Genomic DNA, 55,115 nt, shown 5'->3' with positions numbered 1-55,115 from the left:
GATCGGCCGGTTCGAGCCGACCTCCCAGGTGTGCTCGCAGTGCGGCGTGAGGGACGCCCCCAAGCCCCTGCACGTCCGTGTGTGGACGTGCGGGGCGTGCGGGGCGGTCCTGGATCGGGACATCAACGCGGCGGTCAACGTCGCCAAGGCGGCCGGACTGGCCGTGACAGCCTGTCGAGCGCAGGTAAGACCGGGACTCGTCCCGGCACCGCGCAGCGAAGCAGGAACCCCCCCAGGAGCTGCCCACAGCGTCGCCGCCGTGGGAGCAGACCGGAATCCCGGGCCTTTAGGTTCGGGAGGATGTCAAAGGTACAGCCCGGCGTCCGTGTCCCCGCGGGGCTCCGGCAGCGCCGCGGGCGAGGTGCCCCGGCGCAGCGCGTAGAGCTCGGCCAGCGTGGCGCCCTCCCGGCCGATGCCGTCCTCGCGGCCCAGCCAGTTCACCGCCTCGCGGCGGGTCAGCGGTCCTACCTCGATCCGGGCCAGGCACCGGCCGGGCCGGACCACCGCGGGGTGCAGCCGCTCCAGGTCCTCGTTGGTGGTGACCCCCACCAGCACATTGCGGCCCTGGCCGAGCAGCCCGTCGGTGAGGTTGAGCAGGCGGGACAGCGCCTGGCCGGCGGTGTGCTTGGCCTCGCCGCGGATCAGCTCGTCGCAGTCCTCCAGCAGCAGCAGGCGCCAGCGGCCCTTGCCCGCCGGGTCGTCCTCGCCGATGGCGATGTCCATCAGATAGCCCACGTCGGAGAAGAGCCGCTCGGGGTCGAGCACACAGTCCACCTGGCACCAGTCCCGCCAGGACCGGGCGAGCGTGCGCAGCGCGGAGGTCTTGCCGGTGCCCGGCGGGCCGTGCAGCAGGAGCAGCCGGCCGGAGATGTCCTCGGGGGTGGTCTTCATCAGGCGGTCCATCGCGTCCGCCACCGGCGCGGTGTAGTTGCCGCGCACCTCCTCCCAGGTGCCCGCCGTGATCTGCCGGGTGGTGCGGTGCGGTCCGCGCCGCGGGGAGACGTACCAGAAGCCCATGGTGACGTTCTCCGGCTGCGGCTCCGGTTCGTCCGCCGCGCCGTCGGTGGCCTCGTCCAGCACCTTCGCGGCCAGCTCCGCGCTGGTCGCCGTGACCGTGACGTCGGCGCCCCGGTTCCAGCGGGAGACCAGCAGTGTCCAGCCGTTCCCCTCGGCCAGGGTGGCGCTGCGGTCGTCGTCCCGGGCGACCCGCAGTACCCGCGCCGACGCCGGCAGCAGGGTCGCGCCGGAGCGGACCCGGTCGATGTTGACGGAGTGCGAGAACGGCTGCTCGCCGGTCGCGAAGCGGCCGAGGAACAGCGCGTCGACGACATCGGCCGGGGAGTCGCTGTCGTCGACGGTGAGCCGGATCGGCAGGGCGTCGTGCGGGTGCGCGGACATGCCGCCATGATCGGGCACGCGGGCCGTGCGTGCACCCGGTTTCCCGGGCACACGCGAAGGGCCGCCCGTTTGCCCGCTCCCGCCGTTCAGGTCAGGGCCCGCGCCACCGCCCGGCGCGCCTGCCGGGCCCGGCGGACCACGGCGTACCCCTTGGTCAGCGCGCGGTCCCGGGCGAAGGTGCGCCCGATCGCCCGCCCCTGGACCAGCCGCTCGAACTCGGCGGTGGTGGTGGTCCGGCGCACCGTCACGCGCCGCAGCGCGTACGGCCCCTGCGCGCGCCGGGCGAGGCCGTTGCCGACGGCGAGCGCCTGGGCGTACCCGGTCTCCCGCACCGCCTCGCGCACCCGGCGGCTGGAGTATCCGTAGGGGTACGCGAAGGAGGCGGGTGCGCGGCCGAGCTGGTCCGAGACGATCTCCTTGCACAGGATCAGCTCGGAGCGCAGAGCCCGGTCACCGAGCTGGTCCAGCTGCGGGTGGGAGTGGCTGTGCCCGCCGATCTCCACGCCCGCGTCCGCCAGTTCACGCACCTGGTCCCAGTCCAGCATGGTGTCCAGGCCGCCGCCGGTGTCGTACGGGCCGCGCAGCCAGCCCGTGGAGACGAACAGGGTGGCCGTGAAGCCGTGCTCGGCGAGCACGGGCAGGGCGTGGCGGTGTACGCCCTCGTAGCCGTCGTCGAAGGTGACAAGGACCGGGCGCGGCGGCAGCGGGCGGCCCGTGCGCCAGCAGGCGGCCAGCTCCGCCGTGGTGACGGGGGTGAGCCGCTGCTCGGCGAGCACTTCCATCTGCTCGGCGAACGCCTGCGGGGAGACGGACAGCGCACGGGTCGCGTCATTGGGGTCGGTGGCGACCGAGTGGTACATGAGGACCGGCACGCGCACGTCATCCATGTGCGTCACCGCCCCCGTCACCGCCGGCCCTGTGGTCCGCGCCCACCCCGTCGGCCTTGCGGTCCGCAGGGGCCTTGCGGTCCGCGCCTGCTCCGCCGGCCCCTTCGATGTCCGCCACGGAGAACGTCACCGCGCCCCGCCGCGCCCGCAGGCTGCCCACCGCATAGCCGGCCGCGGCCGTGAGCACCCCGGCGACGATGGCTCCTGCGCGTCCCGCCCCGCCGGGGCGGCCCAGCAGGGCGTCGCGCAGCCCCCGCGCCACCCCGGCCGGCAGCACGCGGGTGGTGTAGCGGCGCTCGGACTCCAGGCCCTTGTCCGCCCCGACACTGCGCGCCACCAGGGCTTTTGACAGACCCTCGGCATAGGTGCGGGTGCGGAAGTAGCGGAAGTGCTCGCGGGCCCCGGGCACCCGGTGGTGGATCACCGCCCGGTCGTCGATCAGCAGCACGGCGTCCGGGCAGGCGCGGCTGAGCCGGATGCACAGCTCCGTCTCCTCCCCGCCCAGCGGGCGCTTGTCGCCGTCCCGTCCGATGCCGGTGGCGAAGCCGCCCGCATGGTCGAAGGCGCTGCGCCGGAACGAGGCGTTGCCGCCGAGGACGTTGCGCACCCGGACACGGCCGGGCGGCAGGCCCCGGTAGGTGCAGCCCACCACCCAGTCGAACTCCTCGGGGAACCAGTCGGGGCGCCGGCCCGACGCCCAGACCGGTTCGGTGCGCCCGCCGACCGCCATCACCCGCGGATCGGCGTAGGCCTCGGCCAGGTACTTCAGCCAGTCGCGTTCGGCGACGGCGTCGTCGTCCAGGAACGCCACGATCTCGCCGCGGGCGGCGGCGATCCCGGTGTTGCGCCCGGCGGACAGGCCGCGCGGGCCCGCGTTGGCGAGCACCCGCACGACGGTGCCGTCCTGGGGATCCTTGAACTCCTTGCCCAGCCGGTCCAGGAGAGCCGGGTTGTGGTCGACGACCAGCAGCGTCTCCAGGGCCGGCCGTGACTGCGCGCGCACCGAGGCGACCGCCGCGAGGACGTCCTCGAAGCGGTCCTCGGTGTAGGCGCAGATCACGACCGAGATGCCGGGCGTCCCGGGCTCGCTCAAGACACCTTCTCCCGCACCGTCTCCAGCAGCGGCGAGTGGTTGCCGCGGCGGCGCAGCGCACGCCGGTTGGAGCGCTCCTTGAGGATCACCTTGAGCACCCGCAGACCGTCGCGCACGGCGCGCAGATTGCTGGTGCCGTGGATGCGCAGATACTCGTGGCTCGGGATCTCCTGCACCTTCAGGCCCGCCTTGACGACCCGGATGTTCATCAGGGTCTCCACCTCGAAGCCGGTGCAGTCGAGCTCGATCTTGTCCAGGCAGTGCCGCCAGAACGCGTTGTATCCGTAGCAGAGGTCGGTGTAGCGGGCGCCGAACTTCCGGTTGACGATGGCGCAGAGCACCCGGTTGCCGAGCTTGCGGATGAAGGTCATGTCGTCGGTGCCGCCGCCGTTGGCGAACCGGGATCCCTTGGCGAAGTCCGCGCCGGAGACCAGGGCGGAGACATAGCTGACGATCTCGTTGCCGTCGGCCGAGCCGTCGGCGTCGACCATCACGATGATGTCCCCGGTGCAGGCCTGGAAACCGCTGATCAGGGCGTCACCCTTGCCCTTGCCGCGCTGCTCGACCACCTTGACCCCCGGCCACAGCTCGCGGGCCACCTCGACGGTGTTGTCGGTGGAGTTGCCGTCGACCAGCACCACCTCGTGGATCCAGTCGGGCAGCGTCTTGAAGACGTACGGCAGGTTCTCCGCCTCGTTCATGGCCGGTATGACCACGCTGACCGGCGGCGCTATCGCCAGATGCGAGGAGACTGGCCGGTACTTTCCCGAGGTCGGCGGATCATTGTCGTCCTGATCCGTGGCCGCGGGCTGCAGAACTGAGCTCATGAGTCTGGTCCCTCTCGTCCGGTGGACCGCCCGCCCCTGGGCGGCCCGGCTCTTCTTCCGGTTCGAAAGGGGGGTTCTCACCCGTGGCATGACGGCACGGAGCTCCGTGCACGCCGGGTGAGCTGGCAAATCTGGCCGGCTGCGCGGAATGGCAGCCAGCCGCGCGGCACGGCTCGTTCACGGTTGCGATCACGAGCACGGCACCCCCCTACCGCGCCCCGCGCCGGCCCGTCGCGCCCCTGAGCCCTCCCCTGGAGTCACGTACTGACGCACCGGTGCGGGTGAGATGTATGACGGTATTGACGATTGAACCCGTATGGCAAGACCTGGAACGTGCCTCACCTTTTTGATGGTTTGGCCACGGGTCGGGCTTCAATGTGGCTCAGCCGCTCAGAGGGGGTCAAGGTCCGAACGGCCCTACGTCCGGAATTCGTCCGTACTTCAACCGGTGCCGTTCGCGGGTGATCCGCGCCTTACCACAGAATCCGTGAAGAAGTCGCGGAGTTCCTGGAAATAGTCCAGAAGTCTTGGCATGGACACTTCCTGTCAACACGCGTAGTTGCTACGACGGTTGCGGCAGAGATCCTGCTAAAGGGAGGTTCCATGAGACGTTCCCGACTTGTCCTCTTTCTGAGCTCACTCCTCCTCACCGCCGCCACCGCCCTCACCGGGGCCACCACGGCACACGCGTCCCAACTGGCCGCGAACAGCGGCTATGCAGCCCTCGGCGACTCCTACTCCTCCGGTGTCGGAGCCGGCAGCTACATCTCCTCCAGCGGCGACTGCAAGCGGAGCACGAAGGCCTATCCGTACCTCTGGGCCGCCGCCAACTCACCCGCCAGCTTCAACTTCACGGCCTGCTCGGGCGCCCGGACGGGTGATGTTCTCCATGGACAGCTCGGCCCGCTCAGCAGCACCACCGGTCTCGTCTCCATCAGCGTCGGCGGCAACGACGCAGGTTTCGCCGACGTCATGACGACCTGTGTGCTCCAGTCCGACAGCACCTGCCTGTCCCGGATCGCCACCGCGCGGTCCTACGTCGACTCCACGCTCCCCGGCCTGCTCGACAACGTCTACTCGGCCATCCGCAGCAAGGCACCCAACGCCCGGGTCGTCGTCCTCGGCTACCCGCGCTTCTACAAGCTCGGCACCACCTGCGTCGGCCTCTCCGAGACCAAGCGGAAGGCGATCAACGACGGTGCCGACCATCTCAACAACACCATCGCCCAGCGCGCCCGCGCCCACGGCTTCACCTTCGGCGACGTGCGCACCACCTTCACCGGCCACGAGCTGTGCTCCGGCAGCCCCTGGCTGCACAGCGTGAACTGGCTCAACATCGGCGAGTCGTACCACCCCAAGGCGGCCGGCCAGTCCGGCGGCTACCTGCCGGTGCTCAACGGCGCCGCCTGACCCGGACGCGCCCGCCGCTCAGGGCGCGACCACCGAACCGGAAGGAGAAGGGGAGGCCCCGCCCGTCGGGGTCTCCGTCTCGCACGTCACCGAGAACGGCACCTTCTGCGACGTCAGCCGCACCGGATCGCGCACCTCCACACCGATCGCGCTCTGCAGCGTGCCCGTCTCCGAATACGTCGTCACCACCACCGTGTCCCGCTTGGTCCGACCGCCGCCCTCCGGGAACGACAGCGTGCGCCACCCCGTGTCGTCCACCGCGCCGCCCTCGGCCACCCAGCGGTAGCTCACCTCGGCCGGCAGCCGGCCCACCGTGAACGTCGCCGTGAACGACGGGGCCTCGGCGCTCGGCGGCGGACAGATCCCCGAGTACTCGGTGCGCTCCCCGTGCACCGTCACCCGCACCGTCTGCGCCGGCTCACTGGTCCGCTCCGACTCGCTCGGCGTCGGCGAGGTCGGCGGACCCGACGTCCGCGGGTTCTCGCGGCGCTCCTCCTCGTCACCGGTCTGCGCGGGCGTGCTCACCTCGGTACCGGTGCCGGCCTCGCCCCCGCCGCCTCCGTCGCCGCGGTTCAGCAGCCCGTACGTCAGCGCCGCCAGCGCCAGGACCAGCACGGTCACGCCCGCGATCAGGGCGATCCGGGAGCGGCGGGAGTGCTCCGGCTCCTGCCGGGTGACCTGAGTGGTGCCGTCCGGCACACCCGGGCCCGGCATCGGAGGGGTGGCACCGGCACTGCGGTGCGCCTGCGGACCCGTGGGCGGGCCCGGCTGCGGGGCCGCCACCGTCGGGGCGTACGGGTCCGGGCCCGCCGGAGCCGCGTGCGGCGAGCCTCCCTCGCCGATCGCCCGCAGATCCGCCAGCGCCTGACCCGCCGACAGCCGCTCCGCCGGGTCCTTGCGCAGCAGCCCCTCGATCACCGGGGTGAGCGGACCGGCCCGGCGCGGCGGCGGCAGCTCCTCGTCCACGATCGCCCGCAGCGTGCTCAGCGGGGTGTCCTGACGGAACGGCGAATGGCCCTCGACCGCCGCATACAGCAGCACCCCGAGCGACCACAGGTCCGACTCGGGCCCCGGGGTGCGGCCCAGCGCCCGCTCCGGGGCGAGGAACTCCGGCGAGCCGACGACCTCGCCGGTCATGGTCAGCGCGGAGCTGCCCTCGACCATGGCGATGCCGAAGTCGGTGAGCACGATCCGGCCGTCGTTCGCGATCAGCACATTGGCCGGCTTCACATCCCGGTGCAGCACCCCGGCCGAGTGCGCCGCCCGCAGCGCCGCCAGTACCTCCGCGCCGATGTGCGCGGCGCGCTGCGGGGAGAGCGGACCCTCGGCGTCCAGCACCTCGGCGAGGGACAGGCCGCGGATCAGCTCCATGACGATCCACGGACGCCCCTCCTCCGTGGCCACGTCGTACACCGTCACCACATGGCGGTCGGCGATCCGGGCCGCCGCCCACGCCTCCCGCTCCAGCCGGGCGTACATCCGCTCCACGTCGGAAACCGGCAGCCCCGCCGGGGCGCGCACCTCCTTGACGGCGACCTCGCGGTGCAGCACCTCGTCGCGGGCCCGCCAGACCGTGCCCATACCGCCTTCGCCGAGTGGCGACAGCAGGCGGTAACGGCCCGCGATCACCCGCTCCTGGCCCGGTTCTTCGGACACGGCGCCCCCATTTCGCATCCGGGCGAATCTTCCCGTACCTGATGAAAGTAGCTCAGCCGAGAGCGGATGCGGCCCCCCTGAACACCAAACCCGCCCCGAGAGCCACCACGACGAACGCCGAGCCCAGCGGGGCGGCGCGGCGCGCGAAGGCGGCCAGCGGGCTCCTCGCCCAGCGGGGGCGGCGCGCCAGCAGCCGGGCCGCACCGCTGCCCGCCTTCACCACGGCGTACCCGGCGGCGGTGAGGGTGAGGGCCAGTCCCACGCCGTACGCCACGACCAGCAGCAGCCCGAACCAGGCCTGACCGAGCGCGGCGGCCCCGACGAGCACCACGACGGCCGAGGGGGTCGGCACCAGCCCCCCGGCGAAGCCGAGCAGGATGGTGCCGCGCAGGGTGGGAGCGACCGCGTGGGTGTGGGTGCGGCCGCCGTGGGTGTGCGTCAGGGAGTGGGACGGGTGCTCGTGCGCCGCGCCGTGGTCGTGCGGGTGGGAGTGCGGGTGCGCGGGGTCCTCGTGTCCGTGTCCGTGTCCGTGGTCGTCGGGGTGGGCGTGGGTGTGCTCGTGGCCGGGGTGAGGTGCGTCCGGGTGCTCGTGTGTGTGCCCCTGTCCGGGTGCGTGAGAGTGGCCGGGTGAGCCGGGCCGGTTGCGCAGGGCCCGGCGGACCAGGCTCGCGCCCGCCAGGGTGACCAGGACGCCGCTGGCGATGCCGAGCCAGGCGATCACCGAGGGCGCGGCCACCGAGCCGGCCGTCACCAGCAGGCCCAGGGCGACCACGCCGAGGGTGTGCGTGATCGTCACCGAGGCCGCCATGGGCAGCACGTCCCGGAGGCGGGCCCGGCCCCCGCGAGCCGCCGCCGTCGCGGCCATCAGCGTCTTTCCGTGGCCGGGTGCCAGCGCGTGCATCGCGCCGAGGAACACGGCGATCAGCAGGGCGAGGGCGGCGAAGCCCGCGGTGAGATCGTGCCGGGCGACGAGATCGTCGAGGGCGCGGGTCCACCGGTCGGCCCCGCGCGGCAGCACGGAGGATGCGGGAGCCCCGCCGCCCTCCTCGGCCAGCGCGGGCCCGCCGGGACGTACCCGCAGGCTCGCGCTCACGGCGTCGGCGGGGGAGGACAGCAACTCCTCCGGATACCGGGTCAGTTCACGGGACACCGAGTTCTCCGGCACGTCCGAGGCGGTGAGCGTCATCCGGTCGCCGCGCGCCGTGATCTCCCGCCAGCCCGGCCCCGAGGAGGCGCCGGCGCCCCGGAAACCGACCGCCACCGTCTCGCGCTCGGGGAGCGGCGCGGTCAGCCCGCACTCCACCCGCAGGGTGTCCAGCCCGGCCTGCCCCGGCCGGATCCGCGCCCGGCTGCTGGTGACGGTGACCGGCACCTTCCGCCCGTCGACCCGCACTTCGCTGTCCCCGGCGGCCGCCGCGCAGCGCTCCCGCGCCCAGCGGCCGATGCCCAGTCGCTCGACGTCCGGCCCGGCCTGGGTGGCCGGGATCTCGGCCAGGTCCTCCACATGGTGGACGCGGAGTTCGCCGGGTGCGGCCACCAGGCCGTCGTAGCGGTTGACGGTGAAATTGCCGAGTGGGTGCGCGCTCGCCGCCGGGGCCGGGACCAGGACGAGCGCACAGGCGGCGGTGAGCACGGCGGAGCCGGCGGCGAGCGCACGGCGAAGGCTCGAAGGGCGGCTCGAAGGGCGGAGGCTCGAAGGGCGGAGGCTCGAAGGGCGGAGGCTCGAAGGGCGGAGGCTCGAAGGGCGGAGGCTCGAAGGGCGGAGGATCAACGCGCCGCCTCCGGATCCTTGAGGTCCTTCAGGTCCTTTCGGTCTTTCAGATCCTTCAGATCCTTCAGCGCGGCCCGTGCCTCGCGGGCGCCCAGCGGTGAGAAGCCCGGGTTCAGCTCCAGGGCCGCCTTCAGCGAGGTGCGGGCGGCCGCGTGGTGGCCGGTGGCGCGCTCGATCATGCCGCGGTGGTAGAGGAGGACGGCGTTGCGGTACCCGGTCGCCGTGGCCCGGCGGGCGTGGGCGAGGGCCTCCTTGTCGCGGCCGTTGACATGCAGCGCCCAGGCGAGCGCGTCCTCCGTGTGCACGGTGCGGCGGCGCTCCCACTCCGCTCGGGCCGCGCGCAGCGCCTGGGCGGGGTCCCCGTGATCGGCGAGGGCCAGCGCGGTGTCCAGGTCGGCGTTGACCCCGCCGGCCCGGGCGAGCGAGGTCCAGGCCTCGACCAGGGCGTACTGGTCCCGTGCCTTGGCCCGGTCGCCGTCGCCGCCCCGGGCCTCGTACAGCTCGCCGAGGGCCACCAGCGGCCCCGGCAGCGGGGAGCGGGCGACGACCTGCTCCAGCGTTTTGATCGCCCCGGCGCGGTCGCCGCTCGCCGCCTGGGCGCGGGCGCGCCCCTCCAACGCGGGCAGATAGCCGTCGTCGGCGGCGAGCGCCCGCCCGTAGTGCCGCAGCGCGGCCTTGTAGTCGCCCTGGTTCCAGGCCAGTTGACCGAGGGACGTCGCCACGTACGCCACGTCCGCGGGCGAGGACGCCGGCTTCAGCGCCTGCTGCAGCACCCGGCGCGCGATGCCCGCGTCGCCGCGCAGCTCCTGCACATACGCGTACCGGGTGAACACCGGGACCCCCGGCCTGCGGTCGTCGGCGATGTCGGCCGCCTCGGCGGCGTCCTCGTACCGGCCGAGCTCGACCAGCGCGTCGATCCGGGTGCACAGCGCGCGTTCGCTGTAGGGGTTCCGCTTCAGGGCCTGCTCCGCGTGCTTCAGCGCCCCGGGGAAGTCGTGCCGCGCGGCGGCCAGCGCGGCGCGTGCGCTGAGCGCCTGGTCGTTGCCGGGTGACACGGCGAGGGAGCGCTTGACCGCCCGTTCCGCCTGGGGGTAGCGCGAGGGGTCGCCCTTGACCCGCGCCTGCTCGACGTAGGCGAGTCCCAGGGTCGCCCATCCGCTGAAGTCCCGCGGCTGGGCCCGCAGATGGGCCTGCAGGGAACGGATGCCCGCGTCGAGATCACCGGTGAGCGCACTGGGGGCGAAGGCACCGGCGGGAGCGGCGTCGGACCCGGCCGGGGCGTCCTGGCGAGCGCCGCCGACCGCCACGGCTCCTGCGGTCATGGCGACGGCCAGCAGCGCGGCGCACGAGGCGAGATGCAGGCCGCGGGAGCGCCGCGCGCCGGCGGCGAACCGGCGGAGGGCGCCGATGCGAGCCGCCCGGGGAGTGGAGTCGGCGGCGGGTGCGTCTGCCGAGCCGGTCACCGGGCCCTCGCCCGCCGGCGGGTGGGCGGTGTCGGGGACGGACGGCCCGGTGGGCTCGTCCTTCTCCTGAGCGCTGTCCGTCGTGCGCGGAGGCATGCCCTCTCCTCGTTCGGTGTGCGGTCGCTGGGGCGTGGGGGTGTGTGACGTCGAGTGCGGGTGTGTCGTGCGTGGGGCTGGGTCGGTTGTGGGATGTGGGGGGGTGTGGGGCACGGCCCGTGCCGTGGGGGATGAGTGGGGAACGGGCCGTGCCGGTCGGGGACGGGTGCTCACCCGCGGGGTAGTACGTCCGTCCGCGGGTGGGTGCTCACCCGCGGGGTAGTACGTCCGTCCGCAGGTGAGTGCTCACCCGAGGGCCGGTCAGTACGCCCGGCCGCGCATCCGGCGCCACCATGCGAGGGCCAGGCCGATCAGCAGGATGCCGCCGGCTCCCGCGCCCGCGGACGCGGCGATCAGCGTGGTGTTGCCGGAGCCCTCGGCCGCGGCCGGCCGCAGTGCGTCACCCAGCTGGCTGCGTACGTCGTTGCCGCTCTTCACACCCTCGGCCAGCGGGCCGCGCGACCCCTCCGTGGGGTTGGCCAGATACGGGAAGGACGCGCCGAACTTCTTGTCGTTGGCGTCGACCGCGTCGCCCAGGTCGTTCTTCGCGCCGACCAGTTCGCCCTCGACCACCTGGAGCGCGGCGTCGATCACGTCGTCCGTCAGCCGGCGCCCGTTCGGGAAGCCCGCGTTGTCGCCGTCCAGCACGCCCAGCCGCTTGGGCTTGTCCGTGGGCTCGATCGAGGTGTTGAGGCGCAGCATCTCCGAAGGGGTGACGTGCGGCGGCTGGTTGAGGTCCTTCACGCCCTTCAGGAACACGTCGACCAGGTCGTTGCGCGGCTCCTTCGGCGCGGGGATCTTGTAGATCCCCTCGATGAGCTTCGGCAGCTCCGGGTTGGTCACGTTCTTCAGGAACTGTGCGTCGTCCCGCGGCGTGGAGGCGTTGAAGGTGTCCTTGTCCTTCACCGGGTTGACGACCTCGTTCACCAGCGGGTTGCCCAGGCGCGAGACCTGCTTGAAGTGACCCTTGGCGTTCTTGCGCTGCGTGGTCGACCAGATGCCGACGACCGGCTGCTCGTGCGACTCGGTGATGTGGCTGGTGGGCACCTGGAGGGCGATCGAGTTGACGTTGTAGCCCTTGAGGGTGTCGTTGCCGACCTCGGAGAGATTGCCTCCGTACAGCAGGTCGAAGACGCGCAGGTCCAGGAAGAACGGGTCGTCGGCCTGCCCGGCGAACGTCGTCACGCCGCCCGCCAGTTCGTGGATCGCCTCCTTGCGCAGCTTGTCGTAGTCCGGCATCGACGCCTTGCCGACGTTGGACGGCGCCACCGGAACGTCGTCGGCGATCTTGGTCCTGGACTCGGCCTTGAGATGACGCAGCTTGATCATCTCGAGGTCGTAGGTCTGCGTGATGTTGAGGTCCGGGTCGTCGAGGCTCTCGACCGGGCCGGTGTTGTAGAGGAACGTCTTGTCGTTCTTGGTGTGCGTCTTGAACGTGTACCGGAAGACGAGGTCTTCCTGCGCGTCCCCGTTCTTGTCGATGCGCAGGTCGTACTGGGCGTCCTCGGCGAAGGTGAAGAAGTTCGGCCCGCCGGCCGGCTCCTCGAAGGGGATCCAGTTCGCGATGATCGTCGTGGTGTCCGGCTTGTCGGGACTGACGAAGGCGTACAGGTCCGTGTTGTCGTACTGCGGGGTGCCCGAGATCAGCGGGGCCTCCCGGTGGCTGGAGGCGGAGGCCGCCCCCGGTTCCAGCGTGGTCACACCGGCGGCTGCGAGCCCCCCGGCGGCCAGCGCACCACTGATCAGGGTCGCGAGGCTCCTGCGTCCCACGCCCGTCCTGGAGTTAGGTGTCATGCGGTCCGTCCTCGGTGCCGACTTGCCTTACACCCCTCGATTCGGAGCCCGGGGCGGGCCGGATTGGTCGAATTTCCCAACGCCTTCTCGCGTGTCCTTCGCGTCGCCCTCTCGCCCGTCCGCGGCGCTGGATCCCCGAGCCGGGAGCTGGGTGGCACGCCCTCTTGCCCGGCTCCCCGCACCTGTCGCCGCGTCAATCCCTGTTTTTCTCCTGCTCGACCCGCGTTTTCGGCCCGCCGATCCGTAAACCCATCCGGAGGCGCGCTCGCCGCGAATGCCTCATGACGTTCGGGTGGCCCGGAGGGGGCCGGAAGAGGGGGGGAGGCCCGTTGGAAGCGGACGAGCTTCTGGTGCGAGTGGCCGGGGGTGACCACAAGGCGTTCGAGGAGCTGTACGGGCTGGTGTCCGGACCGGTGTACGGGCTGGTGCGGCGGGTGGTGCGCGATCCCGCGCAGTCGGAGGAGGTGTCGCAGGAGGTGCTGCTCGAACTCTGGCGTTCGGCCGCGCGGTTCGATCCCGGCCGGGGCAGCGCCCTGACCTGGGTGCTGACTCTGGCCCACCGCCGGGCGGTCGACCGGGTGCGCAGCGCGCGTGCCGCGGGTGAGCGTGAGCAGCGGGAGGCGCGGCGGGCCGAGGGCCCCGCCTTCGACCAGGTGGCCGAGGAGGTCGAGGCGGGGCTGGAGCGCGAATGGGTGCGCCGCTGCCTGAACCGGCTCACCGCGCTGCAGCGCCAGTCGGTCACCCTCGCCTACTACGAGGGGTACACCTACCGGGAGGTCGCCGAACGGCTGCGCCTGCCGCTGGGTACGGTCAAGACGCGGATGCGCGACGGGCTCACCCGCCTCCGCGACTGCCTGGGAGGTGCGGCATGACGCTCTTCGGCCGGCTGCTGGGGCGCGGGGACGTGCACTCCCTCGCCGCTCCCTACGCGCTGGACGCGCTCGACCCCGCCGAGCGCGTCAAGTTCGAGAAGCATCTGAAGTCCTGCGACCGCTGCGCCGCCGAGGTGCGCGATCTGGCCGAGGACACCGTCCGGCTCGCCTGGTCCACGGCCGTGCCCGCACCGGACGCCCTGCGCGAGCGGGTGCTGTCGGCCATCCACAGCATCCCGCAGGAGCCCGCACCGCAGCGCTCCGGATCCGCGCGCGAGGCGCAGCTCCCGCCGTACGTCTGGGGCACCCAGCCCCCGCCCCGCCCGCGGGAGCGGCGGCGCCTTGTGCTGCTGGTGCCGCTGGCGACGGTCACCTCCGCGGCGGCCCTGGTCGTCGCCGCCCTCTTCGGCGTGCAGGCCGAGCGGACCCAGGACCGACTCGACGCCGAGCGGGACCGGGCACGTGAGATCGCCCACGTTCTCTCCGCCCCGGACGCCCGTGCGAGCACCGGACGGGACGAACGGGGACGAACGATCGGAGTGATCGCTTCCGCGTCGGAGGAGAGCGCGATCGTCACCCTGGGCGGCTACGGCGAGCCCCCGGGCGGGCGCGTGCACCAGTTGTGGCTCATGCGCCCGGGCGCGCAACCGCGCTCCCTCGGCCTCTTCGAGGGCGACACGCCCTTGGTGGCGACCGGACTGGAAACCTCCGGGACGTCACTCGCCGTGACCGTCGAACCTGACGGAGGGTCACCGCAACCCACTGCCCGGCCCATTGCACAACTCGCCCTGAAAACAGTCGGATTCGGAGAGTAATCGCCGAGTGTTCGTCAACACCCTTATGGGGAAGGTGAATCCTGTGACCTCGATACCCGAGTGCCGGGATGGGGCGATAGGGTTACCCTGCCCGGGCCGGGTGGAATCGTACGGGTGGGGAGTGACATGGAACAGATAACAGTGCGCAGCAGGGCCAGGGTCCCTGCGATCACCTGCGGGAGCGGTGCGAGCAGTTCGCGCCTGGACCGGCATCTGTCGGTGCTGGCGGGACCCGCCGTGCCGCAGCGCGACACGGCCGAGGCGACCACGCTGATGCGTGAGCTGACCGCGCGTGACCGCGGCGCCCGGGGTGCCCGCGCCCGTGCCAGCCGGGTCTCGCTTTTCGCCCCTCTGCGCCGTCTGCGCCGCACCCTGTTCGGCGGCCACTGACCCGCACATCACCGCACGCCGGCGCCCCCGGTCCCACCCGGCAGCACACCGGGGGCCCGCCGGAAACTCTCCAGGACCTCACCGCTGCCCGTGCGCGTACTGCCGTACGGCCAGCGGCACGAACACCACGAGCAGGACCGCGCACCAGCCCAGCGACCCCGCCACGGGATGCGCCACCGGCCAGGCCGCGCCCTCGGGCACCCGGGCGTTCCCGAACAGCTCGCGCGCCGCACTCGCGACCGCGCTGATCGGGTTCCACTCGGCCACCGTGCGCAGCCCGCCCGGCAGACCGCCGGTGGGGATGTACGCACTGGACAGCAGCGGCAGCAGGAAGGTCGCACCGCCCAGCTGACCGGCCGCCTCCTCGTTCCGGGTGAGCAGTCCGAGGTAGATGCCCACCCACACGCAGGCGAACCGGAACAGCAGCACCAGCGCCACGGCCCCCGCCGCGCCGAGCACGCTCCCCTCCACCCGCCAGCCCACCGCGAGCCCCACCAGCAGGAACGGAACCATGCCGGCGGCGGTCACCGCCAGATCCGCCACCGCCTGCCCCACCGGCACCGCGGCCCGGCTCACCGGCAGGGTGCGGAACCGGTCCGTCACCCCGCGGTGGACGTCCTGAGCCGACTGGAACATCCCCGTCATCACCCCGCCCGCCGCGGTCGCCACCAGCAGCCCCGGCACCAGGAACGAGCGGTAGGCCTCGCCCGGTGTCGCCAGTGCGCTGCCGAAGACATAGCCGAAGAACAGCAGCATGCTGACCGGCATCGTCTGGGTGAGGATCAGCAGCCCCGGGTTGTGCCGGATCCGCCGCAGCTGCCGGCCGAGCATCGCGCGGCCGTCGTACGCCAACGTGCTCATGCGACACGCTCCTTGTCGTCGTGGAGAGGGCCGGCGGGGAGGTCCGGCTGCCGGGTCGTCAGGCGCAGGAACACGTCGTCGAGGGTCGGCGGTTGCAGGCTCGCGTCCAGCAGCGGGACGCCCGCCGCGTCGAGCGTGCGCACCAGCCGGGGGAGGGTGAGCGTCCGGTCCCTGGTGACCGCGCCGACCGCGTTGCGCTCCCGGTCGAACGACGGCTCGCCGCCGGTGAGCCGGTCCAGGACCCCGGCCGCCGCGGCCAGGGCGTCCGCGTCCGCGACCACCACCTCCGCATACGTCCCCACCTGCTCCTTGAGCCGGGCCGGCGATCCCGTGTGCGCCACCCTGCCCCGGTCCATCAGGGCGATGTCGTCGGCGAGCCGGTCAGCCTCCTCGAGGTACTGGGTGGTGAGCAGCACCGTGGTGCCCTCGCCGGTCAGTTCGCGCACCGCGTCCCAGATGACCGCGCGGCTGGCCGGGTCGAGCCCGGTCGTCGGCTCATCCAGGAACAGCACCTCGGGGCGGCGGATCAGGCTCGCCGCCAGATCGAGCCGGCGTCGCATGCCGCCCGAGTAGCCGGAGGCTGGCCGGTCGGCCGCCGCCGTGAGGCCGAAGCGGTCGAGGAGCCCGGCGGCCCGCGCGGCGGCTCCGCGCACCCGGTGCAGCCGGGCGAACAGCCGCAGGTTCTCGCGGCCCGTGAGGTCCCCGTCGATCGAGGTCTCCTGCCCGGTGACCGAGATCCGGCGCCGCACGGCCGGGGCCTCGCGCACGAGGTCGCAGCCGGCCACCCGAGCCGAGCCGGCGTCCGGCCGGAGCAGTGTGGTCAGCAGCCGCACCGCCGTGGTCTTGCCCGCCCCGTTCGGGCCCAGCACCGCGCAGACCGATCCCGCGGCCACCGCCAGATCCAGCCCGCGCAGGGCACGGACCTCGCCGAAGCGCTTCTCCAGACCCTCACTAAGTACAGTGTACGTAGTAGTCATGCGAGGACCATAGCGCACTACGTACGGTGTACGGAACTAGGATGGAGGCCGAGGTGATGACCGATGGCGGGCCGAGCGGCCGAACCCGAAGTGATCTGGACGCGCCCCGAGCGCACGGGCCGTGGACCGAAGCCCGCCTACACACGGGCCGACATCGCGGCGGCCGCCGTGCGGGTCGCCGACGCCGAGGGGCTGGACGCCGTCTCCATGCGCCGCGTCGCCGCCGAACTGGGCTGCGGCACCATGTCCCTCTACAACTACGTCCCCCGCAAGGAGGACCTGTACGAGCTGATGGTGGACGCGGCGGGCGCCGAGCACGAGCTGTGGGAGCCGTCGGGCGACTGGCGCGCCGACATGCTCCGCGTGGCGCACCAGACCCGGGACCTGATGCACCGCCACCCCTGGCTGCCCCGCCTGATGTCACCGGTCTACGGCTTCAGCCCGCACGCCCTGCGTTTCCTTGAGCACTGCCTGGCCTGCCTGGACCCGCTGCCCGTGTCCTACGGCACCAAGATGGAACTGATCGCGATGCTCAACGGCGTCGTCACCACCTATGTCGCCAACGAGCTCGCCACCGCCGAGCGCACCCGCTCGCTGCCCTGGTCCGAGGAGCAGGAGCACGCGGCCCGCGCCGCCTACCTCCGTGAGCGGATCGGGAGCGGCGAGTACCCCAGGATGGCGGCGGCCTTTGCGGAGAACTCCGGGCCCATCGACCTGGAGGCGGTGTTCGAGCGGGCCCTTCACCGGGTGCTCGACGGGTTCGAGCCGCGGGCCTGAGGACGGGGCTTCCGGTTTCAGATCAGCGCCAGCTGGCCCTCCGGGCCCTCCTCCTGGGTGTCCAGGACGGAGGCGGGACGGCGGGCCGCGGGCGGGGGCGGCAGGACTCCGGCCTTGCGCAGGTCGGTGGCGGTCACCGGGTCGGGGACCGCCAAGGCGGCCTGCTGGGGCCGCAGTTCCGCCAGCAGGGCCAGGACCGTGATCAGCTCCAGGAGCTCCGAGGTCCAGGTCTGCGGCCAGGCCGGCGGGCGGATCGCGGCCAGGGTGCCCGGTTCGGCCGGGGCCGTGCGGGCGGTGAACCACTGTTCCAGGACGCGGATGCCGCCCAGCTCGAAGTCCCAGGCCGCCGCCGGCACCGGCGCGATGCGGCCCTCGTCGAGGTGCAGGCTCTCCTCGTCCCGGTCGTAGTGCAGGGTCAGCGGACGGGACGGCAGCGGTGCGCGGACGTACGGGCGGCGCCCGCCGGGAAGCTTCGGGCGCTCCCCGTCGCGCCGCATCAGCCACAGCATCCGGCGGCCGACCGCCACACCCCGCGCCCAGGCCTCCGCGTCCCCGGTGAGCGGCACGGCGAGCCCGCCGGGCGCCGGGCGGGCCACGGCCAGGGTCCAGGCGAGGACGTCGAGCGGGCTGATCTGTTGGCCGTGACGGTCGGTGAGGTGGGCGAGCAGGCCGGGGGCGAGATTGGGCTCCAGGCCGCCGGGCCGCCGGTACAGGGGGCGGACGCGGCCGGGGCGGAGCAAGGGGAGGAGGGAAGTGGCGACCAGGGGAGGGCCCCAGTCGGCTCCGGCGTCGGCCGGGGTGCGTCCGGCGCCGGTCTCCAGCAGGAAGACCTGGTGGGCGTCGGCCACCCGCCACAGCTCCGGGCGGGCCGCGTCTATCAGCCGGTGGTCGGGGATCAGCCACTGCTCGTCGAACGGGGCGTACAGGACGCGGACCGGATCCGGGCACGGGCCCGCGGCGCGGGCCAGGCGCTCCGTGCCGCCGCCCGAGCCCGGCAGCCGGCCGACCGCCGTGTGCAGGGTGCGTGCGCGGGTCGGCTGGAGAAGTGCCTCGCGGTCGGGTCCCTCGGCCTCGACCAGCGCCGCCCAACGGGCCTTCAGGGACGCCGCGTCGGGGCCCGCCGGCCAGGCCCGGCCGAGCCGGGGCGGTGCGACGGACCACGGCATCAGATCCGCCAGCAGCGGAGCGTCGTCGTGCGTCACGCAGGGCATCGTACGACCTGGCACCGACGGCCGGGTCAGGTGGCGTCCAGGGTGACCGTGAAGGAGAAGCGGTCGCCCCGGTAGTTGATGACGGCCACGTCCAGCGGGCGTCCGTCGGTGTCGTAGGTGATGCCGGTGTAGTGCAGGATCGGGCTCAGCAGCGGAACCTCCAGCAGCCGGGCGGTCTCCGGGTCCGCGAGCCGTGCCTCCACGGTGTCGGTGATGCGGCTGATGTCCACCCCGACGACGTCCCTCAGCACCTTGGTCATGGGCCAGCGCACCAGATCGTCCAGGTCGATGCGTTCGGCCAGTTCGGGGCGGACGTAGTTGCGGGCGTGGTTGGTGGGCTCCCCGGTCTTCTCGTCGCTGCGCAGCCGGTGGTACGTCGCCACCTCGGTCAGGTCCGGGAAGTGCTCGGCGAGTTCCGCCGGCACCGGGGCGGGGCCGTGCTCCAGCAGCTCGGTGGTCATCCCGGACTGCTGGGCCACGATGGCGTCCACCGAGCCCAGCAGCCGCACCGGGGAGCCCCTGCGTGCGTCGGGCTCGATGAACGTGCCCCGCCGCCGGTGCCGGGAGATCAGCCCCTCGTCCTCCAGCTCCTTCAGCGCCTGCCGCATGGTCAGCACGCTCACGCCGTAGTGCCCTGCCAGCTGCTCCTCGGTGGGCAGCCGCAGCGGGTCCTGCGGCGAGCGGCCGAGGATCGAGGCGCGCAGTGATTGCGACACCTGATACCAGAGCGGCAGCTTGCGGTTCAGGACGATCGAATCCGGAGCGAAGGAGGTCACGGGCTATCCGTACCGGTCGGGAACGCTCAGTGCAATCGGTGGACGGAAGAGGCGTGCGGCATCACTGCTCCCTGAAGTGACGTTCGAAGCCTTCCCAGACGGCGTCGTACCGCTCCTGCACGTGCTCCGCGCGCGCCGCCTGCGGCGTCAGGATCACCGGCCAGCGCGTCTCGAACATGAACGCCAGGCCGTCGTCGATCTTCTGCGGCTTCAGCTCCGCGTTGCTCGCCCGCTCGAAGGTCTCCCGGTCCGGGCCGTGCGCCGACATCGTGTTGTGCAGCGAGCCGCCGCCCGGCACGAAGCCCTCGGCCTTCGCGTCGTAGGCACCCTCGATCAGGCCCATGTACTCGCTCATCACGTTCCGGTGGAAGTACGGCGGCCGGAACGTGTCCTCGCCCACCAGCCAGCGCGGAGCGAACACCACGAAGTCCACCCCGGCCAGCCCCGGGGTGTCGCTCGGCGAGGTCAGCACCGTGAAGATCGACGGGTCCGGGTGGTCGTAGGAGATGGTTCCCAGCACATTGAAACGGCGCAGGTCATAGACGTACGGCACATAGTTGCCGTGCCAGGCGACCACATCCAGCGGGGAGTGGCCGTAGGTCGCCGACCACAGGTTGCCGCAGAACTTGTTCACCACCTCCACCGGGCCCTCGACGTCCTCGTACGCCGCGACCGGCGCCTGGAAGTCCCGTGCGTTCGCCAGCCCGTTGGCGCCGATCGGGCCGAGGTCGGGCAGGCGGAAGGCGGCGCCGTAGTTCTCGCAGACGTAGCCACGGGCCGTGCTGTCCAGCAGCTCGACGCGGAAGCGGACGCCGCGGGGGATCAGCGCGATGTGCCCCGGCTCGGCGTGCAGCAGCCCGAACTCGGTGCGCAGCAGCAGCCCGCCGCGCTCCGGGACGATCAGCAGCTCGCCGTCCGCGTTGCTGAAGACGCGCTTCATGGAGGCGTTGGCGTGATACAGGTGCACGGCCATGCCGGTGCGCTGGGTGACGTCGCCGTTGCCGCCCAGGGTCCACAGGCCGGCCAGGAAGTCCGTGCCCGGTCCGGGCTCGGGCAGCGGGTCCCAGCGCAGCCGGTTCGGGTCAGGCGCGGTCTGGTTGAACGGGGCGGCACGCAGCGTGCCGTTGCCGGTGCGGGTGAACGCCGGGTGGGCGGCCGACGGGCGGATCCGGTACAGCCAGGAGCGGCGGTTGACGGCCCGCGGCTCGGTGAAGGCCGTACCGCTCAGCTGCTCCGCGTACAGGCCGAGCGGAGCGCGCTGCGGCGAGTTCCGTCCCACGGGCAGGGCGCCCGGCACGGCCTCCGAGCTGTGCTCGTTGCCGAAGCCGGACAGATAGGTCAGCGCCTCGGCGACCTTGCGCGCCTCGTCGCGCTCCGGCTCGCCCGCCCGGGCGGTGCCCCCATCACTCATCTTCGCTGCTCCCTTGCGGCGCCGATTGATTCCTATGCATCACCGTAGGATTGCGGTTTCCCCGGCGCAAGAGGGCCGCGCGGACCGATGTGCGGAGAGGGGGACGCAGTCCTCTCGGCGGATGACCCGGAACCCGACTCCAGGTGGATCCGCGGGCTCGCACCGCTGTTCTACGCTCCCTGGCATGTCCAGGACGCGGAGCCTGATCGCCGCGCTCGCGGTCTGCGCGGTCACCGTGGCCGGGGCCGCGGGCTGCGCCTCCCGTGACGCCCCGGAGGCGGACGCGGTCTCGCCCTCGCCGGTGGGCAAGCTGCTGGAGGACCGCGACCCGGACGGGCGGCCCTACCGCGAGGTGGACGAGCAGGACGCCCCCGAGGTCCGCGTCGAGGTCACCCCCGACCCCGACGGCGGCTGGGGCGTACGCCTCACCCTGCTCCACTTCCGCTTCTCGCCCCAGGGGGCGCCGAAGCGGGCCGACGCCGGCCGCGGCCTTGCGCACCTCTACGTCGACGACCGCCTCGTCGCCCGGCTGCGCACCGCCGAGCACCATCTGTCCGCCCGGATGCTGCCGCGCGGCACCCATCAGGTCACCGCCCGCCTCTACGCCGACGACGGCTCGGTGTGGGCCGTCGACGGGGAGCCGGTGGAGAGCGCCGCCGATGTCACCGTCTCGGAGCCGGCCCCGGGCCCGGCCGGCACACCGGCGGGGGAGAGCGGAGGGAACGGCACCCTTGCGGGGGAGAGCGGAGGGAACGGCACCCTTGCGGGGGAGAGCGGAGGGAACGGCACCCTTGCGGGGGAGAGCGGAGGGAAGGGCGCTCCGGCGGGGAAGGGCGCCCCGGCGCGGAACGGCGGCGGGAACGGCACCCCGGCCGCGGGCGGAGGGCGAGGTTCACCGGCCGGTGGCGAACAGGCATCATGAGGGCCGTGCCCCATGTGACCTCTCTCCGCCGTGCCCCCGTGCAGCGGCGCAGCGCCGAACGGCTGGCCAGGATCCTGGACGCCTGCGCCGACCTCCTCGACGAGGTCGGCTATGACGACCTGAGCACCCGCGCGGTCGCCCAGCGGGCCGGTGTGCCCATCGGCTCCGTCTACCGCTTCTTCGGCAACAAGCGGCAGATGGCGGACGCCCTGGCCCAGCGCAACCTGGAGCGCTTCACCGCTCGGGTCACCGACCGCCTCAAGGGCGCCGGGGACCGCGGCTGGCGCCCTGTCATGGACGTCGTGATCGACGAGTACCTGGACATGAAGCGCACCGCCCCCGGCTTCTCCCTGGTCGACTTCGGCAACCAGATACCGGTGGGCGCCGAGCGCACCGGGCCCAACCACCGCGTCGCCGACCGCCTCACCGACCTGCTCTCCGCCCACCTCGGCCGCACCGCCGACGAGAACCTGCGCCGCACCGTCCTGATCGCCGTCGAGACCGCCGACGGCCTGGTCCAGCTCGCCTTCCGGCTGTCGCCCGAAGGGGACGAGAAGGTGATCGAGGAGTTGCGGGAGATGCTGCGGGCCTACCTCGCCCGCGTACTGGACTGAGCCGTCCCCGCCCGGCTGCATGACCCTGACCGTTCCAGCCTCAGGGCCCCGGTCGTTCCGGCCGTAGGACCCTGACCGTTCCGGCTGGACCGACCCGCACGGCCCGCAAGCCGGCCGGGTTCGCGCGCCGAAACCCCTCCCCTCCATGCCTACCGGTCGGTATGCTCGGTCCGTCCGAGTGCCGCCGTACCCGGGAGGACCCGTGTCCCGCACCGCTCTGCGCATCTGCCCCCTGTGCGAGGCCACCTGCGGCCTGACGCTCACCATCGAGGACGGCAGGGTCACCCGCGCCCGCGGCGACCGCGAGGACGTGTTCAGCAAGGGCTTCATCTGCCCCAAGGGCGCCGCCTTCCCGGAACTGGACAACGACCCCGACCGGCTGCGCACCCCCCTCGTCCGGGACGGAGGCGAGCTGCGCGAGGCCACCTGGGAGGAGGCGTTCGACGCGGTCGCCGCCGGCCTCCGGCCCGTCGCCGAGCGGTACGGCGCGAACTCCGTGGGCGTGGTCCTCGGCAACCCCAATGTGCACACCATGGCGGGCGCCCTCTACCCGCCCCTGCTGGTCGCCGGGCTCGGCACCCGCAGCCTGTTCACCGCCTCCACCGTCGACCAGATGCCCAAGCACGTCTCCAGCGGGCTGCTCTTCGGCGACGCCAACGCCATCCCCGTGCCCGACCTGGACCGCACCGACCACCTCCTGCTGATCGGCGCCAACCCGCTGGAGTCCAACGGCAGTCTGTGCACCGCCCCGGACTTCCCCGGCCGCCTCAAGGCGCTCAAGGCCCGCGGCGGCACCCTCACCGTCGTCGACCCGCGCCGCACCCGCACCGCCCGCCTCGCCGACCGGCACATCGCGGTCCGCCCCGGCACGGACGCCCTGCTGCTCGCGGCGATGGCGCACACGCTCCTCGACGAGGGGCTCGCCGACCCGGGCCCGCTCACCCCGCACCTGGACGGTCTCGGCGAACTCCGCGACGCCCTGCGGGACTTCACCCCCGAGGCAGCCGCCGCGGCCTGCGACGTCGACGCGGACACCATCCGCACCCTCGCCCGCGAACTCGCCGCCGCCCCCACCGCCGCCGTCTACGGCCGCATCGGCAGCTGCACCGTCCCGCACGGCACCCTCGCCTCCTGGCTGGTCGACGTCCTCAACATCCTCACCGGCAACCTCGACCAACCCGGCGGCGCCCTCTTCCCGCTGTCGGCCACCGACAAGACCCCGCGTCCCGCCGGGCCCGGCCGCGGGTTCGCCCTCGGCCGCTGGCACTCACGCGTCTCCCGCCACCCCGAGGCCAAGTCCGAACTGCCGCTGTCGGCCCTCGCCGAGGAGATCGACACCGTCACCGACGAGGGCGAACCGGTCCGCGCCCTGATCGTGGTCGCCGCCAACCCGGTGCTCTCCGCACCCGACGGCAACCGCCTCGACAAGGCCCTCGGCTCGCTCGACTTCATGGTGAGCGTCGACCCCTACCTCAACGAGACCTCCCGCCACGCCCATGTGGTGCTGCCGCCGCCCCCGCCCTCGCAGAGCCCGCACTACGACTTCGCCTTCAACACCCTCGCCGTCCGCAACCAGGTCCGCTACACCCGTCCCGCCGTCCCCCTGGAGCCCGGCCGCATGGCCGAGACGGAGATCCTGGCCCGGCTGATCCTCGCCGCCACCGGCATGCACGGAACCGACCCGTCCGCCGTGGACGAGATGGTGATCGACCAGACCCTCGGCAAGGCCGTGAACGACCCCGTCTCCCCGGTGCACGGCCGCGACCCGAAGGAACTCGCGGACCTGCTGACCGGCGCCGACGGCCCCGAGCGGCGCCTGGACATGATGCTGCGCCTCGGCCCCTACGGCGACGGCTTCGGTGCCCGCCCCGACGGCCTCCGCCTCGCCCGGCTGCTGGAGCACCCGCACGGCATCGACCTCGGCCCGCTGCGCCCGCGGCTGCCGCAGCCGCTGAAGACCCGCAGCGGCAAGGTGGAGCTGCTGCCCGCACCGATCGCCGCCGACCTGCCCCGGCTGCGCACCGCCCTCCACGAGCGCGCCGAGGGACTCGTCCTCGTCGGCCGCCGCCATCTGCGGTCCAACAACAGCTGGCTGCACAACGTGCCCGCCCTCACCGGCGGCTCCAACCGCTGCACCCTGCACCTGCACCCCGACGACGCCGAGCGCCTCGGCATTGCCGACGGACAGCCGGTGCGGATCACCGGCGCCGGGGGAGCGGTGACCGCGCCCGCCGAGATCACCGACGCGGTGCGCAAGGGCGTGGTGAGCCTCCCGCACGGCTGGGGCCACGACCGCCCCGGCACCCGCCTGCGGCACGCCGCCGGCGACCCCGGAGCCAACGTCAACCAGCTCCTCGACGGCACCCGGCTGGACCCGCTGTCCGGCAACGCCGTCCTCAACGGCATACCGGTCGAGGTGGCCCCGGCGGCGGCCGAGGCGGCCGAAAAGCTCGAGGCGCTGACCTGAGCAAAGCCGTGACCAGCAGTGTTGCGCTTATTGCTCGCGGTCAACGTCTTGTTGACGCCGTTCAGCCTGGTGGACTGGCCGGCTTCCTGTGAAGCATGGCTCTGTGGAGCGGGGTGATGGGCCTCGCCCCGCCTCCGCTTCGTCATCGGCGCGCAGTCCCTGGTGGCCCGTCAGCCCACGCCGCACGAACAGGACCGCGACTTCGGGCACTTCACCATCGGCGCCTCGCTCGGCCGGCCGGCCGGCCCGATCGCGGCGGGCGGTCTGATCGGCGGTCCCGCCCTGACGCGCACCGGCGCGCCGGCGCTGGCGGCGGCGGGCGCCGGCGCGGCGGTCGCCCTCACCTCGCTGTCGCGCATCGCGCGTGGCCGCCGACGCCCTGCTGACAGGTGGCTGAGAGACCAGTTCCACCGGTCCGCCGTCTCAACAGGCGGACGAGGCGCCGAGATCTCGTCACGTGTCTTCCCCACTCCGGCCACAATCCGTTAGCTTCCGTGACTCAAACGCCCCGTACGACCCGGACGAGGCGTCAGAACCGCGGAGCACCAGCGCCCTAGTGAGCCCCCGGGGGCACCCTCATGACACGCGCCATCTCCCTGCACGACGTGAGCAAGTCCTACACGCGAGGCGTCCGCGTGGTGGAGCACCTCTCCCTCGACATCGCCCCTGGCGAGTTCCTCGTCCTGCTCGGCCCGTCCGGCTGCGGCAAGTCCACCGTGCTGCGGATGATCGCCGGCCTGGAGACCATCGACGAGGGGCATCTCTTCCTCGACGGCGAGCTGAGCAACGATCTGCCCCCGTCCGAGCGGGACATGGCGATGGTGTTCCAGAACTTCGCCCTCTACCCGCGGATGACCAGCCGGGACAACATCAGCTTCCCGCTGCGCATCGAGGCCCCCGGCGAGGACCCGAGCCCGCGCGTGGACGCCACCGCGCGCATGCTGGGCATCGAGGACATCCTCGACCGCTTCCCCGCCCAGCTCTCCGGCGGCGAACGGCAGCGGGTCGCCATGGGCCGGGCCATCGCCCGCCACCCCTCCGCCTTCCTGATGGACGAGCCGCTGTCCAACCTGGACGCCAAGCTCCGCAACCACCTGCGCGCCGAGATCTCCACGCTCACCCGCAAGCTGGGCGTCACCACCGTCTACGTCACCCACGACCAGGCCGAGGCGATGTCCCTCGGCGACCGGGTCGCCGTGCTGCGCGGCGGGGTGCTCCAGCAGGTCGGCAGCCCGCGCACGGTGTACGCGCTGCCGAAGAACGTCTTCGTCGCCGCGTTCATCGGCACCCCGCGCATCAACCTGCTGCGCGGCCTGATCCGCGCCCCGCTCGACGGCGCCATGAGCATCAGCCTCGGCAAGCAGTTCCTGCGGCTGCCCGAACCGCTGTCCCTGGACCACCAGTTGCTGCGGGTCCAGCAGGGCCGCGAGGTCATCGTGGGCCTGCGCTCCGAGGCGGTCCGCATCGCCAAGCCCAGCGCCGCCCGCCCGGGCGAGGTGCCGCTCACCGGGCTGGTGGAGCACCTGGAGTTCCAGGGGCACGAGGTCCTCGTCCACTTCAACACCGGCTCCAGCCCCGCCGTCGTGCCGGAACTGGAGGCCCCGCGCCCGCGGCCCGGCCGCACCGACCGGCGGCGCCGCCGCGACGGCACGGTCCTGGAGCGGCTGCGCGAGCGCGCGGTGGCGCTGCGCTCGTCAGGCGTGGCCACCCTGGAGCGCCCGCCCGAGCCGGAGCCGCCGTCGCCCGCCGCCGAGCCGCGCCTGCCCGGCGATCTGATCGTCCGCACCACCCCCGACATCCGTCTGCAGCACGGCATGCAGGTTCCGCTCCTGGTCGACCTCGCCCATCTGTTCGTCTTCGACCAGCACGGCGAACGCATCTGCCCCAGCCCGTCGCGGCTGCCGGATCTGGAGGAGTGAGGGCGCAGGACCTCTCCGGGCGAGGGCCGATGATGGGGCGGGACCCCGCTCGTCGCCGGTCCCCTCTGGCGCCTGAAAACTAACATCGCTAGTTTGAGTGCCGGACGACGACGGCCCCGCCCCGGAGGAAGCGTGATGAAGGCATACGACGGCATGTTCATCGACGGCGCGTGGCGCCCCGCCGCCGGCCCGGATGTGATCGAGGTGGTGAACCCGGCCGACGAGCAGGTGATCGCCACCGTCCCCGCCGGCACCGCCGAGGACGTCGACGCCGCCGTACGGGCCGCCCGCGCCGCCCTCCCGGCCTGGGCCGCCACACCGCCCGCCGAGCGCGCCGCCCGCCTCGCCGCCCTGCGGGACCGGCTCGAGGCCCGCAGGGACGAGATCGCCGAGACGGTGACCGCCGAACTCGGCGCACCCCTGAAGCTCTCCCAGACCGTGCACGCCGGCGTGCCCATCGCGGTCGCCGGCTCCTACGCCGAGCTGGCCGCCACGTACTCCTTCGAGGAGAAGGCGGGCAACTCCACGATCCTGCACGAACCGGTCGGCGTGGTCGGCGCGATCACGCCCTGGAACTACCCCCTGCACCAGATCGTCGCCAAGGCCGCCCCCGCTCTGGCCGCCGGCTGCACCGTCGTCGTCAAGCCCGCCGAGGACACCCCGCTGGTGGCACGCCTCTTCGCCGAGACCGTGCAGGAGGCCGGGATCCCGGCGGGCGTGGTCAACCTGGTCACCGGACTCGGCCCGGTCGCGGGCCAGGCCCTCGCCGAACACCCCGGCGTCGACCTGCTCTCCTTCACCGGCTCCACCGCCGTCGGCCGCCGCATCGGCGCCATCGCCACCGGCATGGTCAAGAAGGTGGCCCTGGAACTCGGCGGCAAGTCCGCCAACGTCATCCTGCCGAGCGCCGACCTGGCCCGCGCCGTCAACGTCGGCGTCGCCAATGTGATGTCCAACTCCGGCCAGACGTGCAGCGCCTGGACCCGCATGCTGGTCCACCGCGACCACTACGACGAGGCCGTCGAGCTGGCCGCGGCCGCCGCCGCCAAGTACGGCGACCGCATCGGCCCGCTGGTCAGCGCCGCCCAGCAGCAGCGCGTCCGCGGCTACATCGAGAAGGGCATCGCCGAGGGCGCCCGCCTGGTCGCCGGCGGCCCCGAATCCCCGCGCGAGAAGGGCTACTACGTCAGCCCGACCGTCTTCGCCGACGTCACCCCCGAGATGACCATCGCCCAGGAGGAGATCTTCGGCCCCGTCCTGTCCGTCCTGCGCTACGACGACGAGGAGGAGGCTCTGCGCATCGCCAACGGCACCGTCTACGGCCTTGCCGGCGCCGTGTGGGCCGGGAGCGAGGAGGAGGCCGCGGCCTTCGCCCGCCGCATGGAGACCGGCCAGGTCGACATCAACGGCGGCCGCTTCAACCCCCTTGCCCCGTTCGGCGGTTACAAGCAGTCGGGTGTCGGCCGTGAACTCGGCGTGCACGGCCTCACCGAGTACCTCCAGACCAAGTCCCTCCAGTTCTGATCAGTCAGCGTCCTTTCAAGTCCCTCCGTTTCTCAGGGGAGTCACCTCCGCCATGGCTGTCCGTGCCGCCGTCCTGCCCGCCGTCGACGCCCCGCTGGAGATCACCGGCATCGAGCTGGCCGAGCCCGGCCCCGGCCGGGTCCGCGTCCGGCTCGCCGCCGCCGGGGTCTGCCACTCCGACCTGTCCCTGTCCAACGGCACCATGCGGCTGCCGGTCCCGGCCGTCCTCGGCCACGAGGGCGCCGGCACCGTCGTCTCCGTCGGCGAGGGCGTCACCCGTGTCGCGCCCGGCGACGGCGTGGTCCTCAACTGGGCGCCCTCCTGCGGCGCCTGCCCCGCCTGCGCCCGCGGCGAGGTGTGGCTGTGCGCCGACGCCCTCAGCGGCGCCGCCGCGGTGCACGCCCGCCGCGCCGACGACGGCACCGGACTGCATCCCGGCCTGAACGTCGCCGCGTTCGCCGAGGAGACGGTGGTGCCCGCCTCCTGCGTCCTGCCCGCCCCCGAGGGCGTCCCGCTCACCGACGCCGCCCTGCTCGGCTGCGCGGTCCTCACCGGCTACGGCGCCGTCCACCACTCGGCCCGCGTGCAGCCCGGAGAGACGGTCGCCGTGTTCGGCGTCGGGGGAGTGGGGCTCGCCGCCCTCCAGTCCGCGCGCATCGCGGGTGCGTCCAGGATCGTCGCGGTGGACGTCTCCCCGGCGAAGGAGGAGCTGGCAGTGGCGGCCGGTGCCACCGACTTCCTCCTCGCCTCCGACACCACACCCCGCGAGATCCGCGCCCTCACCGGCAAGGAGGGCGTGGACGTGGCCGTCGAGTGCGTCGGCCGCGGGGCCACCATCCGCGCCGCCTGGGAGTCCACCCGCCGCGGCGGCCGCACCACGGTCGTCGGCATCGGCGGCAAGGACCAGCAGGTCACCTTCAACGCCCTGGAGATCTTCCACTGGGGCCGCACCCTGGCCGGCTGCGTCTACGGGAACTCCGACCCGGCGCGCGACCTGCCCGTCCTCGGCGAGCACATCCGCGCCGGCCGCCTCGACCTGGGCGCCCTGGTGACCGAGCGCATCGCCCTGGACGGCATCCCGGCCGCCTTCGAGAACATGCTGGCGGGCAAGGGAGGCCGCGCACTGGTGGTCTTCTGACGGTCCCCGCCGCCACCCCGGCCTGCGCCTCTTCAGGCCGGGGACTCCGGCATGCCCACGGGCCGGAGCCGGTCCGTCCCGCCTCCGGAAAATCGGTCCTGCACAACCCGTTGACGTCCATACCGTCCGGTCAGTACGTTCCCCGGAACCCGGGCCACCGTTTCGCTGTTCCGTCCCCGCACCCTCGGAGCGAGCACGTATGGACACCGCAGACACCGCACCCTCCGCTCAGCCGCTCACCTCCACCACCCCCGCGGCCCCCCACCGCCGCCGGGTCGCCACCGCAGCCGCGCTCGCCTCGGCCGTCGAGTGGTACGACTACTTCGTCTTCGGCATCGCCGCCGCCCTGGTCCTCGGCGACCTGTACTTCCCGGCCGGCAGCTCCGCCGCCGGCGTCCTGGCCGCCTTCGCCACCTTCGCCGTCGGCTTCCTCGCCCGCCCGCTCGGCGGCATCGTCGCCGGACAGCTCGGCGACAAGCGGGGCCGCAAGCCGATGCTGGTCCTCGCGCTCACGCTGATGGGCCTGGCCACCACCGGCATCGGCCTGCTCCCGACCTACGAGACGATCGGCGTCGCCGCCCCCGTCCTGCTGGTCCTGCTGCGCGTCGCCCAGGGCGTCGCGGTCGGCGCCCAGTGGGGCGGAGCCATGCTGCTCGCCACCGAGTACGCCCCCGAGGGCAAGCGCGGCCTCTACGGCAGCGTCGTCCAGCTCGGCGTGCCCATCGGCGTGGTGACGGCCAACACCGTCTTCCTGATCGCCGGCGCTCTCACCAGCGACACCGCCTTCACCGCCTGGGGCTGGCGGGTGCCGTTCCTGATCGGCCTGTTCGTCCTCGCCCTCGCCTGGTACATCCACACCCGCGTCGAGGAGACCCCCGAGTTCCGCGAGGCCGAGCGGGCCCTGGCCGAGAAGGAGAAGGGCGAGCAGGCCTCGCCCCTGCGCACCGTCCTGCGCGGCCACCTGGGCACGGTCCTGCTGGCCGGCGGCTCCTTCGCCGTCAACACCGCGACCTTCTACATCCTGATCACCGGGGTCCTCGACTACACCACCCGCGAACTCGGCATGGACAAGGGGCCGGTGCTCGCCGTCTCGCTCTGCGTCAGCCTCACGCAGCTGGTGCTGATCCCGGTCTCCGCCGCCCTCTCCGACCGCCTCGGCCGCATCCGCATCTACGCCCTCGGCGCCGTCGGCATCGCCCTGTGGGCCGTCCCCATGTTCCTGCTCATCGACACGGCCTCCCTGCTCTGGCTCGCGGTCGGCACCTTCGTCGCCAGCTGCTTCCTGAGCATCATGTACGGCCCCCAGGCGGCCCTGTTCGCCGAGCTGTTCACTCCGGAGATGCGCTACACGGGAGCGTCCCTCGGCTACCAGATGGCAGCGGTCGCGGGCGGCGGCCTGGCCCCCTTCTTGATGGTCCTCCTCCTGGAGGCCACGCACACGTCCATGTCGGTCTCGGCCTACATCATCGCCCTCGCGGTGATAGCCCTCATCAGCATCAAGATCCTGGCAGACCGAGCCCGTTCACGCTGACGCGGATGCCGGGTGCGGGGCCGACCGAGGCCGCGGGGCGACCGGGGGAGTGACGCGGGGGCGCCCCGAAGACTCCGCCGGCCGCAACTCCCCCAGGCGCGGGGAACTGCGCGCCCAGCCACGCCGCACCCCCGCACCCCGCACCCGGCATCCGCCCGAACCCGGCACCCCTCTCTGCCGCTGCTCCTCCCTCAACTCACCCCAGGGCGCATGCCGGCTGGAAGATACGGCGCCCCGAAGACTCCGCCCGCCGCAACTCCCCCAGGGGCGCGGGGAACTGCGCGCCCAGCCACGCCGCACCCCGCACCCCGCACCCGGCATCCGCCCGAACCCGGCACCCCCTGAGCCGCCGCCCCTCCCTCAGCTCACCTGGACCGATCCGGAACTCACCCGGACCCGATCCGCAAGTCACCCGCCTCGATGCCCAGCACCTCCGACAGCACCCGCTCCCCGACCGCCGTGACCTTCACCGCCCGCCCCGACCCGATCCGCACGCACCACCCCGCTCCCAGCGCATGCCGGCACAGCGCCGCCCCCGCCGCACCGGCCAGATGCGGTCGCCGTTCGGTCCAGTCCAGGCACGCCCGCGCCAGCGGCCGCCGCCCGCCCCGCGCCAGCGGAATCCCGACCTGCCCGAACCACTCCACTCCCGCATCCGTCAAGGCGAACCCGGTGTCCTGCCGCAGCAGCCCCCGCCGGGTCATCGCATCCGTCACCGCGATCCCCAGCCGCCCCGCGAGATGGTCGTAACAGGTGCGCCCCCGCGCCATCGCCGACCCGGCACTGGCCTCACGCAGACCGCGGGGCGCCCGCCGGGCCTCCGCCGGCACCTGCGCCGCCAGATCCTCCACCAGCTGGGCGACCCGCGCGTCGGCCAGCCGCACATACCGGTGCCGCCCCTGCCGTTCCTCCGTCAGCAGCCCGCCCGCGACCAGCTTCCCCAGATGCTCGCTCACCGTGGACGCCGCTACCCCCGCGTACCGCGCCAGCTCACCCGCCGTCCAGGCGCGCCCGTCCAGCAGGGCCAGCAGACACGCGGCCCGCGTCTCGTCGGCGAACAGCCCGGCCAGCCGCGCCAGCCCCGCCGCCTGTGGATCCCTCGAGGTCATGCCTCCCAGCATGCGGCAGGCACACTTCGGCGCCCACCGAAAGATGCACCCACCGAAAGATGAACGCACCGAAGCACGCACGCACTCAAACCGGCACGCACTCAAACCGGCACGCACTCAAACCGGCACGCACCGCAAACCGGCACGCACCGCAAACCGGCACGCACCGCAAACCGGCACGCCCGCCCGCCTACGCAGTACCCCGCACCTGCTCGTACTGCCGTGCCAGCCCGTCCAGCAGCGCCGTCAGCCCCGTCTCGAACGCCCGCTCGTCGATCTTCTCCTGCTTCTCGGCGAGCCGATGCGCCTGCTGCAGATGCGGGTAGTCGGCCGGGTCGTAGGCGCTCGCGTCGTCCGGGAAGCCGCCGGCGAAGGACCCCAGGGCGGAGCCCATGATGAAGTACCGCATCAGCGCGCCGATGGAGGTCGCCTGCGCCGGCGGCCACCCCGCCTCCACCATCGCCCCGTACACCGCGTCGGCGAGCCGCAGCGCGGCCGGACGCCGGCCGGGACCCCGGGCGAGCACCGGAACGATGTTGGGGTGGTCGCGCAGCGCGGCCCGGTAGGAGACGGCCCAGTCGTGCAGGGCGGTCCGCCAGTCCCGCCCGTCCTCGAACATCGACAGATCGACCTGCGCGCTCACCGAGTCGGCGACCGCCTCGAGGATCTCGTCCTTGGTGCGGAAGTGGTTGTAGAGCGAGGGCCCGCTGACCCCCAGTTCCGCGGCGAGCCGGCGCGTGGAGACGGCCGCGAGGCCCTCTGCGTCCACGAGCGCACGGGCCGCCTCGACGATCCGGTCGGTGCTGAGGAGGGGCTTGCGCGGTCGGGCCATGGCGCACATAGTAGGGCTGCGGCTGAAAACTAGCAGTGATAATTTAAGGATTGCACGTTCAACTTCTTCTCTGGAGTGAGTGACCCTCATGAACCTGGAGCTCAGCGAGGAGCAGAGCGCCATCCGCCGGCTCGCCCGGGACTTCGTCGAGCGCGAGATCGTGCCCCACGCCGCCGCCTGGGACCGGGCCGAGGAAGTGGACCGCGGCATCGTCAAGAAGCTCGGTGAGCTCGGGTTCCTCGGTCTGACCATCGACGAGGAGTACGGCGGCTCCGGGGGCGACCACCTGGCGTACTGCCTGGTCACCGAGGAGCTGGGCCGGGGCGACTCCTCCGTGCGCGGCATCGTCTCCGTCTCCCTGGGGCTGGTCGCCAAGACCATCGCCGCCTGGGGGAGCGAGGAGCAGAAGCGGCAGTGGCTGCCGGGCCTCACCTCCGGCGAGTACGTCGGCTGCTTCGGCCTCACCGAGCCCGGCACCGGTTCGGACGCCGGCAGCCTCACCACCCGCGCGGTGCGCGACGGCGACGACTATGTCGTCAACGGCACCAAGATGTTCATCACCAACGGCACCTGGGCCGACGTCGTACTGCTCTTCGCCCGCTCCACCGACGCACCCGGCCACAAGGGCATTTCCGCCTTCCTGGTCCCCGCCGACGCCCCCGGACTGACCCGCCGCACCGTCCACGGCAAGCTGGGCCTGCGCGGCCAGGCCACCGCCGAGCTGGTGTTCGAGGACGTCCGGGTGCCCGCCTCCGCGATGCTGGGCGCCGAGGGCAAGGGCTTCTCGGTGGCCATGTCCGCCCTGGCCAAGGGGCGCATGTCGGTCGCGGCCGGCTGCGTCGGCATAGCCCAGGCGGCCCTGGACGCGGCCGTGCGCCACGCGGGCGAGCGCGAGCAGTTCGGCCGGACCATCGCCCACCACCAGCTGGTGCAGGAGCTGATCAGCGACATCGCCGTCGACGTGGACGCCGCCCGGCTGCTGACCTGGCGGGTCGCCGACCTGATCGACCGGGGCCTGCCCTTCGCGGTGGAGTCCTCCAAGGCCAAGCTGTTCGCCTCGGAGGCCGCGGTGCGCGCCGCGAACAACGCCCTTCAGGTGTTCGGCGGTTACGGCTACATCGACGAGTACCCGGCCGGGAAGCTGCTGCGCGACGCCCGGGTGATGACCCTCTACGAGGGCACCAGCCAGATCCAGAAGCTGGTCATCGGCCGCGCCCTGACCGGGGTCTCCGCGTTCTGAACCGGACCGGGACCCCCTCGGCTGCTGGGGCGGGTGCCTCAGTTGCTGAGTACGTCGCCTGAGTATCCGAGCGGATGTGGCGCGGGCCACGTCGGCCGATGCTGTTCCGCATGAGTGACACACCGGTCAAGCAGCAGAGTACGGCCGCCTTCTACGGTCAGGCCGTCGCCTCCTTCGCGATCGCCCTGGGTGCCACCGCGATCGGTATCTTCAATCTCCAGACCGATGCCTGGGTCCGGGCGTTCCTGGGCATCGCGGTCCTGTATCTGGTCACCTCGGCCTTCACCCTGGCCAAGGTCATCCGTGACCGCCAGGAGGCCGGGCAGCTCGTCAACCGGGTCGACCAGGCCAGGCTGGAGAAGCTGCTCGCCGAGCACGACCCGCTGCAGAAGCTCTGAGGCCGCCGAGACTTCGTGATCACGGAGGGTCCGAGATCACGCAGGCTCCGAGGTCGCTAAGCGCTCGCTCACCCTTGCCGGTATGGTGTTGTCCCTGCCAGCGAATGGGGTGAGTGATGAGTACGGCGGAGGAAACGGCCGGTGGCGAGGTGCAGCCGTGGGCCGAGGTCACGCCCGACGCGGCCCGACGGCTGCTGCTCGCCGCCGTGGAGGCGTTCGCGGAACGGGGCTACCACGCCACGACGACCCGGGACATCGCGGGCCGCGCGGGGATGAGCCCGGCAGCGCTCTACATCCACTACAAGACCAAGGAAGAGCTGCTGCACCGCATCAGCAGGATCGGGCACGAGAAGGCCCTGGACATCCTGCGCACGGCGGCCCGCGGCGAGGGCAGCCCGACCGAGCGGCTCGCCGACGCGGTGAGCTCCTTCGTCCGCTGGCACGCCGGCGGGCGCACCACGGCGCGGGTCGTGCAGTACGAGCTGGACTCGCTCGGTCCCGAGGCGCGCGCCGAGATCGTCGGTCTGCGCAAGCAGGTCAACGCCGAGGTGCGCGGCATCATCGAGGACGGCGTGCGCACGGGTGAGTTCGACGTGCCCGACGTCCACGGCACCACGCTCGCGGTGCTCTCGCTCTGCATCGACGTGGCCCGCTGGTTCAATGTGAACGGGCCGCGCACCCCGGAGGAGATCGGCGACCTCTACGCCGACCTCGTACTGCGGATGGTCGGGGCGAAGGACGCCGGCTCCCGGTCGTGAGCCGCGGGCAGACGCATCACAGGTAGTAGCGGGCCACCGACTCGGCCACGCACACCGGCTTGTCGCCGCCCTCGCGCTCCACGGTGAAGGCGGTGGTCACCTGCACGCCGCCCGGCACCTCGTCGACGCCGGTGATCACGGCCGTGGCGCGCAGCCGGGAGCCGACCGGCACGGGGGCGGGGAAGCGCACCTTGTTGGTGCCGTAGTTGACGCCCATCTTCACGCCCTCGACGGAGATCAGCTGGGGCCCGAACAGAGGCAGCAGGGACAGTGTCAGATAGCCGTGGGCGATCGTCGTGCCGAAGGGGCCCGCGGCGGCCTTCTCCGGGTCGACGTGGATCCACTGGTGGTCGCCGGTCGCCTCGGCGAACAGGTCGATCCGCTTCTGGTCGATCTCCAGCCAGTCGGTGTAGCCCAGCTGTTCGCCCACCGCCGCCTTCAGCTCGTCGACGGACGTGAAGATCCTCGGCTCTGCCATGTCCCGGCCTCTCTCTGCGCCTACCTCGGGCTGATGTCTAAGCGACTGCTTAGCATGGTGGGTGTGCGCGGCCCCTGTCAACGGACCGGACGCCGGGAGGGGTGGGTAGGCTTCGAGGGGTGCCCAAGATTCCCGAGAAGATCCACGAGCTCACCGTCGGCCAGCTCTCCGCACGCAGCGGCGCCGCCGTCTCCGCCCTGCACTTCTACGAGTCCAAGGGCCTGATCAAGAGCCGCCGCACCTCCGGCAACCAGCGCCGCTACAGCCGGGACACGCTGCGCCGGGTCGCCTTCATCCGGGCCGCCCAGCGGGTCGGCATCCCGCTCGCCACCATCCGCGAGGCGCTCGCCGAGCTGCCCGAGGAGCGCACCCCCACGCGGGACGACTGGGCCCGGCTCTCCCAGGCGTGGCGCTCCGAACTGGACGAGCGCATCACCCAGCTCAACCGCCTCCGCGACCACCTCACCGACTGCATCGGCTGCGGCTGCCTCTCCCTGGACACCTGCGTCCTCTCCAACCCCGACGACGCCTTCGGCGACCGCCTCACCGGCTCCCGCCTCCTCCCCGAACGCAAACAGCCAACTCGCTGACGCGTCCCTTTCGACCTGAGCAGCGCGTCGCCGCTGGTCCGGTCTGCGGCTGGTGACCGCGACCCCCGCCGGGGGCCGGCGCCGCCCGTGGCCCGGCGGCCGCCTGTCGCCGTCTGGCCCCCCACGGCCGGGCGCCGAAGCTGTCACCATCGGCCGGCCGTAGGCCGGTCACCGGAGTTCGCCTCCGCGTGCTGCTTCGGCTGCTGCCGGTCAGCAGCGCCCTCGCCGCGCGCCCAGCCCGCGGCCGACGCCGCAGCTCCCCGCGCCGCCGCGGGCACCCACGCCCGCCTCGCTGCGGGCTGTCAGGGCCTGTTTTTCGGATCTTGCCGCTTCCGGTGGCGGTGCCCTTGCAGCCGAGCCGAGTGGGGTCTGGTGCGTGCAGCTGCAAGGCGGAGGAGGGCGGCGACGCGTCGGGGGTCCCTCCCGCGCGAGCGCAGCCGAGCGTGGGGGAGTCGCCAACCGACGACAACGCCGCAGACGCGCGTGCCGGACCCCGCGACCGGCGGCAAGATCCGAAGACAGGCCCTAAGCGTCTCGGCGCGGGCGCTCCGGCCTCCCTAGCTGCGGGCAGTCGTGCCGCTGGGGCGATGGGGGTCCCCCGCTCGAGCGGAGTCGAGAGTGGGGGAGGGTGGGCGCAGCGGCACCCTGCAAGCGCGGGCAAGCGCCACCCCACCCCCGGCCGGCACCCGCGCCGGGTGCCCCAATCCGGGCGCAGCCCTGGCACGGGTGCCGCTCACCACGCAAACCGCCGACCGGCGGCCCCCTCACTCGTACTCCGTTCCGCCCTTGCGGGTCAGGTACGCAGGGCTGATCGCCTTGGCTATGGCACGGCCGCCCGTGACGTCGCTGCGGCGTTCGACCGCCGGGCGGATGACGACACCCTCCCGCAGATGCAGCCCGCGCCCGGAGACGGTCTCGCGCCCGGTCGCGATCCGCAGGACCTCGTCGCTGTCGTAGGGGCCCTCGTACAGCCGGGGCACCAACGGCAGCCTGCCCTCCAGCAGCTCGGCCGCGTCCAGCCAGCGCACCTGCCCGTCGATCTCCGCGGACACGTCGAACACGGCGTAGCCCAGGGTGTCGCGCCGCCCGTCCGCGCCGTACGTCAGGTCCTGCACGCCGGCGCCGTACACCTCGCCGAAGATGCCGACGCGCCGCGCGCCCAGCCGGCCGGCCAGCTCCGCCGCCGCCTCGGCGACCCCGTAACCGCGCACCGCGCGCCAGTACAGATTGCGCGGATCCTCCTTCAGCGCCAGCGACTTGGCACCGTAGCCCTTGGAGGAGACGTACACGCGGTCCTCGTCCGCGACATAGGTCAGCAGACAGGCCGAGCCGTGCAGCTTCTCGGTGAGGACGACGGGCTCGCCCGGCGCGAAGATGTCGGGGTAGCGCTGGATGTTCTCGATGTCCACCCAGGGCAGCAGGTCCGGGGCGGGCTCCACCTCGCCGCTCCTGGTGGGCGGCACCGGGGGAACCCACTTGGTGATCCCCAGCCGCTCCGCGAAGTCCGTGCCGTCCTTCGCCGCCTGTTTCAGGTCGACGTCCGCCAGCGCGTTCGGGCGGCACACGATGCCCTGCGACAGCTCACCGCGCAGCCGTACCGCCTTCACCCGGTCGCGGTTCCCGCCCGCCAGCCGTCCGGTCAGCCCCAGCTCCTCGATCAGCTCGGCCGGCAGCACCGCCTGCTCGGGGATGTACACGGCGACGTCACCGGTGCGGTACAGGCCCTTGGCGACGACCGCGCGGTACAGGCCCACCTGGGCCAGCTCGAGCGCGTCGGCGTTGGGATGCTCGTGGATGGTCAGGACTTCGGCGGTGACCCGCAGCGTCGACATCGAGGCCGCTCCTTCGGGTTGTCAGGTGCGTTTCATCGCCCCCGACTGTCCGCAGGAGAAAGGGGTGGAGCGACCGGTTTACCGCTTGCTACGGTCTTCACCCGCGGTCGCGGCCCGCCCGGCGATCGCGGGGGTGCGGCCTGCCCTCCGCACGCCCCGCACCCTTCAGGCCGACACCAGCAAAGTGGTGCGTCGTGCGTTCGCCAGCGCCTCGGCCGTGAGGACCGGCGTCGGCACCAGGATGCCGCAGTCCGTGCACACCGGGCCCGCCGACGGTTCGTGATCCAGGTCGTAGCGCCAGACGAGCCGTTCCCCCCGGCACACGGGGCACGCCGAACCCGGCTCCCGCTCCAGCGCGGCGATCAGCCGCCGCAGCACCTCCGCCAGCGGCTCGCGCGGATGCACCCGGGGGTCGTCGCACCAGGCCACACCGAAGCCGCCCCAGGTCATCCGGTGCCAGTCGTCCACGCTGCCGGGCCTGCGCAGCCCTTCCTGCTTCTCCTTCTTGCGCCGCTCGGCGAACTCCGCCTCATAGGTCAGCCAGACCGCCCGGGCCTCCTCCAGCTCCTCCAGTGCGGCCACGAGCCGCGCTGGGTCCACGGAGCGGTCCTCGGGGTCGAATCCGGCCCGCGCGCACAGATGGTCCCACGTCGCCCTGTGCCCATAAGGAGCGAACCGCTCCAGGCACTTGCGCAGCGAATAACGTCGCAGTGCCAGGTCGCACCGCGGATCGCGGACCTGTCTCGCCAGACTTCGGAAACCGGCCATCGTCCTGCACCTCCGTCACACCTGCACCTGTCGTCCGGTCACTTCGGCGTCGTCGAAGGACGTCGCCGGATAGACGTACCGAAAAGCGAATCGGCTCCATCTGTTTTTCGATGGCCCCCATCGGCGGGCCGCAGGGCTCGCGCGCCAACCCTCTTGCGCCCGGGTTCAGTTGTGGTCCGCAGTACGCGCCGGGCGCACCTCGTGCGCCCCGGCACCCCTGGTCCGGACCGAGAACTCCCGCACTGAGAACTCCCGGCACAGGCCACGGGTTCCTGAAAGCGGGCACCGGTATGCATCGCGGCGGCAGAACGGCGTGGAAAATGCGGTGGGGGNNGCCGCCCCCCACCGCATCGCATTCCCGCCCGGCGCCGCCTCAGCGGTACAGCAGGTACTCCCGCCGCATCCGGCGGAATTCCCGCAGCTCGTCCTGCCAGGCGCCCACCACCTCGTCCACGCCGGCGCCCGAGTCGATCAGGGTGCGCACCAGCGTGGATCCGGTCAGTTTGTCGATCCAGTTGTCCGCGCGCCAGGCGAAGCCGCTCCACACCCGCTTGGCCGAGATCAGCAGGCCGATGCCGGTGCGCACGGGGTCGAACGCCTCGCGGTCGTGCACATGCAGCTGCACGCCCCCGACCGTCTTGCCCTGGAACTTGGAGAAGGTCGGGGTGAAGTACGCCTCACGGAAGCGCACGCCCGCGAGCTCCAGCTCGTTCGCCGCGGCCGCCCACCGCCCGTCGATGCCCTCCGCGCCGAGCAGCTCGAACGGCCGGGTGGTGCCGCGCCCCTCCGAGAGGTTGGTCCCCTCGAACAGGCAGGTCCCCGAGTACACCAGCGCGGTCTCAGGCGTCGGCATGTTCGGGCTCGGCGGCACCCAGGGCAGCCCGGAGGCGTCGTAGAAGTCCGAGCGCCGCCACCCCGACATGCGCACCGTCTCCAGCGGCACCGGGGAGGTGAGGAACTCGTGGTTGAACAGCCGCGCCAGCTCGGCCACCGTCATCCCGTGCGCCTGCGAGACCGGCTGCCGTCCGACGAAGGTGGCGAACTCCTTGTGCAGCACCGGGCCGAGGGCAGCCCGCCCGGTCACCGGGTTGGGCCGGTCCAGGACGACGAACCGCTTCCCGGCGAGCTGCGCCGCCTCCATGCAGTCGTACATCGTCCAGATGTAGGTGTAGAAGCGGGCGCCGACGTCCTGGATGTCGAAGACCACCGTGTCCACGCCGGACGCGGTGAAGATGTCGGCGAGTGGCTGACCGCTCTTCAGGTAGGTGTCGTAGACCGGCAGCCCGGTCGCCGGGTCGTCGTAGCGGCCCTCGGAGCCGCCCGCCTGCGCCGTGCCGCGGAAACCGTGCTCGGGACCGAACACGGCGATCAGGTCGACGCGGTCGTCGGCGTGCATCACGTCGACGATGTGCCGCACGTCGCGGGTGATGCCCGTCGGGTTGGTGACCACCCCGACCCGCTGCCCGTCGAGCAGCGCGTAGCCGTCCGCCGCGAGCCGCTCGAACCCGGTGCGCAGCTTGCGTCCGGAGCCGTGGCCCGGGCCGGGGGCCGCGTACGCCGGTGCCGCGCTCACCGCCGCGGCGGCGGTTGTGGCGGCGAGCAGGTTCCGTCTGGACAGCTTCATGCGGTGACCTCCGTGATCCCGGCAGATGTCATGCCCATGCACGCTAGCGCTCACCCGGGCCCCGCGGAACGAACCTGACCGACCCGCCTGGGATCACCTCTTCCCAGCGACATACCGACCGGTTAGTCTGGCGGCGCGCGTCACCGCCGGGGAAGGCCCGGGCGACCGGGCCGTACAGCGTACGGGCCGTAGGCGGCGGTCGCGCGGAACTCGCTTGGGACGCCGCGTCGAAGGAGACCGATCGTGGAAGCCGTGCAGGGTGCGAAGGTGGTCGTCACGGGGGCCGGGGGCGGCATCGGGGCGGCCCTCGCCCGCCGCTTCGCCGCCCAGGGGGCGCGGGTCGTCGTCAACGACCTGGACGCCGACGGGGCCAAGGCCGTGGCCGAGGAGATCGGCGGCATCGCCCTCCCGGGCGACGCCGCCACCATCGTCACCGAGGCCCGCGACGCCCTCGGCGGCACCGTCGACGTCTACTGCGCCAACGCCGGCGTCGGCGGCGACGGCGGCGACGTCGGCGAGCCGCTCGACGAGCGGGCCTGGGCGCTGTCCTGGGACGTCAATGTGATGGCGCACGTCCGCGCCGCCCACGCCCTGCTGCCCGACTGGCTGGAGCGCGGCAGCGGCCGCTTCGTCTCCACCGTCTCCGCCGCCGGACTGCTCACCATGATCGGCGCCGCCCCCTACAGCGTCACCAAACACGGCGCCTACGCCTTCGCCGAATGGCTGTCGCTGACGTACCGTCACCGCGGCCTGAAGGTGCACGCGATCTGCCCGCAGGGCGTGCGCACCGGCATGCTCGACGCCAGCGGCAGCGCCGGGGACCTGGTGCTCAGGCCGACCGCCATCGAGCCGGACGACGTGGCCGACGCCCTCTTCCGCGGCATCGAGGAGGACCGCTTCCTGATCCTGCCGCACCCCGAGGTCGCCGAGTACTACCGTGCCCGCGCCACCGACCCCGAGCGCTGGCTCGGCGGCATGAACCGCATCCAGCAGCAGTGGGAGGCCACCCGGTGACCGCCTCGCGCTACGCGGCCAAGCCCTGGCTGGACCTCCTCACCGAGGCCCAGCGCGCCCCGATCGCACCGGCCGACTCCCTGGTCCACGCCCTGCGCGCAGCGGTGACGGCCGCACCCGACCGCACCTTCCTCGCCTACTTCGACGGCCGGCTCACCTACCGGGAGACCGACGAGCTCAGCGACTCCGTCGCCGGGCACCTCGCCGAGCGGGGACTGGAGCGCGGCGACCGGGTGGCGATCATGCTGCAGAACTCGCCGCTGTTCGTCCTCGCCCTGCTCGGCGCCTGGAAGGCCGGCGCGACCGTGGTCCCCGTCAACCCCATGTACAAGTCGGGCGAGGTCGGCCATGTCCTGCACGACGCCGGCGTCACGGCGCTGATCTGCGCCGACCGGGCGTGGGAGGAGTATCTGCGCGACACCGCGGCCGGCTCACCGGTGCGGATCGTGCTCACCGGCTGCGAACTGGACTTCCAGAGCCGCGGCGACAGCCGTGTGCTCTCCTTCGAGCGGCTCCCCGAGGCCCCGGACGCCGACGACCTCACCACCGTCGCCCGCCGCGGCCGGCGCGCACCCGGGGACCGCGACCCGGCACCCGGCGACATCGCGCTCATCAGCTACACCTCGGGCACCAGCGGTACCCCCAAGGGCGCCACCAACACCCACGGCAACATCATGTACAACGCCGAACGGCAGCGCACCGGCCTGGGCCTGCCCGAGGCGCCCGTCTACTTCGCGCTCGCGCCGCTGTTCCACATCACCGGCATGGTCTGCCAGCTGGGCGCCTGCCTGAACAGCGCGGGCACCCTCGTCCTGGCGTACCGCTTCGAGGCGGGCGTGGTGCTGGACGCCTTCGCCGAGCACCGCCCGCACTACACCGTCGGCCCCTCCACCGCCTTCATGGCCCTCGCCGCCCACCCCTCGGCGACCCGCGGCCACTTCTCCTCCTTCCAGGTGATCAACTCCGGAGGCGCCCCGCTGCCGCCCGCCCTGGTGGAGAAGTTCCGCGAAGGCTTCGGACCGTACATCCGCAACGGCTACGGGCTCACCGAATGCACCGCACCCTGCGCCTCCGTCCCGCCGCACCTGGAGGCCCCCGTCGACGAGGCCTCCGGGACGCTGGCAGTGGGGCTGCCCGGACCGGACACGGTCGTCCGGATCGTCGACGAGCAGGGCGCCGAGGTGCCCTTCGGAGAGCCGGGCGAGATCCTGGTGCGCGGCCCGCAGGTGGTGCCCGGCTACTGGCAGCGGCCCGACGCCACCGCCGAGACCTTCCCGGACGGGGAGCTGCGCACCGGCGACATCGGCTTCATGGACGAGCAGGGCTGGCTCTACGTCGTCGACCGCAAGAAGGACATGATCAACGCCTCCGGGTTCAAGGTGTGGCCGCGCGAGGTCGAGGACGTCCTCTACACCCACCCCGCGGTCCGCGAGGCGGCCGTGGTCGGCGTGCCCGACGGCTACCGCGGGGAGACCGTCAAGGCCTACATCAGCCTGCGCCCCGGCGCCCAGGCGGACCCGGACGAGCTCGCCGCCCACTGCAAGGAGAGACTGGCCGCCTACAAATATCCCCGTCAGGTGGAGATCCTGCCCGACTTGCCGAAGACGGCCAGTGGGAAGATCCTCCGTCGGGAACTGCGTTCCCGGACGCACGACAATGGACGACGACCCGCCGGTGACAGCCGGCAGTGAGACGGAAGGCAGGTGGCGGCAGTGCCCAGGACGACGGACGGTGACGGAACTCCTGTGCCGCAGCGGCTCCTGGCCGCCGCCACCCGGCTCTTCGCCGAGCAGGGCTACGACCGCACCTCCGTGCAGGAGATCGTCGAGGCGGCCGGCGTCACCAAGGGGGCGCTGTACCACTACTTCGGCTCGAAGGACGACCTGCTGCACGAGGTGTACGCGCGGGTGCTGCGGCTGCAGCAGGAGCGCCTGGACCACTTCGCCGACAAGGACGAACCGGTCGAGAAGCGGCTGCGCGACGCGGCCGCGGACGTCGTGGTCACCACGATCGAGAACCTGGACGACGCGTCGATCTTCTTCCGCTCCATGCACCATCTGAGCCCGGAGAAGAACAAGCAGGTGCGCGCCGAGCGCCGCCGCTACCACGAACGCTTCCGGGCGCTGATCGAGGAGGGCCAGGAGTCGGGCGTCTTCTCCAAGGCCACCCCGGCCGACCTGGTGGTGGACTACCACTTCGGCTCCGTCCACCACCTGTCCACCTGGTACCGGCCCGACGGCCCGCTCAGCCCGCAACAGGTCGCCGACCACCTCGCCGACCTGCTGCTGCGGGCGCTGCGCCCCTGAGCCGAGGCGGCCGCGCTTCCGGGGCATCCGTGAGGTGACCGGCCGAGGCGGCCATCAGGTGATCGAGCAGCGCGGCCGCCGCCGGGTTGCGCGGCCGGGCCCCGCGCCCGGCCAGGACCACCGTGCGGCCGGGCTCCGGCTGCCGCACGGTCACACACGGCAGCCCGGCCCGCTCGCCGATCGGCCGGGGCACGAAGGCGACCCCGATCCCGGCCCGCACCAGCTCCACCAGCAGACCGGCCTGGGTGACGTCACAGGTGATCCGGCGGCGCAGTCCGCAGTGCGCGGCCAGCCGCCGCACCGCCGTCTCCAGGCCGGTGCCCGCGCGGAAGTCCACGAACGGCTCCTCGGCGAGATCGCTGATGCGCACCCGCCCCGCCCCGGCCAGCCGGTGCCCCGGCGCGGTGATCAGCACCAGCTCCTCGTGCCAGGTGGCGTGCACCGTCAGCCCTTCGGGCAGCTCCCGGGCGTCCGGCGCCAGATACGCCAGATCCAGCTCCCCGGCCCGCAGCGCATCGGTCAGCTCGTCCACCGTGGCGTCCCGCACCGACACCTGGACGCCGGGGAACGCGCCGTGGAAGGCGGCCAGTTCGGCGGGCAGATCCACACTGGTCAGCGTCTGGATGGTGCCGATCGCCACCCGGCCGCGCTCCAGCCCGGTCACCGCCGCCACCGCCTGACGGGCAGCCTCGGCCCCGGCCAGCAGCGCACGGGCCTGCGGCACCAGCGCACGGCCCGCCTCGGTCAGCACCACCCGGCGCCCGGTGCGGTCGAACAGGTCGGCGCCCAGCTCCCGTTCCAGATTGCGGATCGAGGCGCTGAGCGCCGACTGCACGATCAGCTCGGCCCGGGCGGCCGCGGTGAAACCGCCCTCATTGACGACCGCCATGAAATGGCGCAGCTGACGTATCTCCATCCGTCGATCCTAGAGACACCCATCGGTTTTGCAGATGGGTCGCAGCGAAACCATCTGTTGGACCGGCCGGCCGGACTCGGCCGATCCTGACGGCATGGACCTCGTACCGAGCCTGTGGACCACCGCGTACGCCCCCAGCAGCCCCACCGCCCTGCGCCTGGCGGCCCGTCAGCTGCTGTGCCTGCGCTGCCTGTTGCGCCGGCTGGCGCTGACGGACCACACACCCTGGGCCGGCTACTAGAGACCACCGGCGCCCGCTACCGGTACTTCTTCAGCTCCCGCCGCGCCAGCGAGCGCTGGTGCACCTCGTCCGGGCCGTCGGCGATCATCAGCGTGCGCGCGCCCGCGTACAGCTCCGCCAGCGGGAAGTCCTGGCTCACCCCGCCCGCGCCGTACAGCTGGATCGCCCGGTCCAGGATCCCGACGACCGTGCGCGGGGTGGCGATCTTGATGGCCTGGATCTCGGTGTGCGCGCCCCGATTGCCGACCGTGTCCATCATCCAGGCCGTCTTCAGCACCAGCAGCCGCAGCTGCTCGACGGCCACACGGGCGTCGGCGATCCAGTTCTGCACCACGCCCTGCTGGGCCAGCGCCTTGCCGAAGGCATCCCGGCTCACCGCACGCCGGCACATCAGCTCGATCGCCCGCTCCGCCATGCCGATCAGCCGCATGCAGTGATGGATCCGTCCGGGACCCAGCCGGGCCTGGGCGATGGCGAAGCCGCCGCCCTCCTCACCGATCAGGTTCGACACCGGCACCCGGGCGTGATCGAAGATCACCTCGGCGTGGCCGCCGTGGTAGTGGTCCTCGTACCCGAAGACCTGCATCGCCCGCTTCACCGTGACCCCGGGCGTGTCGCGGGGGACCAGCACCATCGACTGCTGGCGGCGGATGTCCGGCCCGTCGGGGTCCGTCTTGCCCATCACGATGAAGATCTTGCAGTCCGGGTGCATCGCCCCGGAGATGTACCACTTGCGGCCGGTGATGACGTACTCGTCGCCGTCCCGCTCGATGTGGGTGGTGATGTTGGTGGCGTCCGAGGAGGCCACGTCCGGCTCGGTCATCGCGAACGCCGAGCGGATCTCACCGGCGAGCAGCGGCTCGAGCCACTGCTTCTTCTGCGCCTCGTCGCCGAACTGCGCCAGCACCTCCATGTTGCCGGTGTCGGGCGCCGCGCAGTTGGTGACCGTGGGCGCGATCTGCGGGGAGCGGCCCATGATCTCGGCGAGCGGGGCGTACTGGAGGTTGGTCAGGCCGGCGCCGTACTCCTCGTCCGGCAGGAACAGATTCCACAGGCCCTGCCTGCGCGCCTCGGCCTTCAGCTCCTCCACCACGGGCACCGTCTCCCACGGCGAGGCGAGCTCCGCGCGCTGCTCGTGGGCGATCCGCTCGGCCGGGTAGACGTACTCGTCCATGAAGGCCAGCAACTTGGCGCGCAGCTCCTCGGTGCGCGCGTCGAACGCGAAGTCCATGTCCGTCAGCCTTCCTGAAGAGTCGTCAGACCGTGCTCGATGAAGACCGGCACCAGGTCGCCGATGCGCTCGAAGCCGCGCCCGACCGTCTGGCCCAGGGTGTAGCGGTAGTGGATGCCCTCGAGGATCACCGCGAGCTTGAACCAGGCGAACGCCGTGTACCAGGACACGGCGGAGACGTCGCGGCCCGAGCGGGCGGCGTACCGCTCGATCAGCTCGGCGGGGGACGGGTGGCCGGGGGCCGTGGCGGTCGTGGAGACGGGGGAGTCGGCCAGCTCCAGCGGCTCGCTGTACATCACCAGCAGCCCGAGGTCGGTGAGCGGGTCGCCGAGCGTGGACATCTCCCAGTCGAGGATCGCCCGGATCCGGTCGTCCTCGCCCAGCAGGACGTTGTCGAGCCGGTAGTCGCCGTGGATCACCGTCGGCGCGGGGGAGTCGGGCAGCGCCCGGCCGAGGGCCGAGTGCAGCTCGTCGATACCGGCCAGCTCCCGGTTGCGGGAGGCGTCCAGCTGCTTGCCCCAGCGGCGCAGCTGCCGGTCCAGGAAGCCCTCCGGGCGGCCGAAGCCGGCGAGCCCCACCTCGGCGGGGTCCACCGCGTGCAGCTCGACCAGCGTGTCCACCAGGTTCAGCAGGGCGTCCCGGGTGCGCTGCGGGCCGAGCACGGAGAGCTGCTCGGCGGTGCGGTACGGGGTGCCCTCGACGAACTCCATGACGTAGAACGGCGCGCCGAGCACCTCCTCGTCCTCGCACAGCAGCAGCGGGCGCGGCACCGGGACGGCGGTCGGGTGCAGGGCGCTGATCACGCGGTGCTCGCGCTTCATGTCGTGCGCGGTCGCCAGCACATGCCCGAGCGGGGGCCGCCGGACGACCCACTGCGAGGTGCCGTCGCCGACCGCGTAGGTGAGGTTCGACCTGCCGCCCTCGATCAGCCGGCCGGACAGGGGGCCGTTCACCAGGCCGGGCCGCTCGCGGTCGAGCAGGCCGCGCAGCCGGTCGAGATCGAGTCCGGGCGGGTGGTCGGGGCTCATCGTCGCTCCTGTCGGGGAGGTGAAGGGTGGTCACCTCATGATGCCGACCGGTCGGTATGTCGTCCAGAGGGGGAGCGAAACGTGATCGGAGCCACGATATCCCTCCGGGGCCCTTCGGCACCCTCCTGACCGGCGCCGACCTGGCCGGTCGCCCGGTGCGCGCCCGGGTCCGAAGGTCCGTGCCCGGCCGGGCCGCCCGGCCGGATTCGCACCCGCCCGGCCGTCCGGGCCCCCTCCGGCTTGCGCCGGGCGCGGCGCACCTGGAGGGTCGGAGCCATGAAGGCGATCAGCTACGCACGGTACGGCGGACCCGAGGTGCTCGAACTCGGCGAGGTCCGCGATCCTAAGGTCGGCCCCGACTCGGTCCTGGTGAAGGTGCGCGCGGCGGCGGTCAACCCGGTCGACTGGAAGTGCCGCGAGGGCTATCTCGACAGCATCCTCGACGCCGTCTTCCCGGTGATCCCCGGCTGGGACGTCTCCGGCGTGGTGGTCCGGCCGGGGGTGGCGGTGGCGGAGTACGCCGAGGGCGACGAGGTCATCGGCTACGTCCGCGAGGACTTCCTCTCCCGCGGCACCTTCGCCGAGTACGTGGCGGCGCCGGTGCGCACCCTGGCCCGCAAGCCGCGCACCCTCTCCTTCGAGGAGGCGGCCGGGCTTCCCCTGGCGGGGCTCACCGCCTATCAGACGCTGCACAAGGTGCTGCGGATCGGCCGGGGCGAGACGGTCCTGGTGCACGCCGCGGCCGGCGGGGTCGGCTCCCTCGCCGTTCAGCTCGCCGTGCACGCGGGCGCCCGCGTCATCGGCACCGCGAGCGAGCGCAACCACGGCTTCGTGCGCGAACTGGGCGGGGAGCCGGTGAGCTACGGGGACGGCCTGGCCGACCGCGTGCGGGAACTCGCCCCCGACGGCGTGGACGCGGTCTTCGACACGGTCGGCGGCGAGGCGCTGGCGGTCTCGGCAGCCCTTCTCGCCGAGAAGGGCCGGCTGGCCTCCATCGCCGACCCGGAGGTCGTGAAGCACGGCGGCCAGTACTACTTCGTGCGCCCCGACCACGAGGACCTGACCCGCCTGACGGAACTGGCGGAGGAGGGCGCGATCAGCGTCCATGTCTCCCGGACGTTCCCCCTGGAACGCACGGCAGACGCCCACCGCGCCAGCCAGGAGGGCCGCACCCGCGGCAAGATCGTCGTGACGGTGGAGTGAGCCTGCGGCCACCGGCTACGCCACCGCCCCGGAAAACGCGCCGCAGGTGCGCATGGAGTTGCCCAGCCCGTGACCCGGACCGGCCTCACCACACCAGGGCCGCCGCGCACCCCGCCAGGGCCACCGTGCACAGGACCGTGGCGGTGGCGTGCCGTGGTTGCAGAGCCGCCGGCTTGCCGGTGGACGACAGCGTGCGGATGCGGCGGTGGGCGAGGAGGAGGAAGGTCAGCCAGCAGGTGCAGCACAGGGCGCAGAGGAGGACGCCCGCCGCCGTCACCCCGGTGTGGAGTACGGACCGGATGGCGAGGACCGCGGCGACCGTGCCGGACAGGGTGGTGCGCCGCCAGGCGAGACGGGTCCGCTCGGGCTGCAGCCCGGGGTCCCGCTCCGGCGCGGCGGCCGCCCGCCCCCTCACCCGTCCCACCCGACGAGCACCACGACCACCATCGCCATCGCCACGACCGCGACGACGAGGCTCAGCAGCGCCGGGAACCGGGAGACCGGCAGATCCTCGCCCCGGCGCATCGCCCGCTCGCAGCGCACCCAGTGGTTGACGGCGCGCAGCGCGCACAGCACGCCCGCGGCGAGCAGCGCCAGCGCCAGTCCGACCCGCCAGCCCCGGCGCAGGTCCGGCAGGAACTGGTCCACCGCGAAGCCGCCGCCGATCAGGGCGAGCGCCGTGCGCAGCCAGGCGAGGAACGTGCGCTCGTTGGCCAGCGAGAACCGGTAGTCGGGCGTCTCGCCCTCCGTCCGTACGTCCTCGGGCACGAACCACAGCCGCACATTGCGCACAAACTCGCTCACGGCGCGACCCTACCCGCGCAGACCCGGTCAGCCCGCCGCACGGTGCGCCCGCAGACGCCGGTAGGCGGCCAGCCCGTCCGGCACCCACTCCCACTCGGTCAGCCGCCGCTCCAGCTCCGCCTCGCCGATGAAGGAGTGCCAGGCGACCTCCTCCGGCTGCGGCCGCACCGGCAGGTCGCAGCGGACCTCGTACACCGCCGACCACCAGCTGCGCCCGGCGCCGTCGTCGTACAGGAACCGGAACAGGCGCCGGGGCGCGGGCAGGCCGCTCACGCCCAGTTCCTCCTCGGCCTCGCGCAGGGCCGCCTCGTCGTAGCTCTCGCCCGCGCCCACGACACCGCCGACGAACATGTCGTACAGCGAGGGAAAGACCAGCTTGCCCGAGGTGCGCCGGTGCACGAAGACCCGCCCCTCGGCGTCCCGGACCCACACGAAGACGCACCGGTGCCGCAGCCCCCGGGCGTAGGCCTCGCCGCGCGGGCTCCGGCCGATCACCCGGTCGTCCTCGTCCACGATGTCGAGCATCTCGTCGGCGGAACTCATGCCGTCCATCCAAGCAGGCCGCGCGGACGCTCAGGGCAGCAGTTCGAGCTCCGAGGCGCCGGGTTTCGGCCGCTGTGTCCCGGGCGGCATCGCCGGATGCAGGCCCAGCAGCAGCACGCCCAGGACTATCGCCGCCAGGCCGCCGGCCTCCCAGCCCAGGGATCCGGCGTCGGTGCGCAGCCGGTCGCCGAGGATGCCGACGCCGCAGACGATGCCGGCCAGCGGCTGGGCCGCCGTCAGCGCGGGCAGCGACATGCGCAGGGGAGCGGTCTCGAACGCGCTCTGCACCAGCACCAGCGCGGTCACGCCCAGCACCAGCACCGCATACGGCTGCCAGCCGCTCATCAGCGCCGCGAAGCCGCCGTCGGCGAAGCGCTGTCCACTCACCCGTGTCAGCGCGTCCTGTACGCCGTACAGCGTCCCGGCGGCGACGGCCAGCAGCACCGGGCCCAGGGTGAGCCGGACGCGCCGGGCGCAGCCCGTGAGCAGCAGGGCGAGGGCCAGCATGCCGCCGATGATCAGCCAGTGCCGCACCGGATCGGTGACGGCGTGGCCGCCGGCGGGCTCACCGGCCACCACGAACGCCGTCACCCCGCCCGCCAGCAGGGCCAGGCCCGCCCAGCCCTGGCGGCCCAGCGGCTGCCGGGTCTGGCGGCGGGAGAGCGTGAGCGCGAACAGCAGGTTGGTCGCCAGCAGCGGTTCCACCAGGGACAGCTCGCCCTGGCCGAGCGCGGCGGCCCCGAGCCCCATGCCGGCGACCATCAGCGCCGTGCCGCCCAGCCAGCGCGGCATCCGCATCAGATCGGCCAGCAGCCGCAGGGACAGGAAGTCGCCGAGGGGGGCGCGCTGGGCCGCGTTCTGCTGGAGCACGAACCCGAAGCCCAGGCAGCATGCGGCGCTCACGGCGAGCACCAGTACCAGAACGGACACGCTGCGTACCTCGGAGGTCGTGCGGGGTCACGGACGTGTACCAGCTGACTCTAGCCGCGCTTCGGGCGGAGCGCCTCCCTCCGCAGGCGTCGGTTGGGTCACAGATTGCCCCTTTTGCTCTGCACGGGTGTTCGCCGTCACGTGCCACAACAGTCCCGCCAGTCACAGGAGTTGACGCGTGTAACAGCAGAGGCGCCCTTGACGGCCACCGTTGGCTGCCGGTTTGCTGTCCGTGATCAGTCCATGGCGGACGGCAGCCGACCACTGCCGAACCGACCGCCGCCGTGGACCGAGCCACAAGAAGAGCGCGTGAGGAAGTCCCGCGGTGCCCCCACCCCCGCCTCCCCTCGGCCGTGGCCGCAGACGTGCGGCGCAGTCCTTCGACGAGGCTCTCGACGACGCCGAGCTCGTCGCCGCCCGAGCCGCACTGGCCCAGGGGCGCTGGCAGCAGACCCGCTCCCTGCTGGTCCACACGGGTGACGACTGGGACCGGCGCGGCCACCGCGTCACCGTCCTCGCCGGCGAGTCGTACTGCGCGGCCTGGGCCCGTGAGTGGCTGCTCGCCGAACCGGAGTCCGCCGACGCCCGCGTCCTGCTGGCCCTCGCCCAGGTCCGGCGCGCCTTACGCGGCAAGGAGAAGCCCGTCCGCGCCCGCGAGGCCTGCCACGGCGCCGCCGGGCTCGCCCCGGCCGATCCCACCCCCTGGCTCGGCCTGCTCCTGCTGGAGTGCGCCCAGGGGGCCGGCGGCGACGTGGTCCGGGTCTTCGAGCAGGTCCGCACCCGCCACGCCGACCACCACCACGCCCACCACCTGATGGTCGCCTGGCTCGCCGAGCGCCGGGTGGGCGCCGGGCGGGACCCCCTGCACGAGGTCTACGACTTCGCCAACTGGGCCGCCGAGCAGGCCCCCGCCGACTCGCCGCTGGCGGTCCTCCCGGTCATCGCCCACGCCGAGCGCTACCGCGCCCTGGCCGCCGCCGGACACGAGCCCGCCGACCCGGCCGCCTCCGGCCACTGGGTGGGCCGCCGTGCCCGGCAGGTGATGAAGGCCGCCTTCGACTGGTGGCTGGAGTGGGAGCACGAGGACCACCCGCGCCGGCTGATCGACCTCAACTTCCTGGCCCACGCCAAGGTGTGCGAGGGGCGGGGGGCCGAGGCCGCGGCCCTGTTCCACCGCATCGGCGACCATGCCACCCCGGCCCCCTGGTCCTACCCCGGCCGCGACCCGCTGACCGCCTTCCGCACCGCGCGGGCGACGATCCTGGGCGCGGGCTAGCCCCCCACGCCCCCGCAACCGACTTGAGCCCCCACGACCGACCCGGTCCCCGCAACCGACCCAGGCCCCCGCAACCGATTCAAGCCCCCACAACCGACCCAGGCCCCCGCAACCGATCCAAGCCCCCGTAACCGACCCAAGGACGGACTCCCGATGACGACGGACAGTTCGAGCACCAGCAGCGCCACAGCCGAGGGCATCAGCACCTTCAAGGGGCAGGAGCGCGCGCTGCGCGCCGACCGCCTCGGCACGGGGGGCCTGCTGCTCTCCGTCCTCGCGGCGACCGCCCCCCTGATGGTCGTCGCCGGTGTCATGCCCACAACATTCGCGGTGATGGGCATCATCGGCCAGCCGCTGCTCTTCGTGGTGCTCGGCACCGTGCTGGTGCTGTTCAGCCTCGGCTACGCCGAGATGAGCCGGCATGTGCACAACGCCGGCGCCTTCTACGCCTACATCTCCCGCGGCCTCGGCGGCACCGCCGGAGCGGGCGCCGCCATGGTCGCCCTCGTCGCCTACAACTCCCTCCAGGTCGGCATCTACGGCATCTTCGGCTTCGAGGTCTCCGGGCTCTTCGCCACCTACGCCGACATCGACATGGCCTGGTGGATACCGGCGCTCACCGCCGTGCTCGCGGTCGGCGTGCTCGGCTGGCTGAAGATCGACGTCAACGCCCGTGTGCTGGGCGTGCTGCTGGTCATCGAGGTCCTGCTCGTCGTCGTCTTCGACGTCGCCGCCATCGCCGACCCCGGCAAGGAGGGCCTGTCGCTGCACGCCTTCAACCCCGGCACCCTCACCGGCGCCGGCGTCGGCACCGCCCTGTGCTTCTGCATCGCCGCCTTCCTCGGCTTCGAGCAGGCCCCCGTCTACGCCGAGGAGACCAACCGGCCGCACGTCCTGGTGCCCCGCGTGATGTTCCTCGCCGTCACCGGCGTCGCCGTCTTCTTCGCCATCAGCAGCTGGGCGCTCACCGCCGCCACCGGCCCCGCCGGGATCGTCGGCGCCTCCCGCGAGCACAGCGCGGGACTGCTGTTCTTCCTCACCGAGGCCCGGCTCGGCGAGACCTTCACCGACGTGCTGCACGTCCTCTTCGTCACCGGCATGTTCGCGGCCATGCTCAGCTTCCACAACGTGGTCGCCCGCTACGCCTTCGCCATGGGCCGCGAGGGCCTGCTGCCCGCCGCCTTCGGCCGCACCACCGGCGGCAGCGGCGCCCCCGGCACCGGCTCCCTGCTGCAGACCGTCATCGCCACCGTCCTCGTCCTGGCCTTCGCGCTCACCGACGACAAGCCGAACGGCGACCCGACCGCGCCCGTGCTGCACCTGTTCACCTGGGGCGGCAACATCGGAGCCCTCGGCGTGATCGTGCTGATGGCCCTCGCCTCCCTGTCCGTGGTCACCTTCTTCGTCCGCCGCGGCGCCGCCGGCGCCCAGGCCTGGCGGCTGGTCACCTCCGGCCTGGCCGGCCTCGCCCTGGTCGTGATCGCCGGCTACACCGTCAAGGACTTCGACGTCCTGGTCGGCGCCGGCCCCGGCTCCTCGCTGCGCTGGATCCTGCCCGGCGTCATCGGCCTCGCCCTGCTCGCCGGCCTGGTCCAGGGCCTGGTCCTGCGCAGCCGCGCCCCCGAGACCCACGCACGCATCGGCCTCGGCAACGAGGCGTTCCAGCTGGAGAAGGCGGCCGAGAGCACGCAGTAGGCAGGCCGTCGCCCGGCTTACCGGATGCCCGGCCACCGAGTACGGGCTTACGGAATGCTGACGAGCACCCGCGATCCCTGGCCCCTGGGGGACGCGGGTGCTCGAATGAAGAGGTGAACTCCGCCGACGAGGTGAACTCCGCACCGCCACCCGACGACCGGGACGCACCCGACCGGGACGCATCCGACCGGGACGCATCCGACCGGGCCGCACCCGACGACCAGGACGCGCCCGACGCCCGCGGCAAGCCCGTCGGCCGCCGCGTGGTGCTCGGCACCCTCGGCCTCGGCGCCCTGGGCGTGCTCGCCGCGCCGCCGCTCCAGCGCGGCCTGGAGTCCTTCCTCGCCGCGGCCTCCGACAAGGACCCCACCGGCCTGACCGACCTGCTCCCCAACGGCGGCGGCTTCCGCTACTACTCCGTCACCTCCTCGGTGCCCCGCAAGGGCCCCGCCGACTACCGCCTCACCGTCGGCGGCCTGGTCGACCGCCCCGCCGCCTACACCCTGGCCGACCTCAGGGCCCTGCCGCAGACCCGTCTGGTCCGGGACGTCCAGTGCGTCACCGGCTGGCGGGTGCCGGACACCCCGTTCGAGGGCGTACGGCTGTCGCTGCTGCTCGACGCGGCCGGAGTGCGCCCGGGGGCGAAGGCGGTGCGCTTCACCTGCTTCGACGGCGCCTACTCCGAGAGCCTCACCCTCGACCAGGCCCGCCGCGCCGACGTGCTGGTCGCCCTGCGGATGCAGGACAAGGACCTCGGCCACGCCCACGGCGGCCCCGTCCGCCTCTATGTGGCCCCCATGTACTTCTACAAGTCCGCGAAATGGCTCTCCGGCATCACCGTCACCGGGGACGTCGTACCCGGCTACTGGGAGAAGCGCGGCTACGACATCGACGCCTGGGTCGGCCGCTCGAACGGTCGTGACGACGAGCCCACGAGCTGATGATGAGCCCACGAGCTGACGCACCGCCCGCCGCCCCCGCGACCGTGCGGCGCTTCGGCCCCGCGCAGAAGTGGGTGCACCGCGCCACGGCCGCCCTGATGGGCCTGTGCGTCCTCACCGCCGCCTGCCTCTACATCCCGCAGCTCGCCCAGCTCGTCGGCCGCCGCGCCCTGGTGGTCACCGTGCACGAGTGGTCCGGGCTCGCCCTGCCGCTGCCGGTCCTGGCCGGGCTGGCCTCCCGCGCCTTCCGCGCCGACCTGGGCCGGCTCAACCGCTTCGGCCCGCACGACCGCACCTGGCTGCGCGCCGCGCTGCACCGCGACAAACGCCCCTCCGCCCGCCCGGCCGGCAAGTTCAACGCCGGGCAGAAGCTCTACGCCGCCTGGATCGCCGGGGCCACGCTGGTGATGCTGGGCACCGGCCTGATGATGTGGTTCACCCACCTCACCCCGCTGATGTGGCGCACCAGCGCGACCTTCGTGCACGACTGGCTGGCGCTCACCATCGGCATCGTCCTCGCCGGGCACATCGGCATGGCCCTGGCCGACCCGGAGGCCCGCCGCGGCCTGCGGACCGGGTCCGTCAGCCGGGAGTGGGCGCAGCGCGAGCACCGGCTGTGGCGGCCATGACGCGTGCACCCGCTGCGGCGGCCGCGAACGACGCCCGGCCGCGGGGCAGCGCGCTCACTGCCGCCACGGCCCGGCTCTCGGCGTACCGTACGACGGCTTCGGCCAGCGGGTGCTCGGACTCGCGCTCCA

General features: G+C 72.9%; 51 protein-coding genes and 2 pseudogenes (1 of these 53 only partly in view). 27 read left to right on the top strand and 26 right to left on the bottom strand.

Annotation, left to right across the window (positions count from 1 at the left end):
* Nucleotides 1-382 (top strand): annotated as a pseudogene (locus ABD207_RS03925) (zinc ribbon domain-containing protein) (its annotated part extends 77 nt beyond the left edge of the window); the annotation flags it as partial.
* Here ABD207_RS03925 and ABD207_RS03920 read toward each other — a convergent pair.
* From ABD207_RS03920 to ABD207_RS03905, 4 genes are all read right to left on the bottom strand, one after another.
* Nucleotides 304-1,398, bottom strand: a complete 1,095-nt coding sequence (locus ABD207_RS03920; RefSeq protein ID WP_344010045.1) for a DUF5925 domain-containing protein — start codon at nt 1,396-1,398, stop codon at nt 304-306. The pseudogene ABD207_RS03925 and the gene ABD207_RS03920 sit on opposite strands and share 79 nt — an antisense overlap.
* Before the next feature lie 86 nt (nt 1,399-1,484).
* On the bottom strand, nt 1,485-2,285 hold the full coding sequence (locus ABD207_RS03915) for a polysaccharide deacetylase family protein (protein WP_344010043.1): 801 nt from the start codon (nt 2,283-2,285) through the stop codon (nt 1,485-1,487).
* Nucleotides 2,278-3,378, bottom strand: coding sequence for a glycosyltransferase family 2 protein (locus ABD207_RS03910; protein ID WP_344010041.1), 1,101 nt, complete (start codon nt 3,376-3,378; stop codon nt 2,278-2,280). The genes ABD207_RS03915 and ABD207_RS03910 overlap by 8 nt, the downstream gene beginning before the upstream one ends.
* Complete coding sequence (locus ABD207_RS03905) at nt 3,375-4,205, bottom strand: glycosyltransferase family 2 protein (protein ID WP_344010040.1); 831 nt, start codon at nt 4,203-4,205, stop codon at nt 3,375-3,377. Before ABD207_RS03905 ends, ABD207_RS03910 begins: the two co-directional genes overlap by 4 nt.
* 603 nt (nt 4,206-4,808) lie before the next feature.
* Between ABD207_RS03905 and ABD207_RS03900 the strand changes: the two genes are divergently transcribed.
* Nucleotides 4,809-5,615: an SGNH/GDSL hydrolase family protein gene (locus ABD207_RS03900; RefSeq protein ID WP_344010039.1), complete on the top strand. Its 807-nt coding sequence runs from the start codon at nt 4,809-4,811 to the stop codon at nt 5,613-5,615.
* An 18-nt stretch (nt 5,616-5,633) separates the two neighbouring features.
* Here ABD207_RS03900 and ABD207_RS03895 read toward each other — a convergent pair whose 3' ends face one another.
* The 4 genes from ABD207_RS03895 to ABD207_RS03880 form a co-directional block, all read right to left on the bottom strand.
* Nucleotides 5,634-7,289, bottom strand: coding sequence for a serine/threonine-protein kinase (locus ABD207_RS03895; RefSeq protein WP_344010037.1), 1,656 nt, complete (start codon nt 7,287-7,289; stop codon nt 5,634-5,636).
* Nucleotides 7,290-7,323: 34 nt separating this feature from the next.
* Nucleotides 7,324-8,904: a HoxN/HupN/NixA family nickel/cobalt transporter gene (locus ABD207_RS03890; RefSeq protein WP_344010035.1), complete on the bottom strand. Its 1,581-nt coding sequence runs from the start codon at nt 8,902-8,904 to the stop codon at nt 7,324-7,326.
* A 134-nt stretch (nt 8,905-9,038) separates the two neighbouring features.
* Nucleotides 9,039-10,601 (bottom strand): tetratricopeptide repeat protein, encoded by a 1,563-nt coding sequence (locus tag ABD207_RS03885; protein ID WP_344010034.1) that lies wholly within the window; start codon nt 10,599-10,601, stop codon nt 9,039-9,041.
* A gap of 261 nt (nt 10,602-10,862) precedes the next feature.
* Entirely contained in the window at nt 10,863-12,395 is a 1,533-nt protein-coding gene (locus ABD207_RS03880; protein WP_344010032.1) for a DUF4331 domain-containing protein, read from the bottom strand.
* Between the two features lie 329 nt (nt 12,396-12,724).
* On the opposite strand from ABD207_RS03880, the gene ABD207_RS03875 reads away from it, so the two are divergent.
* The 3 genes from ABD207_RS03875 (at nt 12,725) to ABD207_RS03865 (ending at nt 14,472) form a co-directional block, all read left to right on the top strand.
* On the top strand, nt 12,725-13,267 hold the full coding sequence (locus ABD207_RS03875; RefSeq protein ID WP_344001409.1) for a sigma-70 family RNA polymerase sigma factor: 543 nt from the start codon (nt 12,725-12,727) through the stop codon (nt 13,265-13,267).
* On the top strand, nt 13,264-14,082 hold the full coding sequence (locus ABD207_RS03870) for an anti-sigma factor (RefSeq protein WP_344010031.1): 819 nt from the start codon (nt 13,264-13,266) through the stop codon (nt 14,080-14,082). Before ABD207_RS03875 ends, ABD207_RS03870 begins: the two co-directional genes overlap by 4 nt.
* Nucleotides 14,083-14,208: 126 nt before the next feature.
* The gene (locus tag ABD207_RS03865) at nt 14,209-14,472 is read left to right on the top strand and encodes a hypothetical protein (RefSeq protein WP_344010030.1); all 264 of its coding nucleotides are present in this window, start codon (nt 14,209-14,211) and stop codon (nt 14,470-14,472) included.
* Nucleotides 14,473-14,550: 78 nt separating this feature from the next.
* Here ABD207_RS03865 and ABD207_RS03860 read toward each other — a convergent pair whose 3' ends face one another.
* Both ABD207_RS03860 and ABD207_RS03855 read right to left on the bottom strand, forming a co-directional pair.
* On the bottom strand, nt 14,551-15,333 hold the full coding sequence (locus tag ABD207_RS03860) for an ABC transporter permease (protein WP_344010028.1): 783 nt from the start codon (nt 15,331-15,333) through the stop codon (nt 14,551-14,553).
* Nucleotides 15,330-16,310 carry an ATP-binding cassette domain-containing protein gene (locus ABD207_RS03855; protein WP_344010026.1) on the bottom strand — a complete coding sequence of 327 codons (981 nt, stop codon included), beginning with the start codon at nt 16,308-16,310 and terminating at the stop codon, nt 15,330-15,332. The genes ABD207_RS03860 and ABD207_RS03855 overlap by 4 nt, the downstream gene beginning before the upstream one ends.
* Before the next feature lie 63 nt (nt 16,311-16,373).
* Between ABD207_RS03855 and ABD207_RS03850 the strand changes: the two genes are divergently transcribed.
* Entirely contained in the window at nt 16,374-17,087 is a 714-nt protein-coding gene (locus ABD207_RS03850) for a TetR/AcrR family transcriptional regulator C-terminal domain-containing protein (protein WP_344010024.1), read from the top strand.
* Nucleotides 17,088-17,104: 17 nt separating this feature from the next.
* Here the strand turns inward: ABD207_RS03850 and ABD207_RS03845 are convergent, their stop codons facing one another.
* The 3 genes from ABD207_RS03845 to hmgA all read right to left on the bottom strand — a co-directional run bounded on the left by ABD207_RS03845 (nt 17,105) and on the right by hmgA (nt 20,485).
* Nucleotides 17,105-18,298: a type ISP restriction/modification enzyme gene (locus tag ABD207_RS03845; protein WP_344010022.1), complete on the bottom strand. Its 1,194-nt coding sequence runs from the start codon at nt 18,296-18,298 to the stop codon at nt 17,105-17,107.
* A 26-nt stretch (nt 18,299-18,324) separates the two neighbouring features.
* Nucleotides 18,325-19,074: a GntR family transcriptional regulator gene (locus ABD207_RS03840; RefSeq protein ID WP_344010020.1), complete on the bottom strand. Its 750-nt coding sequence runs from the start codon at nt 19,072-19,074 to the stop codon at nt 18,325-18,327.
* Between the two features lie 61 nt (nt 19,075-19,135).
* Nucleotides 19,136-20,485 carry a homogentisate 1,2-dioxygenase gene (hmgA, locus tag ABD207_RS03835; protein ID WP_344010019.1) on the bottom strand — a complete coding sequence of 450 codons (1,350 nt, stop codon included), beginning with the start codon at nt 20,483-20,485 and terminating at the stop codon, nt 19,136-19,138.
* Between the two features lie 184 nt (nt 20,486-20,669).
* On the opposite strand from hmgA, the gene ABD207_RS03830 reads away from it, so the two are divergent.
* The 8 genes and pseudogenes from ABD207_RS03830 to ABD207_RS03795 all read left to right on the top strand — a co-directional run bounded on the left by ABD207_RS03830 (nt 20,670) and on the right by ABD207_RS03795 (nt 30,600).
* A complete protein-coding gene (locus tag ABD207_RS03830; RefSeq protein ID WP_344010018.1) occupies nt 20,670-21,407 on the top strand; it encodes a hypothetical protein in 738 nt (245 codons plus the stop codon).
* Nucleotides 21,404-22,021 carry a TetR/AcrR family transcriptional regulator gene (locus tag ABD207_RS03825; RefSeq protein WP_344010017.1) on the top strand — a complete coding sequence of 206 codons (618 nt, stop codon included), beginning with the start codon at nt 21,404-21,406 and terminating at the stop codon, nt 22,019-22,021. Before ABD207_RS03830 ends, ABD207_RS03825 begins: the two co-directional genes overlap by 4 nt.
* A 202-nt stretch (nt 22,022-22,223) precedes the next feature.
* Nucleotides 22,224-24,488: a molybdopterin oxidoreductase family protein gene (locus tag ABD207_RS03820; RefSeq protein ID WP_344010016.1), complete on the top strand. Its 2,265-nt coding sequence runs from the start codon at nt 22,224-22,226 to the stop codon at nt 24,486-24,488.
* A gap of 92 nt (nt 24,489-24,580) precedes the next feature.
* Nucleotides 24,581-24,878 (top strand): annotated as a pseudogene (locus ABD207_RS03815) (MFS transporter); the annotation flags it as partial.
* A 188-nt stretch (nt 24,879-25,066) separates the two neighbouring features.
* Complete coding sequence (locus tag ABD207_RS03810) at nt 25,067-26,407, top strand: ABC transporter ATP-binding protein (protein ID WP_344010015.1); 1,341 nt, start codon at nt 25,067-25,069, stop codon at nt 26,405-26,407.
* Nucleotides 26,408-26,542: 135 nt separating this feature from the next.
* On the top strand, nt 26,543-27,931 hold the full coding sequence (locus ABD207_RS03805) for an aldehyde dehydrogenase family protein (protein WP_344010014.1): 1,389 nt from the start codon (nt 26,543-26,545) through the stop codon (nt 27,929-27,931).
* Nucleotides 27,932-27,983: 52 nt separating this feature from the next.
* A complete protein-coding gene (locus tag ABD207_RS03800) occupies nt 27,984-29,069 on the top strand; it encodes a Zn-dependent alcohol dehydrogenase (RefSeq protein ID WP_344010013.1) in 1,086 nt (361 codons plus the stop codon).
* Nucleotides 29,070-29,268: 199 nt separating this feature from the next.
* A complete protein-coding gene (locus ABD207_RS03795; RefSeq protein ID WP_344010012.1) occupies nt 29,269-30,600 on the top strand; it encodes an MFS transporter in 1,332 nt (443 codons plus the stop codon).
* A 386-nt stretch (nt 30,601-30,986) separates the two neighbouring features.
* Here the strand turns inward: ABD207_RS03795 and ABD207_RS03790 are convergent, their stop codons facing one another.
* Both ABD207_RS03790 and ABD207_RS03785 read right to left on the bottom strand, forming a co-directional pair.
* On the bottom strand, nt 30,987-31,721 hold the full coding sequence (locus tag ABD207_RS03790) for an ArsR/SmtB family transcription factor (RefSeq protein WP_425580620.1): 735 nt from the start codon (nt 31,719-31,721) through the stop codon (nt 30,987-30,989).
* A gap of 178 nt (nt 31,722-31,899) precedes the next feature.
* Nucleotides 31,900-32,550, bottom strand: a complete 651-nt coding sequence (locus ABD207_RS03785; protein ID WP_344010009.1) for a TetR/AcrR family transcriptional regulator — start codon at nt 32,548-32,550, stop codon at nt 31,900-31,902.
* A gap of 79 nt (nt 32,551-32,629) precedes the next feature.
* Here ABD207_RS03785 and ABD207_RS03780 point away from each other — a divergent pair, with 79 nt between their 5' ends.
* The 3 genes from ABD207_RS03780 (at nt 32,630) to ABD207_RS03770 (ending at nt 34,937) form a co-directional block, all read left to right on the top strand.
* Complete coding sequence (locus ABD207_RS03780; RefSeq protein WP_344010008.1) at nt 32,630-33,781, top strand: acyl-CoA dehydrogenase family protein; 1,152 nt, start codon at nt 32,630-32,632, stop codon at nt 33,779-33,781.
* A gap of 110 nt (nt 33,782-33,891) precedes the next feature.
* Nucleotides 33,892-34,179 (top strand): YiaA/YiaB family inner membrane protein, encoded by a 288-nt coding sequence (locus ABD207_RS03775; protein WP_344001381.1) that lies wholly within the window; start codon nt 33,892-33,894, stop codon nt 34,177-34,179.
* 116 nt (nt 34,180-34,295) lie between these two features.
* A complete protein-coding gene (locus ABD207_RS03770; protein ID WP_344010006.1) occupies nt 34,296-34,937 on the top strand; it encodes a TetR/AcrR family transcriptional regulator in 642 nt (213 codons plus the stop codon).
* A 16-nt stretch (nt 34,938-34,953) separates the two neighbouring features.
* Here the strand turns inward: ABD207_RS03770 and ABD207_RS03765 are convergent, their stop codons facing one another.
* Nucleotides 34,954-35,415, bottom strand: coding sequence for a MaoC family dehydratase (locus ABD207_RS03765; RefSeq protein WP_344010005.1), 462 nt, complete (start codon nt 35,413-35,415; stop codon nt 34,954-34,956).
* A gap of 119 nt (nt 35,416-35,534) precedes the next feature.
* Here ABD207_RS03765 and soxR point away from each other — a divergent pair, with 119 nt between their 5' ends.
* Nucleotides 35,535-36,005 carry a redox-sensitive transcriptional activator SoxR gene (soxR, locus tag ABD207_RS03760; protein WP_344001375.1) on the top strand — a complete coding sequence of 157 codons (471 nt, stop codon included), beginning with the start codon at nt 35,535-35,537 and terminating at the stop codon, nt 36,003-36,005.
* A gap of 764 nt (nt 36,006-36,769) precedes the next feature.
* On the opposite strand, the gene ABD207_RS03755 is transcribed toward soxR, so the two are convergent.
* The 3 genes from ABD207_RS03755 to ABD207_RS03745 form a co-directional block, all read right to left on the bottom strand.
* The gene (locus ABD207_RS03755; protein ID WP_344010003.1) at nt 36,770-37,837 is read right to left on the bottom strand and encodes an RNA ligase (ATP); all 1,068 of its coding nucleotides are present in this window, start codon (nt 37,835-37,837) and stop codon (nt 36,770-36,772) included.
* 165 nt (nt 37,838-38,002) lie between these two features.
* Nucleotides 38,003-38,605, bottom strand: coding sequence for a hypothetical protein (locus ABD207_RS03750; protein ID WP_344010001.1), 603 nt, complete (start codon nt 38,603-38,605; stop codon nt 38,003-38,005).
* A gap of 373 nt (nt 38,606-38,978) precedes the next feature.
* Nucleotides 38,979-40,229, bottom strand: a complete 1,251-nt coding sequence (locus tag ABD207_RS03745) for an exo-beta-N-acetylmuramidase NamZ family protein (protein ID WP_344009999.1) — start codon at nt 40,227-40,229, stop codon at nt 38,979-38,981.
* Nucleotides 40,230-40,469: 240 nt separating this feature from the next.
* Between ABD207_RS03745 and ABD207_RS03740 the strand changes: the two genes are divergently transcribed.
* From ABD207_RS03740 to ABD207_RS03730, 3 genes are read left to right on the top strand one after another with little or no spacing between them, the layout of a single operon-like run.
* Complete coding sequence (locus tag ABD207_RS03740; protein ID WP_344010066.1) at nt 40,470-41,243, top strand: SDR family oxidoreductase; 774 nt, start codon at nt 40,470-40,472, stop codon at nt 41,241-41,243.
* On the top strand, nt 41,240-42,934 hold the full coding sequence (locus tag ABD207_RS03735; protein WP_344009997.1) for a class I adenylate-forming enzyme family protein: 1,695 nt from the start codon (nt 41,240-41,242) through the stop codon (nt 42,932-42,934). Before ABD207_RS03740 ends, ABD207_RS03735 begins: the two co-directional genes overlap by 4 nt.
* Before the next feature lie 21 nt (nt 42,935-42,955).
* Nucleotides 42,956-43,549: a TetR/AcrR family transcriptional regulator gene (locus ABD207_RS03730; protein WP_344001367.1), complete on the top strand. Its 594-nt coding sequence runs from the start codon at nt 42,956-42,958 to the stop codon at nt 43,547-43,549.
* On the opposite strand, the gene ABD207_RS03725 is transcribed toward ABD207_RS03730, so the two are convergent.
* Nucleotides 43,488-44,465 (bottom strand): LysR family transcriptional regulator, encoded by a 978-nt coding sequence (locus ABD207_RS03725; protein WP_344009995.1) that lies wholly within the window; start codon nt 44,463-44,465, stop codon nt 43,488-43,490. The two genes, ABD207_RS03730 and ABD207_RS03725, sit on opposite strands and share 62 nt — an antisense overlap.
* A 94-nt stretch (nt 44,466-44,559) precedes the next feature.
* On the opposite strand from ABD207_RS03725, the gene ABD207_RS03720 reads away from it, so the two are divergent.
* Nucleotides 44,560-44,706, top strand: a complete 147-nt coding sequence (locus ABD207_RS03720; RefSeq protein ID WP_344009993.1) for a hypothetical protein — start codon at nt 44,560-44,562, stop codon at nt 44,704-44,706.
* A 16-nt stretch (nt 44,707-44,722) separates the two neighbouring features.
* On the opposite strand, the gene ABD207_RS03715 is transcribed toward ABD207_RS03720, so the two are convergent.
* Together ABD207_RS03715 and ABD207_RS03710 are read right to left on the bottom strand one after the other, a co-directional pair.
* Entirely contained in the window at nt 44,723-45,937 is a 1,215-nt protein-coding gene (locus tag ABD207_RS03715) for an acyl-CoA dehydrogenase family protein (protein WP_344009992.1), read from the bottom strand.
* Between the two features lie 5 nt (nt 45,938-45,942).
* A complete protein-coding gene (locus ABD207_RS03710) occupies nt 45,943-46,965 on the bottom strand; it encodes a phosphotransferase family protein (protein ID WP_344009990.1) in 1,023 nt (340 codons plus the stop codon).
* A 276-nt stretch (nt 46,966-47,241) separates the two neighbouring features.
* Between ABD207_RS03710 and ABD207_RS03705 the strand changes: the two genes are divergently transcribed.
* Nucleotides 47,242-48,168 (top strand): NADP-dependent oxidoreductase, encoded by a 927-nt coding sequence (locus tag ABD207_RS03705; protein WP_344009989.1) that lies wholly within the window; start codon nt 47,242-47,244, stop codon nt 48,166-48,168.
* Nucleotides 48,169-48,253: 85 nt separating this feature from the next.
* Here the strand turns inward: ABD207_RS03705 and ABD207_RS03700 are convergent, their stop codons facing one another.
* Genes ABD207_RS03700 through ABD207_RS03685 form a run of 4 tightly spaced genes read right to left on the bottom strand, consistent with a single transcriptional unit; the run spans nt 48,254 to nt 50,445 of the window.
* Complete coding sequence (locus tag ABD207_RS03700) at nt 48,254-48,592, bottom strand: DUF202 domain-containing protein (protein WP_344009988.1); 339 nt, start codon at nt 48,590-48,592, stop codon at nt 48,254-48,256.
* Nucleotides 48,580-48,972 (bottom strand): YidH family protein, encoded by a 393-nt coding sequence (locus ABD207_RS03695; RefSeq protein WP_344009987.1) that lies wholly within the window; start codon nt 48,970-48,972, stop codon nt 48,580-48,582. The genes ABD207_RS03700 and ABD207_RS03695 overlap by 13 nt, the downstream gene beginning before the upstream one ends.
* A gap of 27 nt (nt 48,973-48,999) precedes the next feature.
* On the bottom strand, nt 49,000-49,515 hold the full coding sequence (locus ABD207_RS03690) for an NUDIX hydrolase (protein ID WP_344009985.1): 516 nt from the start codon (nt 49,513-49,515) through the stop codon (nt 49,000-49,002).
* A 30-nt stretch (nt 49,516-49,545) separates the two neighbouring features.
* Nucleotides 49,546-50,445, bottom strand: coding sequence for a DMT family transporter (locus tag ABD207_RS03685; protein ID WP_344009983.1), 900 nt, complete (start codon nt 50,443-50,445; stop codon nt 49,546-49,548).
* Nucleotides 50,446-50,770: 325 nt separating this feature from the next.
* Between ABD207_RS03685 and ABD207_RS03680 the strand changes: the two genes are divergently transcribed.
* From ABD207_RS03680 to ABD207_RS03665, 4 genes are all read left to right on the top strand, one after another.
* Nucleotides 50,771-51,721: a hypothetical protein gene (locus ABD207_RS03680; RefSeq protein ID WP_344009982.1), complete on the top strand. Its 951-nt coding sequence runs from the start codon at nt 50,771-50,773 to the stop codon at nt 51,719-51,721.
* Nucleotides 51,722-51,874: 153 nt separating this feature from the next.
* A complete protein-coding gene (locus ABD207_RS03675) occupies nt 51,875-53,416 on the top strand; it encodes an APC family permease (protein WP_344009981.1) in 1,542 nt (513 codons plus the stop codon).
* A 263-nt stretch (nt 53,417-53,679) separates the two neighbouring features.
* A complete protein-coding gene (locus tag ABD207_RS03670) occupies nt 53,680-54,357 on the top strand; it encodes a molybdopterin-dependent oxidoreductase (RefSeq protein WP_344010065.1) in 678 nt (225 codons plus the stop codon).
* Nucleotides 54,358-54,359: 2 nt separating this feature from the next.
* The gene (locus tag ABD207_RS03665; protein WP_344009980.1) at nt 54,360-54,986 is read left to right on the top strand and encodes a cytochrome b/b6 domain-containing protein; all 627 of its coding nucleotides are present in this window, start codon (nt 54,360-54,362) and stop codon (nt 54,984-54,986) included.
* Nucleotides 54,987-55,115: the final 129 nt, after the last annotated feature.

Origin of the sequence: Streptomyces thermospinosisporus, assembly GCF_039526425.1 — a bacterium.
Taxonomy (GTDB): domain Bacteria; phylum Actinomycetota; class Actinomycetes; order Streptomycetales; family Streptomycetaceae; genus Streptomyces; species Streptomyces thermocarboxydovorans.
The sequence above is the reverse complement of the archived record's forward strand: the minus strand, read 5'-3'. Positions and strand labels throughout refer to the sequence as shown.

What these genes read in the sequence shown, in the direction of transcription:
- hmgA (WP_344010019.1), bottom strand. Translation starts at nt 20,485, where the DNA reads ATGAGTGATGGGGGCACCGCCCGGGCGGGCGAGCCGGAGCGCGACGAG.
- ABD207_RS03850 (WP_344010024.1), top strand. Translation starts at nt 16,374, where the DNA reads ATGGCGGGCCGAGCGGCCGAACCCGAAGTGATCTGGACGCGCCCCGAG.
- ABD207_RS03900 (WP_344010039.1), top strand. Translation starts at nt 4,809, where the DNA reads ATGAGACGTTCCCGACTTGTCCTCTTTCTGAGCTCACTCCTCCTCACC.
- ABD207_RS03895 (WP_344010037.1), bottom strand. Translation starts at nt 7,289, where the DNA reads ATGCGAAATGGGGGCGCCGTGTCCGAAGAACCGGGCCAGGAGCGGGTG.
- ABD207_RS03915 (WP_344010043.1), bottom strand. Translation starts at nt 2,285, where the DNA reads ATGGATGACGTGCGCGTGCCGGTCCTCATGTACCACTCGGTCGCCACC.
- ABD207_RS03880 (WP_344010032.1), bottom strand. Translation starts at nt 12,395, where the DNA reads ATGACACCTAACTCCAGGACGGGCGTGGGACGCAGGAGCCTCGCGACC.
- ABD207_RS03665 (WP_344009980.1), top strand. Translation starts at nt 54,360, where the DNA reads ATGAGCCCACGAGCTGACGCACCGCCCGCCGCCCCCGCGACCGTGCGG.
- ABD207_RS03830 (WP_344010018.1), top strand. Translation starts at nt 20,670, where the DNA reads ATGTCCAGGACGCGGAGCCTGATCGCCGCGCTCGCGGTCTGCGCGGTC.
- ABD207_RS03865 (WP_344010030.1), top strand. Translation starts at nt 14,209, where the DNA reads ATGGAACAGATAACAGTGCGCAGCAGGGCCAGGGTCCCTGCGATCACC.
- ABD207_RS03770 (WP_344010006.1), top strand. Translation starts at nt 34,296, where the DNA reads ATGAGTACGGCGGAGGAAACGGCCGGTGGCGAGGTGCAGCCGTGGGCC.
- ABD207_RS03750 (WP_344010001.1), bottom strand. Translation starts at nt 38,605, where the DNA reads ATGGCCGGTTTCCGAAGTCTGGCGAGACAGGTCCGCGATCCGCGGTGC.
- ABD207_RS03745 (WP_344009999.1), bottom strand. Translation starts at nt 40,229, where the DNA reads ATGAAGCTGTCCAGACGGAACCTGCTCGCCGCCACAACCGCCGCCGCG.
- ABD207_RS03775 (WP_344001381.1), top strand. Translation starts at nt 33,892, where the DNA reads ATGAGTGACACACCGGTCAAGCAGCAGAGTACGGCCGCCTTCTACGGT.
- ABD207_RS03920 (WP_344010045.1), bottom strand. Translation starts at nt 1,398, where the DNA reads ATGTCCGCGCACCCGCACGACGCCCTGCCGATCCGGCTCACCGTCGAC.
- ABD207_RS03690 (WP_344009985.1), bottom strand. Translation starts at nt 49,515, where the DNA reads ATGAGTTCCGCCGACGAGATGCTCGACATCGTGGACGAGGACGACCGG.
- ABD207_RS03795 (WP_344010012.1), top strand. Translation starts at nt 29,269, where the DNA reads ATGGACACCGCAGACACCGCACCCTCCGCTCAGCCGCTCACCTCCACC.
- ABD207_RS03825 (WP_344010017.1), top strand. Translation starts at nt 21,404, where the DNA reads ATGAGGGCCGTGCCCCATGTGACCTCTCTCCGCCGTGCCCCCGTGCAG.
- ABD207_RS03720 (WP_344009993.1), top strand. Translation starts at nt 44,560, where the DNA reads ATGGACCTCGTACCGAGCCTGTGGACCACCGCGTACGCCCCCAGCAGC.
- ABD207_RS03800 (WP_344010013.1), top strand. Translation starts at nt 27,984, where the DNA reads ATGGCTGTCCGTGCCGCCGTCCTGCCCGCCGTCGACGCCCCGCTGGAG.
- ABD207_RS03785 (WP_344010009.1), bottom strand. Translation starts at nt 32,550, where the DNA reads ATGTGCGCCATGGCCCGACCGCGCAAGCCCCTCCTCAGCACCGACCGG.
- ABD207_RS03725 (WP_344009995.1), bottom strand. Translation starts at nt 44,465, where the DNA reads ATGGAGATACGTCAGCTGCGCCATTTCATGGCGGTCGTCAATGAGGGC.
- ABD207_RS03705 (WP_344009989.1), top strand. Translation starts at nt 47,242, where the DNA reads ATGAAGGCGATCAGCTACGCACGGTACGGCGGACCCGAGGTGCTCGAA.
- ABD207_RS03855 (WP_344010026.1), bottom strand. Translation starts at nt 16,310, where the DNA reads ATGACTACTACGTACACTGTACTTAGTGAGGGTCTGGAGAAGCGCTTC.
- ABD207_RS03805 (WP_344010014.1), top strand. Translation starts at nt 26,543, where the DNA reads ATGAAGGCATACGACGGCATGTTCATCGACGGCGCGTGGCGCCCCGCC.
- ABD207_RS03870 (WP_344010031.1), top strand. Translation starts at nt 13,264, where the DNA reads ATGACGCTCTTCGGCCGGCTGCTGGGGCGCGGGGACGTGCACTCCCTC.
- ABD207_RS03905 (WP_344010040.1), bottom strand. Translation starts at nt 4,205, where the DNA reads ATGAGCTCAGTTCTGCAGCCCGCGGCCACGGATCAGGACGACAATGAT.
- ABD207_RS03810 (WP_344010015.1), top strand. Translation starts at nt 25,067, where the DNA reads ATGACACGCGCCATCTCCCTGCACGACGTGAGCAAGTCCTACACGCGA.
- ABD207_RS03710 (WP_344009990.1), bottom strand. Translation starts at nt 46,965, where the DNA reads ATGAGCCCCGACCACCCGCCCGGACTCGATCTCGACCGGCTGCGCGGC.
- ABD207_RS03885 (WP_344010034.1), bottom strand. Translation starts at nt 10,601, where the DNA reads ATGCCTCCGCGCACGACGGACAGCGCTCAGGAGAAGGACGAGCCCACC.
- ABD207_RS03675 (WP_344009981.1), top strand. Translation starts at nt 51,875, where the DNA reads ATGACGACGGACAGTTCGAGCACCAGCAGCGCCACAGCCGAGGGCATC.
- ABD207_RS03765 (WP_344010005.1), bottom strand. Translation starts at nt 35,415, where the DNA reads ATGGCAGAGCCGAGGATCTTCACGTCCGTCGACGAGCTGAAGGCGGCG.
- ABD207_RS03790 (WP_425580620.1), bottom strand. Translation starts at nt 31,721, where the DNA reads ATGCTGGGAGGCATGACCTCGAGGGATCCACAGGCGGCGGGGCTGGCG.
- ABD207_RS03780 (WP_344010008.1), top strand. Translation starts at nt 32,630, where the DNA reads ATGAACCTGGAGCTCAGCGAGGAGCAGAGCGCCATCCGCCGGCTCGCC.
- ABD207_RS03845 (WP_344010022.1), bottom strand. Translation starts at nt 18,298, where the DNA reads ATGCCCTGCGTGACGCACGACGACGCTCCGCTGCTGGCGGATCTGATG.
- ABD207_RS03715 (WP_344009992.1), bottom strand. Translation starts at nt 45,937, where the DNA reads ATGGACTTCGCGTTCGACGCGCGCACCGAGGAGCTGCGCGCCAAGTTG.
- ABD207_RS03860 (WP_344010028.1), bottom strand. Translation starts at nt 15,333, where the DNA reads ATGAGCACGTTGGCGTACGACGGCCGCGCGATGCTCGGCCGGCAGCTG.
- ABD207_RS03755 (WP_344010003.1), bottom strand. Translation starts at nt 37,837, where the DNA reads ATGTCGACGCTGCGGGTCACCGCCGAAGTCCTGACCATCCACGAGCAT.